The 56,027-nt window shown below is 67.5% G+C and carries 51 protein-coding genes (1 of these 51 running past the window's edge); 27 read left to right on the top strand and 24 right to left on the bottom strand.

The window, feature by feature from the left end; all coding sequences use genetic code 11:
- Together M2299_RS15465 and ppc are read left to right on the top strand one after the other, a co-directional pair.
- Positions 1–2,423: the 3' portion of a prolyl oligopeptidase family serine peptidase gene (locus M2299_RS15465; RefSeq protein ID WP_280884616.1), read on the top strand. It extends 94 nt beyond the left edge of the window; the window shows 2,423 of its 2,517 coding nt (coding positions 95–2,517); its start codon lies off the left edge, out of view; it ends in the stop codon at positions 2,421–2,423.
- Positions 2,424–2,587: 164 nt separating this feature from the next.
- Positions 2,588–5,299, top strand: a complete 2,712-nt coding sequence (gene ppc / locus M2299_RS15460) for a phosphoenolpyruvate carboxylase (protein ID WP_280884627.1) — start codon at positions 2,588–2,590, stop codon at positions 5,297–5,299.
- Positions 5,300–5,445: 146 nt separating this feature from the next.
- On the opposite strand, the gene M2299_RS15455 is transcribed toward ppc, so the two are convergent.
- Positions 5,446–5,952 carry an acyl-CoA thioesterase gene (locus tag M2299_RS15455; RefSeq protein WP_025876535.1) on the bottom strand — a complete coding sequence of 169 codons (507 nt, stop codon included), beginning with the start codon at positions 5,950–5,952 and terminating at the stop codon, positions 5,446–5,448.
- 141 nt (positions 5,953–6,093) lie between these two features.
- On the bottom strand, positions 6,094–7,305 hold the full coding sequence (gene metK / locus M2299_RS15450; protein ID WP_025876533.1) for a methionine adenosyltransferase: 1,212 nt from the start codon (positions 7,303–7,305) through the stop codon (positions 6,094–6,096).
- A gap of 313 nt (positions 7,306–7,618) precedes the next feature.
- Here metK and M2299_RS15445 point away from each other — a divergent pair, with 313 nt between their 5' ends.
- The 3 genes from M2299_RS15445 to M2299_RS15435 all read left to right on the top strand — a co-directional run bounded on the left by M2299_RS15445 (position 7,619) and on the right by M2299_RS15435 (position 11,301).
- On the top strand, positions 7,619–9,328 hold the full coding sequence (locus M2299_RS15445) for a GNAT family N-acyltransferase (protein ID WP_032974921.1): 1,710 nt from the start codon (positions 7,619–7,621) through the stop codon (positions 9,326–9,328).
- Entirely contained in the window at positions 9,325–10,125 is an 801-nt protein-coding gene (locus M2299_RS15440; RefSeq protein WP_025877846.1) for a UDP-2,3-diacylglucosamine diphosphatase, read from the top strand. Before M2299_RS15445 ends, M2299_RS15440 begins: the two co-directional genes overlap by 4 nt.
- Positions 10,126–10,242: 117 nt before the next feature.
- Positions 10,243–11,301, top strand: coding sequence for a metal-dependent hydrolase (locus M2299_RS15435; RefSeq protein ID WP_280884615.1), 1,059 nt, complete (start codon positions 10,243–10,245; stop codon positions 11,299–11,301).
- A 109-nt stretch (positions 11,302–11,410) separates the two neighbouring features.
- On the opposite strand, the gene M2299_RS15430 is transcribed toward M2299_RS15435, so the two are convergent.
- The 4 genes from M2299_RS15430 to M2299_RS15415 form a co-directional block, all read right to left on the bottom strand.
- Positions 11,411–12,238, bottom strand: a complete 828-nt coding sequence (locus tag M2299_RS15430; RefSeq protein WP_280884614.1) for a class I SAM-dependent methyltransferase — start codon at positions 12,236–12,238, stop codon at positions 11,411–11,413.
- Positions 12,239–12,248: 10 nt separating this feature from the next.
- The gene (dusB, locus tag M2299_RS15425) at positions 12,249–13,244 is read right to left on the bottom strand and encodes a tRNA dihydrouridine synthase DusB (protein ID WP_025877853.1); all 996 of its coding nucleotides are present in this window, start codon (positions 13,242–13,244) and stop codon (positions 12,249–12,251) included.
- A gap of 334 nt (positions 13,245–13,578) precedes the next feature.
- Positions 13,579–14,544: a ribokinase gene (locus M2299_RS15420; RefSeq protein ID WP_025877854.1), complete on the bottom strand. Its 966-nt coding sequence runs from the start codon at positions 14,542–14,544 to the stop codon at positions 13,579–13,581.
- A 26-nt stretch (positions 14,545–14,570) separates the two neighbouring features.
- The gene (locus M2299_RS15415; RefSeq protein ID WP_099782882.1) at positions 14,571–15,869 is read right to left on the bottom strand and encodes a nucleoside transporter C-terminal domain-containing protein; all 1,299 of its coding nucleotides are present in this window, start codon (positions 15,867–15,869) and stop codon (positions 14,571–14,573) included.
- A gap of 193 nt (positions 15,870–16,062) precedes the next feature.
- Between M2299_RS15415 and M2299_RS15410 the strand changes: the two genes are divergently transcribed.
- From M2299_RS15410 to M2299_RS15390, 5 genes are all read left to right on the top strand, one after another.
- The gene (locus M2299_RS15410; RefSeq protein ID WP_025877856.1) at positions 16,063–17,034 is read left to right on the top strand and encodes an aldo/keto reductase; all 972 of its coding nucleotides are present in this window, start codon (positions 16,063–16,065) and stop codon (positions 17,032–17,034) included.
- A gap of 197 nt (positions 17,035–17,231) precedes the next feature.
- On the top strand, positions 17,232–17,426 hold the full coding sequence (locus M2299_RS15405) for a hemin uptake protein HemP (RefSeq protein WP_005412278.1): 195 nt from the start codon (positions 17,232–17,234) through the stop codon (positions 17,424–17,426).
- A 152-nt stretch (positions 17,427–17,578) separates the two neighbouring features.
- On the top strand, positions 17,579–19,765 hold the full coding sequence (locus M2299_RS15400; protein WP_280884613.1) for a TonB-dependent hemoglobin/transferrin/lactoferrin family receptor: 2,187 nt from the start codon (positions 17,579–17,581) through the stop codon (positions 19,763–19,765).
- A 4-nt stretch (positions 19,766–19,769) separates the two neighbouring features.
- A complete protein-coding gene (locus M2299_RS15395) occupies positions 19,770–20,372 on the top strand; it encodes a Hemin transport protein (RefSeq protein ID WP_099782885.1) in 603 nt (200 codons plus the stop codon).
- Between the two features lie 72 nt (positions 20,373–20,444).
- Positions 20,445–21,380 carry a DUF6607 family protein gene (locus tag M2299_RS15390; RefSeq protein WP_280884612.1) on the top strand — a complete coding sequence of 312 codons (936 nt, stop codon included), beginning with the start codon at positions 20,445–20,447 and terminating at the stop codon, positions 21,378–21,380.
- A gap of 373 nt (positions 21,381–21,753) precedes the next feature.
- Here the strand turns inward: M2299_RS15390 and M2299_RS15385 are convergent, their stop codons facing one another.
- A complete protein-coding gene (locus M2299_RS15385) occupies positions 21,754–24,267 on the bottom strand; it encodes an FtsX-like permease family protein (RefSeq protein ID WP_280884611.1) in 2,514 nt (837 codons plus the stop codon).
- The gene (locus tag M2299_RS15380) at positions 24,264–24,911 is read right to left on the bottom strand and encodes an ATP-binding cassette domain-containing protein (protein ID WP_345782465.1); all 648 of its coding nucleotides are present in this window, start codon (positions 24,909–24,911) and stop codon (positions 24,264–24,266) included. Before M2299_RS15380 ends, M2299_RS15385 begins: the two co-directional genes overlap by 4 nt.
- A gap of 75 nt (positions 24,912–24,986) precedes the next feature.
- Here M2299_RS15380 and M2299_RS15375 point away from each other — a divergent pair, with 75 nt between their 5' ends.
- The 3 genes from M2299_RS15375 to M2299_RS15365 all read left to right on the top strand — a co-directional run bounded on the left by M2299_RS15375 (position 24,987) and on the right by M2299_RS15365 (position 27,860).
- Positions 24,987–25,634: an arylesterase gene (locus M2299_RS15375; RefSeq protein ID WP_059066041.1), complete on the top strand. Its 648-nt coding sequence runs from the start codon at positions 24,987–24,989 to the stop codon at positions 25,632–25,634.
- A 90-nt stretch (positions 25,635–25,724) separates the two neighbouring features.
- Entirely contained in the window at positions 25,725–26,438 is a 714-nt protein-coding gene (locus M2299_RS15370; protein ID WP_002811889.1) for a response regulator transcription factor, read from the top strand.
- Between the two features lie 150 nt (positions 26,439–26,588).
- The gene (locus M2299_RS15365) at positions 26,589–27,860 is read left to right on the top strand and encodes a HAMP domain-containing sensor histidine kinase (protein ID WP_032974932.1); all 1,272 of its coding nucleotides are present in this window, start codon (positions 26,589–26,591) and stop codon (positions 27,858–27,860) included.
- 121 nt (positions 27,861–27,981) lie between these two features.
- Here the strand turns inward: M2299_RS15365 and M2299_RS15360 are convergent, their stop codons facing one another.
- Complete coding sequence (locus M2299_RS15360) at positions 27,982–28,680, bottom strand: SGNH/GDSL hydrolase family protein (RefSeq protein ID WP_099841930.1); 699 nt, start codon at positions 28,678–28,680, stop codon at positions 27,982–27,984.
- Positions 28,681–28,915: 235 nt separating this feature from the next.
- On the opposite strand from M2299_RS15360, the gene M2299_RS15355 reads away from it, so the two are divergent.
- The 10 genes from M2299_RS15355 (at position 28,916) to M2299_RS15310 (ending at position 37,022) form a co-directional block, all read left to right on the top strand.
- Positions 28,916–29,311 carry a diacylglycerol kinase gene (locus M2299_RS15355; protein ID WP_025877898.1) on the top strand — a complete coding sequence of 132 codons (396 nt, stop codon included), beginning with the start codon at positions 28,916–28,918 and terminating at the stop codon, positions 29,309–29,311.
- A 33-nt stretch (positions 29,312–29,344) separates the two neighbouring features.
- The gene (locus tag M2299_RS15350) at positions 29,345–30,094 is read left to right on the top strand and encodes a TerC family protein (RefSeq protein ID WP_059066043.1); all 750 of its coding nucleotides are present in this window, start codon (positions 29,345–29,347) and stop codon (positions 30,092–30,094) included.
- Between the two features lie 275 nt (positions 30,095–30,369).
- The gene (locus tag M2299_RS15345) at positions 30,370–31,530 is read left to right on the top strand and encodes an MFS transporter (protein ID WP_099841931.1); all 1,161 of its coding nucleotides are present in this window, start codon (positions 30,370–30,372) and stop codon (positions 31,528–31,530) included.
- A gap of 662 nt (positions 31,531–32,192) precedes the next feature.
- Positions 32,193–32,813 carry a LemA family protein gene (locus M2299_RS15340; protein WP_099841932.1) on the top strand — a complete coding sequence of 207 codons (621 nt, stop codon included), beginning with the start codon at positions 32,193–32,195 and terminating at the stop codon, positions 32,811–32,813.
- Positions 32,814–32,816: 3 nt separating this feature from the next.
- A complete protein-coding gene (locus M2299_RS15335) occupies positions 32,817–33,701 on the top strand; it encodes a TPM domain-containing protein (protein WP_099841933.1) in 885 nt (294 codons plus the stop codon).
- Positions 33,701–34,195 (top strand): TPM domain-containing protein, encoded by a 495-nt coding sequence (locus M2299_RS15330; RefSeq protein ID WP_025877906.1) that lies wholly within the window; start codon positions 33,701–33,703, stop codon positions 34,193–34,195. The genes M2299_RS15335 and M2299_RS15330 overlap by 1 nt, the downstream gene beginning before the upstream one ends.
- 84 nt (positions 34,196–34,279) lie before the next feature.
- Positions 34,280–35,167 (top strand): prolipoprotein diacylglyceryl transferase, encoded by an 888-nt coding sequence (gene lgt, locus M2299_RS15325; RefSeq protein WP_025877907.1) that lies wholly within the window; start codon positions 34,280–34,282, stop codon positions 35,165–35,167.
- Positions 35,164–35,958 carry a thymidylate synthase gene (locus M2299_RS15320; RefSeq protein WP_033830389.1) on the top strand — a complete coding sequence of 265 codons (795 nt, stop codon included), beginning with the start codon at positions 35,164–35,166 and terminating at the stop codon, positions 35,956–35,958. Before lgt ends, M2299_RS15320 begins: the two co-directional genes overlap by 4 nt.
- On the top strand, positions 35,955–36,518 hold the full coding sequence (locus tag M2299_RS15315) for a hypothetical protein (protein WP_032974939.1): 564 nt from the start codon (positions 35,955–35,957) through the stop codon (positions 36,516–36,518). The genes M2299_RS15320 and M2299_RS15315 overlap by 4 nt, the downstream gene beginning before the upstream one ends.
- A gap of 12 nt (positions 36,519–36,530) precedes the next feature.
- Positions 36,531–37,022, top strand: a complete 492-nt coding sequence (locus M2299_RS15310; RefSeq protein ID WP_100435829.1) for a dihydrofolate reductase — start codon at positions 36,531–36,533, stop codon at positions 37,020–37,022.
- A 48-nt stretch (positions 37,023–37,070) separates the two neighbouring features.
- Here M2299_RS15310 and M2299_RS15305 read toward each other — a convergent pair whose 3' ends face one another.
- The 10 genes from M2299_RS15305 to M2299_RS15260 form a co-directional block, all read right to left on the bottom strand.
- Positions 37,071–37,715: a DUF1287 domain-containing protein gene (locus M2299_RS15305; protein WP_280884609.1), complete on the bottom strand. Its 645-nt coding sequence runs from the start codon at positions 37,713–37,715 to the stop codon at positions 37,071–37,073.
- Positions 37,712–38,725: a symmetrical bis(5'-nucleosyl)-tetraphosphatase gene (locus tag M2299_RS15300; protein ID WP_280884608.1), complete on the bottom strand. Its 1,014-nt coding sequence runs from the start codon at positions 38,723–38,725 to the stop codon at positions 37,712–37,714. The genes M2299_RS15305 and M2299_RS15300 overlap by 4 nt, the downstream gene beginning before the upstream one ends.
- A gap of 15 nt (positions 38,726–38,740) precedes the next feature.
- Positions 38,741–39,124: a Co2+/Mg2+ efflux protein ApaG gene (gene apaG, locus M2299_RS15295; protein ID WP_025877914.1), complete on the bottom strand. Its 384-nt coding sequence runs from the start codon at positions 39,122–39,124 to the stop codon at positions 38,741–38,743.
- Between the two features lie 13 nt (positions 39,125–39,137).
- Positions 39,138–39,941, bottom strand: a complete 804-nt coding sequence (rsmA, locus tag M2299_RS15290) for a 16S rRNA (adenine(1518)-N(6)/adenine(1519)-N(6))-dimethyltransferase RsmA (protein WP_025877916.1) — start codon at positions 39,939–39,941, stop codon at positions 39,138–39,140.
- The gene (gene pdxA, locus M2299_RS15285; RefSeq protein WP_280884607.1) at positions 39,938–40,918 is read right to left on the bottom strand and encodes a 4-hydroxythreonine-4-phosphate dehydrogenase PdxA; all 981 of its coding nucleotides are present in this window, start codon (positions 40,916–40,918) and stop codon (positions 39,938–39,940) included. The genes rsmA and pdxA overlap by 4 nt, the downstream gene beginning before the upstream one ends.
- A 3-nt stretch (positions 40,919–40,921) precedes the next feature.
- On the bottom strand, positions 40,922–42,265 hold the full coding sequence (locus M2299_RS15280; RefSeq protein WP_032974943.1) for a peptidylprolyl isomerase: 1,344 nt from the start codon (positions 42,263–42,265) through the stop codon (positions 40,922–40,924).
- On the bottom strand, positions 42,262–44,742 hold the full coding sequence (lptD, locus tag M2299_RS15275; RefSeq protein ID WP_165780387.1) for an LPS-assembly protein LptD: 2,481 nt from the start codon (positions 44,740–44,742) through the stop codon (positions 42,262–42,264). Before lptD ends, M2299_RS15280 begins: the two co-directional genes overlap by 4 nt.
- Positions 44,743–44,831: 89 nt before the next feature.
- A complete protein-coding gene (locus tag M2299_RS15270) occupies positions 44,832–45,770 on the bottom strand; it encodes a histone deacetylase family protein (protein WP_025877923.1) in 939 nt (312 codons plus the stop codon).
- 6 nt (positions 45,771–45,776) lie between these two features.
- On the bottom strand, positions 45,777–46,331 hold the full coding sequence (locus M2299_RS15265) for a cob(I)yrinic acid a,c-diamide adenosyltransferase (RefSeq protein WP_025877925.1): 555 nt from the start codon (positions 46,329–46,331) through the stop codon (positions 45,777–45,779).
- An 8-nt stretch (positions 46,332–46,339) separates the two neighbouring features.
- Positions 46,340–46,924, bottom strand: coding sequence for a hypothetical protein (locus tag M2299_RS15260; RefSeq protein ID WP_025877927.1), 585 nt, complete (start codon positions 46,922–46,924; stop codon positions 46,340–46,342).
- Positions 46,925–47,031: 107 nt separating this feature from the next.
- On the opposite strand from M2299_RS15260, the gene ubiH reads away from it, so the two are divergent.
- Both ubiH and M2299_RS15250 read left to right on the top strand, forming a co-directional pair.
- Positions 47,032–48,237, top strand: a complete 1,206-nt coding sequence (gene ubiH, locus M2299_RS15255; protein WP_134832029.1) for a 2-octaprenyl-6-methoxyphenyl hydroxylase — start codon at positions 47,032–47,034, stop codon at positions 48,235–48,237.
- Positions 48,234–49,415: a UbiH/UbiF family hydroxylase gene (locus M2299_RS15250; RefSeq protein ID WP_080149978.1), complete on the top strand. Its 1,182-nt coding sequence runs from the start codon at positions 48,234–48,236 to the stop codon at positions 49,413–49,415. Before ubiH ends, M2299_RS15250 begins: the two co-directional genes overlap by 4 nt.
- 274 nt (positions 49,416–49,689) lie before the next feature.
- Here the strand turns inward: M2299_RS15250 and M2299_RS15245 are convergent, their stop codons facing one another.
- The 5 genes from M2299_RS15245 to M2299_RS15225 all read right to left on the bottom strand — a co-directional run bounded on the left by M2299_RS15245 (position 49,690) and on the right by M2299_RS15225 (position 54,453).
- On the bottom strand, positions 49,690–50,088 hold the full coding sequence (locus M2299_RS15245; protein WP_033830397.1) for a hypothetical protein: 399 nt from the start codon (positions 50,086–50,088) through the stop codon (positions 49,690–49,692).
- Positions 50,088–51,155, bottom strand: a complete 1,068-nt coding sequence (gene rlmM, locus M2299_RS15240; RefSeq protein ID WP_099782909.1) for a 23S rRNA (cytidine(2498)-2'-O)-methyltransferase RlmM — start codon at positions 51,153–51,155, stop codon at positions 50,088–50,090. Before rlmM ends, M2299_RS15245 begins: the two co-directional genes overlap by 1 nt.
- A complete protein-coding gene (locus M2299_RS15235) occupies positions 51,139–51,699 on the bottom strand; it encodes a nucleoside deaminase (RefSeq protein WP_032974948.1) in 561 nt (186 codons plus the stop codon). The genes rlmM and M2299_RS15235 overlap by 17 nt, the downstream gene beginning before the upstream one ends.
- 96 nt (positions 51,700–51,795) lie before the next feature.
- Complete coding sequence (locus tag M2299_RS15230) at positions 51,796–52,527, bottom strand: DUF6348 family protein (protein ID WP_099841940.1); 732 nt, start codon at positions 52,525–52,527, stop codon at positions 51,796–51,798.
- A 177-nt stretch (positions 52,528–52,704) separates the two neighbouring features.
- The gene (locus M2299_RS15225) at positions 52,705–54,453 is read right to left on the bottom strand and encodes a glutamine--tRNA ligase/YqeY domain fusion protein (RefSeq protein WP_223484632.1); all 1,749 of its coding nucleotides are present in this window, start codon (positions 54,451–54,453) and stop codon (positions 52,705–52,707) included.
- A gap of 126 nt (positions 54,454–54,579) precedes the next feature.
- On the opposite strand from M2299_RS15225, the gene M2299_RS15220 reads away from it, so the two are divergent.
- Together M2299_RS15220 and msrA are read left to right on the top strand one after the other, a co-directional pair.
- Positions 54,580–54,843 (top strand): DUF2007 domain-containing protein, encoded by a 264-nt coding sequence (locus tag M2299_RS15220; protein WP_099782911.1) that lies wholly within the window; start codon positions 54,580–54,582, stop codon positions 54,841–54,843.
- 30 nt (positions 54,844–54,873) lie between these two features.
- Positions 54,874–55,539 (top strand): peptide-methionine (S)-S-oxide reductase MsrA, encoded by a 666-nt coding sequence (gene msrA / locus M2299_RS15215; RefSeq protein WP_165780914.1) that lies wholly within the window; start codon positions 54,874–54,876, stop codon positions 55,537–55,539.
- Positions 55,540–56,027 lie beyond the last annotated feature (488 nt).

Raw genomic sequence — 56,027 nt, 5'->3', positions numbered from 1 at the left:
CGCAGGCGGCCGCGGCGCAGGCACAGGGCGTGGCCGGTTACGAGCTGCCCTCGGCCGCACTGCAGGCCGTGGTCGACGCGCCGCGGGCGCCGTCGCTGTTCCTGTCGCCGCGCCGGGATGTCGCCGCGCTGATGCAGATGCCGTCGCTGCCGTCGATCCAGGTGGTGGCGCAGCCGGAGCTGAAACTCGCGGGCCTGCGCATCAATCCGAAAACCTTCTCTGACAGCCGCTTCAGCTTCGGCCAGAAGCTGTGGTTGATGAATGTGGCTGACGGCAAGGAACGGCAGATCAGCGGGTTGCCGGCCTCGTTGTCGATCGCCAGCCTGACGTGGTCGCCGGACCAGAAGTGGCTGGCCTTCAACCAGGTCGATGCCGCTACCGGGGCCAATGAGCTGTGGCTGGTGGACGTGACTGGCGGCAGCGCCCGTCGCCTGGTCGCCGGCCTGAACACCGTTCTGGGCAGTGGCTACCAGTGGTTGCCGGACAGCCGTGGCCTGGTGGTGTTCACCCGCCCGGGCAACCTTGGTGCCGCCCCGGCTGCTGATGGCATTCCGACCGGCCCGGCCGTGCAGCAGACCAGCCAGGGCGGTGGCGTGGTGTCCATCCGCACCTACCAGGACCTGCTGAAGAACGAGGCCGACGCGCGCCAGTTCGATTACTACGCCACCACCCAACCGATGGAAGTGGGGCTGGACGGGCAGAGCCGTGCCATCGGTGCGGCCGGCATCTTCATGGGTTTTGCGGTGTCGCCCGACGGCCGTTTCGTGCTCAGCCAGCCGGTGCAGCGTCCGTACTCCTACGTGGTGCCGCTGAGCAGCTTCCCGCGCCGCATCGAAGTGCTCGACCGCAGCACCGGCAAGCTGGTGCATACCGTGGCCGTACGGCCGCTGGTGGAAGGCCTGCCGACCGGCAACGATGCCGAAGTGACCGGCGTGCGTGACATCAGCTGGCGCGGCGATGCCGATGCCACCCTGGTCTGGGCCGAAGCGCAGGATGGTGGCGACCCGAACAGGGAAGCCAAGGTGCGCGATGCGGTGTTCATGCAGGCCGCACCGTTCGACACGCCGCCGGTGACCCTGGCCCAGCTCGGCAGCCGCTATGCCGGCATCAGCTGGGGCCGTGGCGACCTGGCCCTGCTCAACGAATCGTGGTGGAAGACCCGCCGCAGCAAGACCTGGCTGATCGCACCGGACAACGCCAGCGCCGATGCCAGGCTGCTGTGGGATCGCGACGCGCAGGACCGCTACGCCGATCCGGGCCGCCCGCTGATGACCAGTGATGACCGCGGCCGCTCGCTGCTGCAGACCACCGCTGATGGCGGCAGCCTGTACCTGGCCGGTGCCGGTGCATCGCCGGAAGGCGACCGTCCGTTCGTTGATCGCTTCGACGTGGCCAGCGGCAAGGCAACCCGCCTGTTCCATTCGCAGGCACCGACCTACGCCGCGCCGGTAACGCTGCTGGATGCGCAGGCCAGTTCGCTGCTGATCAGCCGCGAGAGCCCGGACGAGCCGACCAACTTCTACGTGCAGTCGCTGGCCGACACCAACGCCGCACCGCGTGCGCTGACTCATTTCGCCCATCCGCTGCCGCAGCTGAAGGGCGTGCAGAAGGAGCAGATCCGCTACAAGCGCAAGGACGGCGTGGACCTGACCGCGACCCTGCTGCTGCCGCCGGGCTACGACCCCAAGCGCGATGGTCCGCGGCCGCTGCTGATGTGGGCCTACCCGGGTGAGTTCAAGAGCGCGGCGGCCGCCAGCCAGGTGACCGATTCGCCGTACCGCTTCAACGCCATCAGCTACTGGGGCCCGCAGGCGTTCCTGGCCAAGGGCTATGTGGTGCTGGCCAGCCCGTCGATGCCGATCATCGGCGAAGGCGACAAGGAACCCAACGACACCTACATCGAACAGCTGGTGGCCAATGCGCAGGCCGCAGTGGACGAGGTGGTGCGGCGTGGTGTGACCGACCGCGAGCACATCGCCATCGGTGGCCACTCCTACGGTGCGTTCATGACCGCCAACCTGCTCGCGCACACCCGCCTGTTCAAGGCCGGTATCGCGCGCAGCGGCGCCTATAACCGCACGCTTACCCCGTTTGGTTTCCAGGCCGAAGAGCGCAACTACTGGCAGGCGCAGGACGTGTACCAGAAGATGGCGCCGTTCAATTACGCCGACAGGATCAAGGATCCGATCCTCTTCATCCACGGCGTGGACGACAACAACTCGGGCACCTTCCCGATGCAGAGCGAACGCATGTTTGCCGCAGTGAAGGGGCTGGGCGGCACCGCCCGCCTGGTGATGCTGCCGAACGAGTCGCATGCCTACCGCGCACGCGAATCGATCATGACGATGCTGGCCGAAAGCGAGCGCTGGCTGGAGCAGAACCTCGGCCCGGTGCAGCAGGGCAAGGCGAAGAAACAGCGCTGATCCGCGCACGATGGCGGCCCCCGCAACAGGGCCGCTTCCCACGGTAGCGCCGGGCCATGCCCGGCGGATGCGTGCAGATGAAACCATTTCTGCATCGCAGCACGGCACGCGTTCTGGTTTAGGCTTGGGGTCTGGATCCGTTGACCGAGGCCTGTGCGTCGCCGATGAACGAGTACCGCAGCAGTATCGAATTCGCTTCCCCTGATCTTCCCCTGCGTGACGACGTGCGCCGTCTGGGTGCACTGGTCGGTGACCTGCTGGTCGAGCAGGTGTCGGCCGCCTTTCTCGATGACGTCGAGGACGTGCGCACGCGTGCCATTGCCCGCCGCGAGAACCAGGCGCCGCTCTCCGAGCTGGCCGACGGCCTGGCCGGGCGTGAACCGCAACAGGCCGAGACCATGGTGCGCGCGTTCAGCACCTACTTCCAGGTGGTCAACATCGCCGAGCGCGTGCATCGCATCCGCCGCCGCCGCGACTACCAGCGCGCCGTTGCGGCCGCACCGCAACCCGATGGCCTGCAGGATGCCCTGCGGCACCTGAAGGCGCAGGGCGTTGGCCTGGACGAACTGGCGCAGTGGCTGCCACGCATCGATATCGAGCCGGTGTTCACCGCACACCCGACCGAAGCGGTGCGCCGCGCGCTGCTGGAGAAAGAGCAGCTGATGGTGGCCAGCCTGGTCGACAATCTCGACGGCCAGCGCACGCCGGGTGAGGCGGCCGCAGACGCCGCGCGCTTCCGCATGGCGTTGACCGCCTCGTGGCAGACCACCGATTCCTCGCCGGTGCGCCCGACCGTGGACGACGAACGCGAGCACGTCGGCTTCTATCTGGTGCAGGTGCTGTACCGGGTGATCCCGGTGCTGTACGAATCGCTGCAACAGGCACTGCGCGATACCTATGGCGCGGAACTGCCGCTGCCGCGCCTGCTGCGTTTCGGCACGTGGGTGGGCGGCGACATGGACGGCAATCCCAATGTGGATGCGCACACCATCCGCAATACGCTGGATGCACAGCGCGTTGCCGTGCTGGGCCGTTACCAGAAGGAACTGCTGCAGCTGGCCAGCCTGCTCAGCCAATCCACCGAGCGGGTGGGGGTAAGCGATGCACTGCAGGCGCGCGTCGCGCATTACCAGCAGTTGCTGCCGCAGGTGCAGTCGCGGCCACGCCATGCCGACATGCCGTATCGGTTGCTCAACGACCGCATGCGTGCACGCCTGCAGGCCACGCTGGATGATGCCGACGGCGCCTATGCCGGCCCGGACGAGCTGATCGACGACCTGCAGCTGATCCTCGACAGCCTGCGCGCGAACCGGGGCGAGCATGCCGGCGGCTTCGCGGTGCAGCGCCTGTTGTGGCGGGTGAAGACCTTCGGTTTCCATCTGGCGCGGCTGGATGTGCGCCAGGAATCGAGCGTGCATGCGCGCGCGCTGGCCGCAGTGCTGGGGGGCGATGCGGCATGGGACGCATTGGATACAGCGGGTCGCGCACGCCTGCTGGCACCGCATGCCAGTGGTGAAACACCATTGCCTGTTGGCGATGATGAGGGCAACCAGCGCTTGGATGCAGTGTTCGCGGCCTTGGCCGATGCCCGTGCGCGGCATGGTGGCGACGCGCTGGGCAGCTACATCATCTCGATGGCGCACGACCGTGGCGATGTGCTGGCGGTGCTGGCCCTGGCGCGGCGTGGCGGCCTGGTCGATGACGCCGGCCACGTGCCGCTGGATATCGCGCCGCTGTTCGAAACCGTGGACGACCTCAAGCGCGGCACCGCGACGCTGCGCGATCTGCTGGCCGATCCGGTGTACCGCGCGCATCTGCGTGCACGCGAGGACGTGCAGATGGTGATGCTCGGCTATTCGGACAGCAGCAAGGATGGTGGCATTGCCGCATCACGCTGGGGCCTGCAGCGCGCACAGGTGGAGCTGCTGGAAGTGGCCGCCGAAGCGGGCCTGCGCCTGACCTTCTTCCATGGCCGCGGTGGCTCGATCAGCCGCGGTGGTGGCAAGACCACGCACGCGGTCGATGCCTCGCCACGCGGCAGCATCGATGGCCGCCTGCGGGTGACCGAGCAGGGCGAGGTGATCCACCGCAAGTACGGCATCCGCGCGCTGGCACTGCGTTCGCTGGAGCAGGCCACCGGTGCGGTGCTGCGCGCCAGCCTGCGCCCGCGTGCCGCCGAACCGCGCGAGGATGATTGGCGGCCGGTGATGGACGTGGTCGCCGGTTCCAGCAGCGAGGTCTATCGGGCGTTCGTTGGCCAAACGCGTTTCATGGACTACTTCCGTACCGCCACGCCGATCGATGTGATTGAACGGATGACGCTGGGATCGCGGCCGTCGCGCCGGCTCGGCCAGGATGCGGCCTTGACCAACCTGCGCGCGATTCCGTGGGTGTTCGCCTGGAGCCAGGCGCGCGCGGTGATTCCGGGCTGGTATGGGGTCGGCAGCGGCCTGCAGGCGGCCGCCGACGCCGGCCATGAAGCCACGTTGCGTGAAATGGCGCGGGACTGGCCGTTCTTCCGCACGTTCCTGGATGACATCGCGATGGTGCTGTCCAAGGGGGATATCACCATCGCCGAACAGTTCTCGCGTTTGTCGGGTGAGCTGCACGACGCGTTCTTCCCGCAGGTCGAACGCGAGCTTGAACTGACCCGGCACTGGCTGCTGGCGCTGATGGAGCAGCAGACCCTGCTGGACCACGACGCGCGGCTGGCGCTGTCGATCCGCCTGCGCAATCCCTATGTGGACCCGATCAGCGTGCTGCAGGTGGACCTGCTGCAGCGCTGGCGCGAAAGCGGACGCGAGGACGACGACCTGCTGCGTGCGCTGGTGGCCTGCGTGAATGGTGTCTCGCAGGGCGTGCAGAACACGGGGTGATCCGCATCCGCCGGGCATGGCCCGGCGAATTCGCAATGGTAGTGCCGGCCGCTGGCCGGCAACCTCGCAGCAGGCAGGCTACTGCAGTTGCCGGCCAGCGGCCGGCACTACCGGTTTGCCAGGTGCCGAGCCCGGTCGGCCCGCTTTCATTCTTCTGGTGACGGCGGATTGGACGCCAGCAGTTCCAGATGCCGCTGCTCCATTTCCTGCCGAAGCTGGCGGCGGATCAGCGCCGCGGCCTGCCGGCGCTTTTCATCCGAACTGGCCGGCTGCAGCGATGGAACCGGCGTCGGCCGGCCGTCCTCGTCCACCGCCACCATGGTGAAGAAGCAGCTGTTGGCGTGGCGCACGCTGCGCTTGAGGATGTCCTCGGCCACCACCTTGACGCCGATTTCCATCGACGAGGTGCCGGTGTAGTTCACCGAGGCCAGGAAGGTGACCAGTTCGCCCACCGCGATCGGCTGGCGGAACACCACCTGGTCCACCGACAGGGTGACCACGTAGCGGCCGGCATAGCGGCTGGCGCAGGCATAGGCGACCTGGTCGAGCAGGCGCAGGATCGCGCCACCGTGGACCTTGCCGGAGAAATTGGCCATTTCCGGCGACATCAGCACGGTCATGGACAGCTGGTGGGATTTGAGTTCGGTCGACATGGGGCGATTGTATCGGCAACCACCGGCACTACCATCTGTCGGCCAGCGGCCGGCACTACCGAAAGCAGAAGGGCCGCTTGCGCGGCCCTTCTTGAAGGTCAGCCGACTGACAGTCGGCTCTACAGCGGCCCTTCGTGTTTCTTACTTCAGCTTCGCATCGGCGCGCAGGGCGGCGGCGCGATCGGTCTTCTCCCAGGAGAAGGCCGTGGCGTTGACGGTCTCGCCTTCGCCGTTGATGTAGCTGAACTCCTTCGGCTTGCGGCCGAAGTGGCCATAGGCCGCGGTCTGCTGGTACATCGGGTGGATCAGGTCCAGCATCTTGATGATGCCGTACGGGCGCAGGTCGAAGTGCTTGCGGATCAGCTTCTCGATCTTGTCGTCGCTGATCTTGCCGGTGCCGAAGGTGGTGACCGAGATCGAGGTCGGCTCAGCCACGCCGATGGCGTAGGAGACCTGCACTTCGCAACGGTCGGCCAAGCCGGCGGCAACCACGTTCTTGGCGACGTAGCGGGCAGCGTAGGCGGCCGAACGATCGACCTTGGACGGGTCCTTGCCGGAGAACGCGCCACCACCGTGACGGGCCCAGCCGCCGTAGGTGTCGACGATGATCTTGCGGCCGGTCAGGCCGCAGTCGCCCACCGGGCCGCCGATCTCGAACTTGCCGGTCGGGTTGATGTGGAACTTGGTGCCCTTGTGCAGCCACTTGGCCGGCAGCACCGGCTTGATGATCTCTTCGCGGACGGCCTCGATGAGGTCCTTCTGCTTGATGCCCGGGGCGTGCTGGGTCGACAGGACCACCGCGTCGATGGCCGAAACCACGCCGTTTTCATAGCGCAGGGTGACCTGGCTCTTGGCGTCCGGACGCAGCCAGGACAGCGGCGAGTTGCGCTTCTTGCGGATCTTGGCCTGCTGCTCGACCAGGCGGTGCGACAGGTGGATCGCCGCCGGCATGTAGCTGTCGGTTTCGTTGGTGGCATAGCCGAACATCAGGCCCTGGTCGCCAGCGCCCATTTCTTCCGGCTTCTTGCGGTCAACGCCCTGGGCGATGTGCGGGGACTGCTTGCCGATCAGGTTCAGCACGCCGCAGGTGGCGCCGTCGAAGCCGACGTCGGAGCTGTCATAGCCGATGTCCACGATGACCTTGCGGGTCAGCGCTTCCAGGTCGATCCAGGCGCTGGTGGTGATTTCGCCGGCAACGATGGCAACGCCGGTCTTGACCATGGTCTCGCAGGCCACGCGGGCGCGCTGGTCCTGGGTCAGGATCGCGTCCAGCACCGCATCGGAGATCTGGTCGGCAACCTTGTCCGGATGGCCTTCAGAGACCGACTCGGAGGTGAAGAGGTAGCTGGACATCAGGCTTAATATCCTTTGATTCGGATGGAAAGATGGGCGCGAATGATACACGGGGTGCGCCGCCTGTGCATTGTGAACCCGTATGGGTTGCCGGTGGTTAAGGTGTTGTGCCCGGCAGGGCAAGGCCTGGCGGGCATTGCGGGGGCATCGTGCACAGGCAGTGTTCCACTGGCGTGACCATTGCCGCCCCCGCCGGGACCGGATGTGCCAGCGCCTTCGCCGTCATCATTCTGCCGCCAAACCGCCATCTGGCTGCCGCCTGCCGGGCGCAGGCTCTCGGCCAACCCGGCCGCCGGGCAGGAGGGGACACGCCATGCAGGAACTCGAACAGCGTCTGCAGCAACGCTATCCCGACTGGTTCCATGGCCGTCGCGGCCAACTGGCCCGGCCCCTGCTGCGCAGCGTCGGGCGCTGGTCACGGCTGGACCGGATCGAGGCGTTCCTGCGCCGCAACGCCAACGTGCGCGGTTTCGACTTCGTCGCCGCCGGGCTGGAGTTCATCGAGGGTCGCTACCACGTGGACCCCGCCGCGCTGGCGCGGATCCCGGCCACCGGCCGCCTGCTGATCGTGGCCAACCACCCTTCCGGCGCGCTGGATGCGCTGGCGTTGCTGGATGCGGTCGGCCGTATCCGCCGTGACGTGCGGATCGTGGCCAACGATCTGCTGGGCGCGATCGGGCCGCTGCAGGACCTGCTGCTGCCGGTACGCATCCTCGGCGGCAAGGTCCAGCGCAGCAGCCTGCAGGCGGTGGAGCAGGCGCTGGCGGCCGAGCAGTGCGTGATCGTGTTCCCGGCCGGCGAGGTCTCGCGGTTGTCGCTGCTCGGCATCCGCGATGGCCGCTGGCAGCGGGGGTTTGTCCGCTTTGCCCGTGCCGCCGCCGCACCGGTACTGCCGGTACGGGTGGAAGCGCGCAACTCGGCGCTGTTCTACGGCGCTTCGACCCTGTTCAAGCCGGCTGGTACGGCACTGCTGGCACGGGAGATGTTCGCCCGCCGCGGCCGGCCGCTGCGGCTGCGCATCGGCGAACCGATGCAGCTGGGGCAGGGTGATCCCGGCGCGCAGCTGCTGGCGGTGCGCCGCGCGGTATATGCGCTGGGGCGCAGCACAGCGATTGCCGAAGGCTGCCCGGCAGGGCCCGAGCCGCTTGCCGCGCCGGTGCCGCCTGCACAGGTCGCCGCTGCGATTGCCGCCGCCACCGTGCTGGGGCAGACCGCCGATGGCAAACAGATCCTGCTGGCCAGCTGCACGGCCGATTCGCCGCTGCTGCACGAGCTGGGGCGGCTGCGCGAACTGACTTTCCGCCAGGTGGGCGAGGGCACTGGGCGCAGTCGCGACCTGGATGACTTCGACCTGCACTACCAGCACATCGTGATCTGGGACGGCACCGCCCAGCGCATCGCCGGGGCCTACCGGATCATGCGGGGCGCGCAGGCGCTGGCGCGCCGGGGCCTGGCCGGGCTCTACAGCGCTTCGCTGTTCCGCTATTCCGACGACGCCATTCCCCGCATTGCCGAAGGCCTGGAATTGGGACGCAGCTTCGTGGTGCCCGATTACTGGGGCAGCCGCAGCCTGGATTACCTGTGGCAGGGCATCGGCGCTTACCTGCAATGCCAGCCCGGCATCCGCTACCTGTTCGGTGCGGTGTCCATCAGCGCCGCGCTGCCACGCGATGCGCGCGAGCAACTGGTGGCCTATTACCAGCGTTACTACGGCGCAGCCGATGGCCGGGTGCAGTCGAACCGGCCGTTCCAGTACTTCGCCGCGCCACCTTGCTTTGGTGAGATGGATGCGGCGGCTGCCTTCGACGTGCTCAAAGCCAATCTCGCCGCGCTCGGTACCGGTGTGCCCACCTTGTACCGGCAGTACACAGACCTGTGCGAACCCGGCGGTGCACGGTTCCTGGCGTTTGGCGTCGATCCGGATTTCAGCGACTCGATCGACGGCCTGATCGAAGTCGACCTGCACGCGATCCGGCCACACAAGCGCAAACGCTACCTGCGCGATGCGGGGATGCCGGCATGAGCACGCTGGCGAACCTGGCACCGCATCGTCGCGCCGTGTTCGTCTCCGATGTTCATCTCGGGTCGCGGCATTGCCACGCCACCGAGCTGGCGCGTTTCCTCGGCACCCTGCGCTGCGAGCGACTGTATCTGGTCGGCGACATCATCGATTTGTGGTGGATGGCCCACCGACGCGCCAACTGGCGGCAGTCGCACAGCGAGGTCATCCTGGCCCTGCACGCGCTGCGGCGCGCCGGTACCGAGATCATCTACATCCCCGGCAACCACGACGCCTCGCTGCGCCAGGTGTGCGGCCTGATGCTGCCGGCGATGCAGGTGCGCCGCCGTGCGATCCACACCACCGCCGATGGCCGCCGGCTGCTGGTGGCGCATGGCGACGACTATGACGGTGTTACCCACTTCGGTGGCCTGCAGGAGCGGTTTGGTGACTGGCTGTACTACCGCATCCTCACCGGCAACCATCTGTTGAATGCGGTGCGGCGCCGACTCGGGATGCGCTACTGGTCGCTGTCCGAATTCCTGAAACGGCAGAGTGGCGCCGCTGAACGCTACATCGAGCGCTTCGTGCAGGCCGGCCTGGACGATGTTCGCCGGCGAGGCCTCGACGGCATCATCTGTGGGCACATCCACCGCGCCGCACTGATCGAACGCGACGGTCTGGTCTACGCCAATGACGGCGACTGGGTGGAGAGCCTGACCGCGTTGGCCGAGGACCACGACGGCGCCATGCGGCTGCTGGACCACAACGGGCGGACGTTGGTGGAGCTGCCGGGAGCACGGTTGTCGCAGGCGGCGTGATTCACCGCTGCAGGGACAGGCCCACGCGCGGCTGCGGCCGCACTGGCAGCTGACTGACGCGCAGCCGGGCAGGAAACCGCCGCTGCACGGAGATCGCCAAGCCGCTAGCATCGGCCGATGGACTCATTGACCCAGATCGTTCTTGGCGGCGCCGTCGCTGCCGCCATCGCCCCGCCTGGACACCGCCGTGCCGCCCTGCTGGCCGGTGCCGCGCTCGGTACCCTGCCGGACCTGGATGCCCTCTGGCTGGGCTTTGCCGCCGCCGACCCGGTGGCGAACATGACCGACCATCGCAGCTTCAGCCATTCGCTGCTGGTGCTGCCGTGGGTGGCCGCGCTGATCTGGTGGCTGTTCAAGCGCTTCGGCAACGGCCGGGTGGCGCAATCACCGCTGCGCTGGTTCTGGGCGATCCAGCTGGCGCTGGTCACTCATCCGGTGCTGGATGCGTTCACTGTCTACGGCACGCAGCTGTGGTGGCCGTTGCAGCCACATCCCGCGATGGGCTCGAGTGTCTTCATCATCGATCCCGGCTACACGGTGTGGCTGCTGCTGGGCTGCGTGCTGGCGTGGTTCGGCCGCGTGCGACCGTGGGTGGGCAAGGTGCTCTGCGTTGCGTTGCTGCTCAGCAGTGCGTACCTGGGCTGGGGACTGATCGCCAAGGCACAGGTCGACCGCGCCGCGCAGCAGAGCCTGGCCGCGATGGGCCTGGGCGACGCGCCGCGGTTCTCGGTGCCGATGCCGTTCAATACCCTGTTGTGGCGGGTCGTGGCGATGACCCCGAATGGCTACGTGGTCGCTGACCGCTCGCTGGTGGCCGACCACGGGCCGATGCGTTTCGAGGGGCATCCGTCCAACGTGCAGGCCTTGCGCGAAGCGGCGGGAATTCCGGCAGTACGGCGCCTGCAGTGGTTCAACCGTGGCTTCATGCGCGCACAGGTGGTGCAGGGCAGGCTGGTGCTGAGCGACCTGCGCATGGGGCTGGAGCCGGACTACACCTTCAATTTCGCGGTGGCCGAGCAGGTTGATGGCCAGTGGCGCGCGATCGTGCCCGAGCAGTTGCGGGTGGACTACAGCAGCCCGGCCGCGCGTGCCGATGCCGGCCGCCGGTTGTCGGCGATGTGGCAGCGCATCTGGCACGAACCGGAGGCGGCGGACGGCGCCGCCGCGCACCCGTAGATCCACGCCACGGCCCATCAGCCCAGTAGATCCACGCCATGCGTGGATGGCGCAGTGCATCGGCACCCGTAGATCCACGCCATGCGTGGATGACGTGTACCGCGGCCGCTCAATACACCGTTGCGCGGCCCTGCACGAACGAATAGAAGAACACTGCGTTCGGATCGTTCTGCACCAGCCGGAACTCGCGGCGCATGCCCTCCACCGTCTCTTCGTCCACCGTGCCGGCCTGCAGCAGCTGGTCGGCCGCCGACAACAGCAGCTGTTCCCAGAAAGCGATCATCGTCTTGCGACGTGCCGGTTCGCGGTTGTCCAGGTGGATGGTCTTGATCTCGGTGTGCACATCGCGGAAGCCACCGGCCAGCAGCAGGTTGCCCAGCTTGGCGCCGACGAACGGATCACCGCCGTGGTCGTACTGGAAATCGTTGAAGGCCATCCAGTAGCGCCAGATGTGCGGCGAATACGGATCAAGCAGGAACGAAGCATTCATCACCTCGGTGATGTAGACCGGCGAGCCCGGGGCCAACACGCGGCGTACTTCACTCAGCACGCGCGCCGGCGACGGCACGTGTTCCAGCACCCAGCACAGGAACGCCGCATCGAAGCTGCGCGCCTCGAAAGGCAGTTCGCCGGCATCGGCCTGCTGCAGCGTGCAACGGTCGTTGCACCACGGCGTGCGCGCCAGGTTTTCGCGCGCGGTTTCCAGCTGGGCCTCGCTCAGGTCCACGCCGGTCACGTGCAGCTCGGGGAAGCGGCGCAGCAGGATCTCGGTCTGCGCGCCCACGCCACTGCCGACTTCCAGCAGGCGCTTTGCGCCGCTGTAATCGATCTGGCCGAAGATGCTCGTTTCCAGCAGGCGCGCCTGGGTCATCAGCCGTTGCTGCTCGGTGCCGGAGAACCCATGCAGGTAGGTCGGGGAAGAAATAGGCGGGGTCATGGGGGCGGGCTCAGGCAGCGGAAGACATCGCCGGTTCCCCGGCGATCAGGCGGTCGAAATAGTCGGTGGTCAGCGCGATCTGGCTGGCCGGATCTTCGGCGCGGTTGACCACCGCGCGGAACGCGGCATTCTCCGGCCGATCCTTGGCGTACCAGCCCAGGTGCTTGCGCGCGATGCGCACGCCCTGCGGTTCGCCGTAGAAATCGTGCAGCGCGTGCAGGTGGCCGAGCAGGATGTCGCGCACTTCGGCCAGCGACGGCGGCGGCAGTTCTTCGCCGGTGGCCAGGTAATGCGCCACTTCGCGGAAGATCCACGGCCGGCCCTGTGCGGAGCGGCCGATCATCACCGCATCCACGCCGGTCTGCTGCAGGACGAAGGCGGCCTTCTGCGGCGAATCGATATCGCCGTTGGCGATCACCGGGATGCGCAGCGCGGCCTTGATCTCGCCGATCGTGGCGTACTCGGCCTGGCCGGTGTAATGCTGGTCGCGGGTACGGCCGTGCACCGCCAGCGCAGCGATGCCACTGTCTTCGGCGATACGCGCGATGAGCGGGCCGTTGCGATGGTCGCAGTCCCAGCCGGTGCGGATCTTCAGCGTCACCGGCACGTCCACCGCGTTCACCACTGCTTCCAGGATGCGCGCGACCAGCTGCTCGTCGCGCATCAGCGCTGACCCCGCCCAGGCGTTGCACACCTTCTTGGCCGGGCAGCCCATGTTGATGTCGATGATCTGCGCGCCATGGTCGACGTTGTAACGCGCGGCCTCGGCCAGCTGCTGCGGCTCGGTGCCGGCGATCTGCACGCTGATCGGCGCCGGTTCACCCGCATGGTCCATGCGGTGGATGGACTTGCGCGTGTTCCAGAAGCGCGGGTCGCTGATGGTCATTTCCGAGGCGGCCAGGCCCGCGCCCAGCCGTTTGCACAGCAGGCGGAAGGGTTTGTCGGTGACGCCGGCCATGGGCGCCAGCACGACGTTGGGGGCAATGGAGTACGGGCCGATCTGCATGCGTCCATTGTAGGGCGCGGCAGGCGCCCCGGCTGGGTTTGCGGCTCGCCGGTTCAGGCCGATCCTGACCGACCTCATGCCGGACGGGCATCAGCAGATGCTTGATGGTCGCTTCCGTCGCCCCCACGGGCCGGTCATGGTGGGCGGCTGGGCGGGCCGGCAAGGGGCATCCACGCACCCAGCACCCAGTAGATCCACGCCATGCGTGGATGGGGCCATCGCACCCAGCCCGGTAGATCCACGCCATGCGTGGATGGGGCCTTGCCCATGAACGTGAAAAGGCCCGGGCATCTGCATGCCCGGGCCCGATCATCATCCCCACGGGGATGTCGCGTTACTTCACTTCGGCATCGGCCGGGGTGAAGCGCGGCATCGCCGCCGCTGCGCCTTCCTTCTCGGTCGAGCGACCGGCGAACTGGTTGGCGAAGCGCACGTGGCGGGCGAACGGAGCGTCCGGCACCTGTGCCATCGAGGCCACCAGCGCACCGTTGAAGGCATCGCCGGCACCGGTGGTGTCGATCGCCTGCACCTGTTCGGCACCCACGCGGTAGTACGGCTGGGTGTCGCCACGCAGGTGCTCGTCGGCATGCGACACGAACACGCCCACCGAACCCAGAGTCACCACCACCGTGCCGTTGCCGACCAGCTTGCGGCACAGCGCGTGCAGGCTGGCACCGTCCAGCGCGGCGACGTCATTGGCATCCACGCGCTCGCCGACATGACGGCCGAGCAGGGCGGCGAACTCGGTCTCGTTCGGGGTGATCACATCGGCCAGCTTCAGCAGGCCGATGCTCGACGGGGCGTCGGCCGGGGCGGCGTTGAGAACGGTGGTGACACCGGCCTCACGGGCCACGGCCAGGGCCGCTTCGATGGTCTGCACCGGCGATTCCAGCTGCACCAGCACCACTTTGGCGCCGGTCAGCAGGGCCTGCTGTTGCTGTACGAAGTCGGTGCTCAGCGCCGCGTTGGCACCCGGGCCGATGACGATGGTGTTGCGGCCACGGGCATCGACGTAGATGCCGGCGGTGCCGGTCGGCTCGCTGCTGGCTTCGGCGATCAGCGCGAAACCATCCTGCGCGGCCAGGTCACGGGCGGTGGCACCACCGGCGTCGTCGCCCAGTGCACACAGGAAGCTGGTGTCAGCGCCGGCACGGCAGGCGGCAACGGCCTGGTTGAAGCCCTTGCCACCGGGACCGGTGCTGTAGCGGCCGGCAATGGTCGCACCCGGTGCCGGCAGCGACTCGCACCGCCACACGTGATCGACATTGAAGGAACCGACGACAACGACACTGCTGCTCATAGGGAATCTGTTCTCGAAACTAGGGTTCAGCTGAAATGCGTCAGCACGCCGGCGATGGTAGCCGTCATGAAGGTGGCGATGGTACCGCCCAGCACCGCGCGCAGGCCGAACTTGGCCAGATCGTGGCGACGTTCCGGTGCCAACCCGCCGATGCCGCCAATCTGGATCGCGATCGAACTGAAATTGGCGAAGCCACACAGCGCGTAGGTGGCGATCAGGCGACCTTCGTCGGACAGGCTCATGCCCGGCACCTGGCCATTCACGATCTTCGACAGTTCGGTGTAGGCGACGAACTCGTTGATCACGACTTTCTGGCCGATCAGCGAACCGACGGTGGTGGCGTCGGCCCAGGGGGTGCCGATCACCCAGGCGATCGGGGCCAGCACGTAACCGAAGATGGTCGACAGGTCGGTCGGCTTGCCGATCGCAGCCGCCAGGCCGGTCACTTCACCGATCCAGGTCAGCGGCGCATTGAGCAGGGCGATCAGGGCGATGAAGGCCAGCAGCATCGCACCGATGTTCAGGGCCAGCTTCAGGCCGTCACCGGCGCCGGCGGCGGCCGCGTCGATGATGTTGCTGGAGGTCTTCTCCACTTCCATCTTGACCGTGCCGCGGGTCAGCGGGGTGCCGGTTTCCGGAATCAGCAGCTTGGCCACGACCAGGGTGGCCGGGGCCGCCATGATGCTGGCCGCCAGCAGGTGCTTGGCGTAGAACGCCTGCTGCACCGGATCGCCACCGCCCAGCATGCCCACATACGCGGCAAGCACGCCGCCGGCGATATGGGCCATGCCGCCGATCATCATCGTCAGCAGTTCGGACTGGGTCATCTTGGAGATGTACGGACGCACCGTCAGCGGCGCCTCGGTCTGGCCGATGAACACGCTGGCACAGACGCTGGTGGTTTCCGCACCGGACACGCGCATCACCTTGGTGATCGACCAGGCCATCACCCGCACGATCGCCTGCATGACGTTGAGGTGGTACATGACCCCCATCAGCGCCGAGAAGAAGATGATCGTCGGCAGCACCTGGAAGGCGAAGATGAAACCGTAGTTCTTGACGTCCATCAACGAGCCGAAGATGAACTTCGAACCTTCGTTGACGAAGCTCAGCACTTTCACGAAGCCCTGGCCCAGCGCATCGAACACGTCGCGCCCGCCCGGTACCAGGATCACCAGGGCCGCAAAGGCGATCTGCAGGGTGATGCCGGTGGCGACCAGCTTCCAGTCCACCGCGCGCTTGTTGTTGGAAAACAGCCAGGTGATGCCGATCAGCACCGCCAAACCGAACAGGCCGAAGCCGATCCTGCCCAAACCTTCGACCATCTGAGTGACTCCCCTGGGGCGTCGCGAAAAACGGGAAGCCTAGTGCAGGGCAGGGGCCGGAGCAAGGAAAAGCCGTCTGCGCGCGGCCATCGGCTCCGATCAGGCCAGCAACAGCAAGGGGTTGCGCCTGCCGGGACAGGTAGAATGATGGCTTGATCCTGGCCCGTATGCGGGCCCGCAGCAGGAGAATCGCATGCTCTACCGTCGCCTTGGCTCCACCGGCCTGCCGATGTCCGCCCTGTCCTTCGGCGCCTGGGTGACCTTCGGCGACCAGGTGCCGCGCGACGAGGCGCGCAACCTGGTGGCGGCGGCCTGGGACCATGGCATCAACTTCTTCGACAACGCCGAGGGCTATGCCAACGGCCGCGCCGAGCAGGTGATGGGCGATGTGATGGCCGACCTGCGCCTGCCGCGCGATGGCTTCTGTGTGTCCAGCAAGGTGTTCTTCGGCAGTGCCAAGGACCCCCGGCCCACCCAGCGCGGCCTGTCGCGCAAGCATGTGACCGACGCCTGCCATGCTGCGCTCAAGCGCCTGCGGGTGGACTACCTGGACCTTTATTACTGTCATCGTCCGGATCCGGACGCGCCGATCGCTGAGACGGTGCATGCCATGGACACCCTGGTCCGGCAGGGCAAGGTGCTGTACTGGGGCACGTCGGAATGGTCGGCCAACCAGATCCAGGAGGCGGTGGACATCGCCGCGCGCCACAACCTGCAGGCGCCGTCGATGGAGCAGCCGCAGTACAACCTGCTGCACCGTCAGCGGGTGGAAGTGGAGTACGCGCCGCTGTATGCCACCGCCGGACTGGGCACCACGATCTTCTCGCCGCTGGCCTCGGGCCTGCTGAGCGGCAAGTACGACGATGGCGTCCCGGCCGATGCGCGCCTGGGCCGCGAAGGCATGGGCTGGCTGCAGGACCTGGTGCTGGGCGACAACGCCGATGAGCGTTTGGCCCGGGTGCGCCGCTTCAGTGCGGTGGCCCGCGAGCTGGGTCACGCCCCGGCCAGCCTGGCCATCGCCTGGTGCCTGCGCAATCCCAACGTCTCCAGCGTGATCCTCGGCGCCAGCCGGGTCAGCCAGCTGCTGCAGAACCTGCAGGCGCTGGACGTGCTGGCGCAGGTGGACGACGCCGGCTGGGCGCAGGTGGAAGCCGTATTCGCCTGAGGAACGGGGACAGGTGGCAGGGCCGAACCCACGCTCGGTCGGCCCTCCCGCGCCCAGTCGGGCCCATTCCAATAGATGGTAGCTATCGAATTTGAGATTTCGATCATTAATTCCATCAATGAAGTTGAGAATGGTTGTTGATTGTCAACTGAGAATCATTATCATTTAACTCGTCCCTCGCACGAGTCCAGATGCTCATGAATGCTCAACCTGTACTGCTGCGCCCCGAAACGCTGACCCTCCGCGACCGCCCGGTGCGTGTCGTGCCGCCGGAAGAGGTCATCGACAGCGAAGCCCTGCTCAAGGGCCGTCGTGAAATCCTGATCCAGCACGGTGACCGTTTCTACCGTCTGCGTCATACCAGCAACGACAAGCTGATCCTGACCAAGTAACGCGGTCTGGTCGCCCGCCTCCCTCCCTCCTGTCGGCAGCGCCGGCAGGGTGGGCGACCCGTCCGCTCCTGCTCTCTCCCCCTCGGTCTACCGTTCATGCCTGTCTGGCGTGGCGGTGGCCGGGGGTTCCCCTGCCTGACCGAACGATGCCGATGACCCGCCCGACTGCCCTTTCCATTGCCCTGTGGATGGCTCTGCCGCTGTCCGCCCACGCTGCTGCCGATGCCGCGCCCGACGCGCGCGAATTCGATCGCGTGCAGGTCACCGCCACCCGTACCGAACGTGCGGTCAGCGATGTCGCCGCCACCGTCGATGTGATCGACCGCGAGCAGATGGACCGGCAGCTGGTGCAGGACATCAAGGATCTGGTCCGCTACGAGCCGGGCCTGTCGGTCAGCCGCAGTGCCACCCGTTTCGGCCTCGGCAGCATCCGCATCCGCGGCCTGGATGGCAATCGCGTACGCATCCAGACCGATGGCATCGCCATGCCGACCAGCTTCAACATCGGTTCGTTCTCCAACGCCAACCGCAACTTCACCGACCTGGATACGCTCAAGCGCGTGGAGATCGTGCGCGGGCCGGCGAGTTCGCTGTACGGCTCGGACGCACTTGGCGGCGTGGTTGCCTTCGTCACCAAGGATCCGGCTGATTACCTCAAGGATGGCAAGGACAGCTACGTCGGCCTGAAATTCGGCTACGACGGCGAGTGGAAGGGCCTGCTCGGCGGCGTCACCAGCGCCTTCGGTGGCGAACACTGGAGCGGCATGGTCAACATCAACCACCGCCAGGGCCAGGAAACCGACAACAAGGGCGATGTGCGCAGCAACGACAACACGCGCACCGCGGCCAACCCGCAGGACCGCGATGGTCGCAGCGGCCTGGCCAAGCTGGTCTATGCGCCCAGCGAAGACCAGCGTTTCCGCCTGACCGTGGAAGGCAACGAAGACAACACCGATACCGACGTGCTGTCCTCGATCGACCGCACCACCACCACCGGCATGAAGGCGCGCGACAAGCAGAACCGCACCCGCGTGTCCTTCGCCCACGAGATGGATGCGCTGGACAAGGGCTTCGCCGACAGCCTGCACTGGCAGGTCTACACGCAGGACAGCGAAACCACGCAGCGCACCGATGAGGCGCGCGCCAACGGCAGTCGCCGCCATCGCCAGTTCAGTTTCGACCAGCGCGTCTATGGCCTGCAGGCGGTGTTCAACAAGGCCTTCAGCACCGGCAGCGTCGAACACGCGCTGACCTATGGCTTCGATGGCGCCCGCACCGAGATCCGCCAGAAGCGCGATGGCTACCAGGTCAGCAATCGTGGCGTGGTCAGCACGACGATCCTGCCCGACGCGTTCCCCGTGCGCGATTTCCCGATCAGCAAGACCACCGAGCTGGGCCTGTACGCGCAGGATGAAATGCGCCTGGCCGATGGCAGGCTGTCGTTGGTGCCGGGCGTGCGCGTGGACCGCTACGAACTGAAGCCGGACGTGGACAGCATCTTCGCCGAGGACAACCCCGGCGTCGCCGTGTCGGAGCTGAAGAAGACCAGCGTGTCGCCGAAGTTCGGCCTGGTCTATCGCTTCACCGACGAGTGGTCGCTGTTTGCCGGTTACTCGCGTGGTTTCCGCTCGCCGCCGTACAACGACGTCAACCTCGGCTTCACCAATTTCGCTTTCGGCTACACCGCCATTCCCAATCCGGACCTGAAGCCGGAAACCAGCGACGGCGTTGAGCTGGGCCTGCGCTTCCTGTCGCCGGCGGCGTACGTGAGCGTGAGCGGCTACTACAACGACTACAAGGACTTCATCGAGTCGCAGACGCTGGTGGGTACCAACCCGCAGGGCCTGATGGTGTTCCAGTCGCGCAACATCGCCGACGCACGCATCTACGGCGCCGAACTGAAGGCCGGCGTCGACTTCGGCCAGATCCGTCCCGCACTGCAGGGCTGGGCGCTGCGCAGTGCGGTGGCGTGGTCGCGCGGCGACAACAAGACCGAAGACACGCCGTTGGATTCGGTCGATCCGCTGCGGGGCACCGTCGGCCTGATGTACGACACCGATACCTGGGGAGTTGAACTGGCAGGCACCTTCGTCAAGCGCAAGGACCGGCTGGCCAGCACCACCACCTATCGCCCGGCGGGCTATGGCGTGGCCGACCTGATGGCGCACTGGAACTTCGCCCCGGGCGCCACCTTCAACGTCGGTGTCTTCAACCTGGGTGACAAGCGTTACATCGACTGGTCCAACGTCGGCTCGACCCTGTCGGCCACAAGTACCGTTCTGGACCGCTATACCAGCCCCGGCCGCACCCTGTCGGCCAGCCTTGCCGTGTCCTGGTGATCCCATGAGCCGAGCCCTGTCCGCGCGTCGCCTGCCGTCCTCCCTGTCGCGTTCGTCGCTGCGGGCCTGGCCTGCGCCGGCACAGCTGGCAGCGCTCGGCACCGTGTTGTGCCTGTATCACGCCGATGGCAACGAGCTGGGCGGTTGGCGCCAGGCGGTATCGGTGCATGCCTGCCAGGGCGTGGACAGCGAGGGCCTGCGCGAAAGCCTGTGCTTCCTCGATGCACGTGGCCGTTGCGTGTGGCGCCTGTACCTGTTGCCGGACAGCGATTTCCTGGCGTGGGACCGGCTGGTGGCGACGCTGCCGCCGGGGCCTTCGCACGATAGTGATGGCAGCGTCGGTGAACGCCTGTGGCGGCGCCTGGCCGGGCATCTGGGCGGACAACGCTGGCGTCTGTGCACGCTGCGCCTGCACGCCGCCGACGAGGGCCGGACCCTGGCCGCCAGCCTGTCCACGCTGTCGTCGCTCGGTGCCGCCACCGCGCGCCGCATCGCACGCATGGAAGGCGCCGAAGGCGAACTGGCGATCGACGACTGCTGCTGCGCCGACGCCGCACGCCGCCCTGCCGCGCGCGCTCCCGGCGACCTGCCGCTGGTACGGCTGTGACCTGATTGCGATGGATTGCCTGCCGGCCAGGATGGCCTTTCCACGAAACCTGCAACCCCGAAGGAAGACCCGATGAAGTTCCAGACAGCCAGCGTGATGGTGCTGCTCGCCGCCAGTGGCGCCGCCAGCGCGCAGCCCTCCGACATCGCCCGCGACCATGACAGCATCCTCGCCATGCAGGGTGAGTACACGGTGGATTTCGCCTTCGATGAGACCGTGCTGCTGAAGCCGGGCTACGAGCGCGCGCCGGCCATGCGCAGCGGTGGCAACGAAGTGGTGATCGTGGTCGAGGACACGCCGAAGCGCATCGTGCTGCAGCACCTGCTGCTGGACGAGAAGAGCGGCCACGTGACCAAGCACTGGCGGCAGGACTGGGTGTATGAAGCGCCGAACCGCTTCGAGTTCAGCGCCGACCAGACCTGGCAGGTGCGCACGATCGCGGCTGCAACCAACCAGGGCGCCTGGACCCAGTGCGTGTACGAAGTCAGCGATGCGCCGCGCTACTGCGGCACCGGCACGTGGACCTACCTCAACAACGTGCCGACCTGGACCAGCGATATCAGCTGGCGGCCGCTGCCACGCCGCGAGTACACCAAGCGCAGCGATTACAACGCGCTGGCCGTGGTCAACCGCCACACCCTGACCTCGAACGGCTGGACCCACGAGCAGTTCAACACCAAGGTGCAGCGCAACGCGGATGGCAGCCAGGTGGAAATCGCCCGCGAATTCGGCTTCAACGACTACATCAGGACCACCGAGGTCGACTTCACCCCGGCGCGCGATTACTGGAAGGCCACCGCCGGCTACTGGAGCAAGGTGCGCCAGCGCTGGGACGGCTACCTGACCCAGGCCCCGGGCGTGCACCTGAAGACCAAGCTCGACGGCATGGCGATGATCATCCCGTTGTTCACCCAGGCCGAGGACGTGCAGGCCGGCAAGAAGGTGAAGGACGCGCAGATCGACGAAGTCTTTGCCAAGTACGTGGAAAAGGCCCCGAAGGAAGGTTGATCGGCGCGCTGCGGTGCCGGATGCGCACTGCACGGCATCCACGCATGGCGTGGATCTACCGGACGTGCGCTGCTCTGGTGGGTGCCGAGCTTGCTCGGCACGCTCTCCGGCGGCGATTGCACCCGGCATCCACGCATGGCGTGGATCTACTGGCTTGCGCGGCATGGATCTACCGGGATCATCGGCAATGCATCCACGCGTGGCGTGGATCTACTGGGACCATCGGCACTGCATCCACGCATGGCGTGGATCTACTGGGACCATCGGCACTGCATCCACGCGTGGCGTGGATCTACCTGCTTGCATGGCGTGGATCTACTCGGCTCGCTGGTAGATCCACGCCATGCGTGGATGCCTTTGCCACAGAACAGCGTCAGGCCTCGCGCAGCGCCAATGCCGGTGGCGTGTGCAGGATCCGCCGGGTCCCCAGCCAGCCGGCCAGCAGGCTCAGCGCGATGCCGAGCAGGCCACCCAGCAGCAGGCCCGGCCACGGCGGCAGCAGCGGCAGTTCGAACACCTTCTGCGACACCGCTACGCCGATCACCGCTGCCGCGCCCACCGCCAGCAGCGCCGCCAGCGCGCCCAGCGCACCGAATTCCACCAGCACCGCGCCACGCAGCTGGCGCCGCGTCGCACCCAGCGTGCGCAGCACCGCGCTGTCATAGCGTCGCTCGCCCGCCGTTGCCTGCAGCGCCGCCAGCAGCACCAGCACGCCGGCCAGCAGGCTGAACACCATCACCAGCTGCACCGCCTGCGCCACCCGTTCCATCACATCGCGTACCTGCGAGATCACCGCATCCACGTCCAGCAGCGAGAGGTTGGGCTGCGCACGCACCAGGGAACCCAGTCCCGCCGATCGGCCAGCCGGGAGATGGAACGCCGACAACAGGTTATGCGGCGTATCGCCCACCGCGTTCGGGTTCAGCAGCACGAAGAAGTTCGGGCGGAAGGTATTCCAGTCGGCCTTGCGCACGCTGGTGACGCTGAACTCGCGCTGCTGCTCGCCCACCGCAATGGTGATGCGGTCACCGGGATACACGCCGTAGCGCTTGGCCCAGCCGATCTCCACGGATGCCTCCGCGGCGGTGCTGTCCGGCTTCCAGAACGTGCCGTTGACCAGCGTATTGGCCGGCGGGAACGTGCTGCGCCAACTGAAGTTCAGCGGCCGGTTCTCGTCATCGTCGTCGCGCTGTCCTTCACCCTGCGGCTGATTGTCGTCGGCCGGCGTGCGATCCACTCGCAGCGGCGGCTTGCCGTTGATCGCGATCAGGCGGCCGGTGGCCATCGGTTCGATGCTCGCATCGTGCGCACCCAGGCCCTGCAGTGCAGCCAGCACGCTGTCGCGCTGCTCGGGCTGGATGTTGATCAGGAAATAATTGGGCGTGTCCGCAGGCAGGCGCTCGCGCCACTGCTGCAGCAGGCCGGGGCCGATCACCGCCAGCAACAGCAGGGCGCACAGCGACAGTGACAGCCCCACCAGCTGCATCACCGCCAGCATCCGCCGTCGCGTCAGCGCTGCCAGGCCCAACCGCCAGTTGCCGTGCAGGCGGTGCTGCAGGCCACGCAGCAGCTGCAGCAGCAGGAACCCGACCACGCCCGCGGCCACCGCCAGCCCGGCCAGGCCACCCAGCACCCACAGCGCCAGTTTCAGATCGCCGGTGACCTGCACCGCCAGTACCAGGCTGGCCGCCAGCGCAGCCACATAGGCCAGCAGCGAGGCCGGCGGCAAGGCAGCGAACGAACGGTTGAGCACGCGCATCGGCGGCACGCCACGCAGGCGCAGCAGCGGTGGCAGTCCGAAGCCGAACAGCAGCAACAGGCCGATTCCCGCGCCGGTCAGCGCAGGCATGGCTTCGGGCAGCGGCAGGCGTTGCGGCACCAGGCTGCCCAGTACCTGCACCAGTCCTTCCTGTGCCGCCATGCCCAGGCCGATGCCGATCGCACACGCCGGCACCGCCAGCATCAGCAGCTGCAGGGCCAGGCCGGCCAGGATGTCGCGCTGGCGTGCACCCAGGCAGCGCAGGATCGCCACCTGGTCGATGCGACGCAGCGCGAACCGGTTGGCCGCCAGTGCGGTGGCAACGCCGGCCAGCAGCACCGCCAGCAGCGCGCTCAGGCCGAGGAAACGACCGGCTAGGTCGAAGGCCTGGCGCACACCGCGCTGGGTATCGTTCACGCTGAGCAGGCGCATGCCTTTTACCTGCGGCAGCAGCCATTGCCGGAATGACGCGATGTCGGCGGCAGGGCCGGCGAACATCACCCGGTAGTTGATGCGGCTGCCGGGGCCGAGCAGGCCGGTGCCTTCCACATCGGCGCGGTTGACCAGCAGGGTCGGCGACAGCGTCAGCAGGTCGCCACCGGCATCCGGTTCCGATTCGATGATGCCGGCGATGCGCAGCGTGCCCGCACCGAATTCCAGATCGTCGCCGGCCTTCAGGCCCAGTGCCTGCAGCAGGCGTGGGTCGGCATAGGCCTGGCCCTTGGCCGGCATTCCGGCATCGGCGATCAGCGCGCCGCCGGGCGTGGCACGCACGCGCAGCGCGCCGCGCAGGGGGTAGCCCGCTTCCACGGCCTTGATGCTGGCCATCTGGCTGGCATCGCCCTGGAACAGCACGCTGCCGAAGCTGGCCAGCCGCGTATGCGCCAGGCCGCGTCGCTGCGCCTCCTCAACGAACGCGGCGGGCGGGTCATCGCGGCCGGCAACACCGAGGTCGCCGCCGAGCATTTCCGCCGCGCTGCCGGTCAATGCCAGGTTGACCCGGTTCACCAGCGTGCCCACCGCCGTCATCACCGCCACGCCCAATACCAGGGCGGCGAACACGGTCAGCAGGTCACCTGCCAGGGCCTCGCGGCGCAGCGCGCGCCACGCATGCCGCAGCAGGTTCATGCGTCCACTCCATGTTCCACCGGCTGCAGGCGGCCGTTGTCGATGCGATGGATGTGCTGGCAGCGCTGTGCCAGGCGCAGGTCGTGGGTGACCAGCACCAGCGTGGTACCGCTGCCGGCATTGAGTTCGAACAGCAGATCGCTGATGTGCTGGCCGGTGGCCTGGTCCAGTGAACCGGTGGGTTCGTCGGCGAACAGGATGCGTGGGCGGCTGACGAATGCCCGGGCAAGGGCGACACGCTGCTGCTCACCGCCGGACAACTGCCGCGGGTAGTGGCGGGCCCGATGCGAGAGTCCGACCGCAGCCAGCACCTCGTCCACCCGCGTGCGGTCCTCGCGCCCGGCCAGTTCCAGCGGCAGCGCGATGTTCTCGGCCGCCGTCAGCGCCGGCAGCAGATGGAAGCTCTGGAAGACGAAGCCGACGTCGCGCGCGCGCAGTTGTGCACGCGCTTCTTCGTCCAGTGCCGTCAGATCCTGGCCCGCCAGCGCGATGCGGCCACGGCTGGGCAGGTCCAGCCCGGCCAGCAGGCCGAGCAGGGTGGTCTTGCCGGAACCGGAGGCGCCGACGATGGCTACGCTGGTGCCTTCATGGACGGTCAGGGTGATGTTGTCCAGTATGTGGACTTCACCCTCCGGGCCATGCACGGATTTGCCGACCTGGTCGACGGCGATGGCGACGGGCGCGCTGCGGGGGGACAGGCTGTCGATGAGGAGACTCCAATGCACAAGACGGAATGGAGCCGGCAAGCCGGCGCAATGATGATGCTGCTGCTAGGGTTGCTGCTGTTGCCGGCACTGGCGTGTGCCAAAGGTCCGGGCGGCGGTACCGTGCTGGTGCTCGGTGACAGCCTCAGTGCCGCCCACAATATCCCGGCCGATGCCGGCTGGGTCAGCCTGCTGCAGCAGCGGGTCAGGCAGCAGTCGAAAACCCCGCCGCGCATCGTCAACGCCAGCATGAGCGGGGAAACCACCGCTGGCGCGCTGACCCGCCTGCCGGGCCTTCTTGGCCGGGAGAAGCCCACGGTGGTGGTGATCGCCCTTGGTGGCAACGATGCGCTGCGCGGGCTGACCCCGGCGCAGGTGCAGGGCAACCTGGAGAAGATGGTGCAGGCCAGCCAGAAGGCCGGTGCCAAGGTGCTGCTGCTGGGCATCGATGTGCCGCCCAATTATGGGCCAGGCTACCGCCAGCGCCTGGCTGCGGCGTACCGGGCACTTGCCACGCAGTACAAGGTGCCGTTGCTGCCGTTCCTGCTGGAAGGCGTGGCCCTGCAGCCCGGCTTGATGCAGGCCGACGGCCTGCATCCCACCGCCCAAGCGCAGCCGAAGGTGCTGGACAACGTCTGGCCGCTGCTGAAACCGCTGCTGTGAGCACGCCATCTTCTTTTCATTGACGCAACTTCACATCGCGTGCACCGTCGATCGGGCATGTTTCACAAAGCTGAAGAAAGAGGGATTCTCATGCGTCAGACGAAGGAGACTTCCGGCTTGGTGCTGGTGGTCGAAGACAACCGCAATATCTCCGAGATGATCGGTGAATACCTGGAAGGCCGTGGCTTCGAGGTCGACTATGCGCAGGATGGCCTGGACGGCTACCGTCTGGCTGCCGAGAACAGCTACGACGTCGTCGTGCTGGACCTGATGCTGCCGCGGCTGGATGGCATCGAAGTGTGCCGCCGGCTGCGCAACGATGCGCGCAAGTCGACCCCGGTGCTGATGCTGACCGCGCGCGACACGCTGGATGACAAGCTCACCGGGCTTGGCTTTGGTGCCGACGATTACCTGACCAAGCCGTTCGCGATCCAGGAACTGGAGGCCCGCCTGCGCGCGCTGATCCGCCGCGAACGTCGCCAGGTGGGTTCGGAAGTGCTCAAGGTCGCCGACCTGGTGCTCGATCCGGTCAGCATGCGTGCCACCCGTGCCGGCACCGAGCTGCAGCTGTCGCCGATCGGCCTGCGCCTGCTGACCATCCTGATGCGTGAATCGCCGCGTGTGGTCACCCGCCAGGAAATCGAGCGCGAGATCTGGGGCAACGGCCTGCCTGATTCGGACACGTTGCGCAGCCATCTGTACAACCTGCGCAAGATCATCGACAAGCCGTTCGATCGGCCGCTGCTGCACACCGTGCAGAGCGCGGGCTATCGCATCGCCGATATCGCCCAGCCGATGGCCTGATCGACGTCGTGCCGGTGTTGCAGCAGAACCGGCACGGCCGTGGTCGGCAGGGAAGGGGTGAACGTTCCGGATACCGGATCGTCATCGTCCATGCACGATCACGGCACAGCGCGCTGCCTATAATCGCAGCGCTCTGACCGGGACACCGCAATGCCGCACGGCCTGCCGCGCAAGATCCGTATCGCTTTCATCCTGCAAGCCGTGCTGGCCAGCCTGGGTATCCTGCTGGGTGCGTGGCTGGTTTCGCTGGTGATCAAGCACAGCCTGGTGGGCGCTGCCCTGCGCGAAGAAGCGGCGTACTACTGGACACTGCACGAGGCCTCGCCCGTGCAGCCGCCGCCCAATACCCAGAACATCCGTGGCTACCTGCTGGAACGCGGGCAGTCCAGCCTGTCACTGCCGGCCAACCTGCGCACGTTGGAACCGGGTTTCCACGAACTGCCCGACGACGATCAGCTGGTGCTGGTCGACGCCCGCGAAGAGGGGCGCCTGTACCTGGTGTTCCTGCGCTCGCGCGCGGAGATGCTGGCGTTCTGGTTCGGCATCGTGCCGGTGCTGCTGACCCTGCTGGCGGTATATGGCGCCTCCTGGATCACCTACCGTGCCTCCAAACGCCTGGTATCGCCGGTGAACTGGCTGGCGCGCCGTGTCTCGCGCTGGGATCCGGGCCATCCGGAAGCGGCCGACCTGGAGCCGAACAAGCTGCCGGCGGACATGCAGGGCGAGACCCGGCAGCTGGCGGCGGCGCTGCATTCGCTGGCCAACCGGGTCACCGCGCACGTGGCGCGCGAGCGCAACTTCACCCGTGACGCCAGCCATGAACTGCGCACGCCGCTGACCGTCATCCGCGTGGCCAGCGACATGGCGCTGGGCGATGAAAGCCTGGAGCCGCGCCTGCGCCGCAGCCTGCAGCGCATCCAGCGTGCCGGGCGGGACATGGAAGCGGTGATCGATGCCTTCCTGATCCTGGCCCGTGAGGCCGACGTCGAGCCGCAGGTGGAACTGTTCGACGTCAACGACATCGTCCGTTACGAAGTGGACAACGCCAACGAGCTGCTGGTGGGACGGCCGCTGGCGGTGCACCTGCACAGTGACGCGGCCGTGCAGCTGCACGCACCGCCGCGGGTGCTGCAGGTGGTGGTCAGCAACCTGGTGCGCAACGCCTGCAGCTACACCGATGAAGGCCGCATCGACGTGCACGTGCACAACGACCGGGTGGTGGTGAGCGATACCGGCATCGGCATGTCCGCTGACGCGCTGTCGCGTGCGTTCGAGCCGTTCTATCGTGCCGATCCCAGCCGACCGCAGGGCACCGGCCTGGGGCTGTCGATCGTGCGCCGCCTGTGTGACCGCTTCGGCTGGAAGGTCAGCCTGGCCAGCGAGCTGGGCAAGGGCACCGAGGCGACGGTGATTTTCCGGTAACGCGCAGCCGGTGGTGGCACGCGCTTGGTAGATGCCGACCTTGGTCGGCGCTTTCACTGGGATGCAGGTGGACGCATTCACGCCAACCAAGGTTGGCACCTACCGGAGCAGGTGCGCTGACTCAATCGCACTTCACCTTCGGCGCCAGCGCCTTGGTCCAGATCGCATAGCCGGCCGGGGTCATGTGCAGCATGTCCTCGCGGAACAACGACGCATCGGGTTGGCCGTCGGCCCCGAGCATCGGTGTGTAGATGTCGGTGTAGCCGGTGTTGGGCAGCTTCGCCAACGCAGCCTTGATCTTCGCGTTGGCGTCGTTGATCGCCGGCAGCAGGTGCGCCCGCGATGGGCTGGGCTTGATGGAGACGTATTCCACCTTCGTCTTCGGCAGGTCGCGATGCACGCGCTGCACGAAGGCCACCACGTCATCGCGTACCTGGGTCGCGCTGCGGCCGCTGTTGAGGTCATTGTCGCCGGCGTAGAAGAACACCTTGCACGGCGCGTACGGCACGATGGCCTGGCCGGCGTACCAGGTGCTGTCGCGTACTTCCGAACCTCCGAAGCCGCGGTTGAACACCGGTTGCCCCGGGAAATCCCTGGCCAGGCTGTCCCACATGCGGAAGGACGAACTGCCGATGAACTCGATGCCACCACGCGGCGGCGGGTTGGTCCGGTCGGCGCTGGCGAAGGCGGCGATGTCGGCCTCCCAGGCCACGTTGGAGACCTGCGCAGGGATCTGCGGCGGCGCCGGCGGGCTCAGGGCCTGGGCCAGCGGCGCGGCCAGCAGGCCGAGCAGGATCAGGCAGGTGCGGGGACGGGTCATCAGGCACTCCGGCAGGGCAGGGGGTATCCATCATAGAAGCTGGGCTGGCCCCGCGCTTGGCCGCGCTGGGCCGTTCGCGGGGTCGTTCGCAGGGCCTCGCGGCGGGGCGTGCGGGGTGCCATTGCCGCCCTTGTGGCAAAATGGGGGCTGTCTGCCTATCCCTGTGCACCCATGATTTCCTGCCGTGCGTCTGAGCGGTCGCTGCGCCGCGCCCCTGTTGCTGGATCCATCACCCGTGGCTGATCAGTTCGGCCACATGCCCCGCGGCCCGCGCCGCATCTTCCAGGCCGCCCGCTGGTCCTGGCAGGGCCTGCGTGCTGCCTGGCTGCACGAGTCCTCGTTCCGGCTGGAGGTCTACCTGCTGGTGCTGCTGACCCCGCTGGCGATCTGGCTGGGCCAGACCCCGGTGGAGCGCGCGCTGATGATCGGCTCGATGCTGCTGGTGCTGGCGATGGAGCTGGCCAATTCGGCCATCGAGGCGGTGATCGAGCGCTATGGCGCGGAAATCCACGAACTGGCCGGCCGCGCCAAGGACATGGGCTCGGCGGCGGTGTTCGTGCTGATGATGAACGTGCTGCTGTGCTGGGCCCTGGTGCTGGTGCCGCGATTGTTCCCGGCCAGCGTCGGCTGATCCTTCTTCCTCCCCCCTTGTTGAAGACTTCCCATGTCCCTTGAGTTTCTCGCCGATCCGAATGTCTGGTTGACCCTGTTCACCTTGAGCGCGCTGGAAATCGTGCTCGGCATCGACAACCTGGTGTTCATCTCCATCGCCGTCAGCAAGCTGCCGGAAAACCGCCGCCCGTTCGCGCGCCGCCTCGGCATCGCGGTGGCCTGCATCACCCGTATCGGCCTGCTGGTCTCGCTGGCGTATCTGGCGCACATGCAGGCGAACCTGTTCACCGTGGCCGGCATGGGCATCTCCATCCGCGACCTGGTGTTGATCGTCGGTGGCCTGTTCCTGATCATCAAGGGCTGGATGGAGATCAAGGAGATGATCACCGGTGGCGAGGACGAGGACCCGACCACCACCAAGACCTCGGCCGTGTTCGGCTACGTGATCGCGCAGATCGCGGTCATCGACATCGTGTTCTCGCTGGACTCGGTGATCACCGCCGTCGGCATCGCCGACCACGTGCCGGTGATGGTGGCGGCGATCCTGTTGTCGGTGGCGGTGATGCTGCTGGCGGCCAACCCGCTGGGCCGCTTCATCGATGCCAACCCGACCGTGAAGATGCTGGCCCTGGCCTTCATCCTGCTGATCGGCGCGGTGCTGATCCTGGACGGCTTGGACGTGCACGTGCCCAAGCCCTACATCTACGCCGCGATGGGCTTCTCGGTGCTGGTGGAGTGGCTGAACCTGCTGATGCGCCGCCGCGCACGCGAACACCACGTGCCGGGCGCCGGCGACTGGTAAGCAAGCGAGACAGAACCCCCGGCCCGGCCGGGGGTTCTGCGTTCCAGGCGCCGCTGCGCTCGCCGGGCATGGCCCGGCGCTACCCAAGCGTGGGCACGTCCCGCTAGCGTCGGACCATGCGCGGCGGGGCTTCTTCCCGCAATGCCGGCTTGCACCTTCCACTTGTGAATCCGGATCAACACTGTTTTCCCGCGTAGTGGCTTACTCCCGGCCGGCAAAGCGCGCAGGCTACGCGCTCATTTTCCACAGGGCCTGCCCCCACGCAGGCAATCCCCATGAATTCCAGAGCCGCATTGCTGGCCCTCGCCGTCGGCGCCTTCGCCATTGGCACCACCGAGTTCACGCCGATGGGCCTGCTGCCGGTCATCGCCAACGGCGTGGGGGTCAGCATCCCCACCGCCGGCATGCTGATCACCGCCTATGCGGTGGGCGTGATGCTGGGCGCTCCGGTGATGACCCTGCTGATGGGACGCTTCGGCAAGCGCACCGCGCTGATGCTGCTGATGTCGATCTTCGTGGTCGGCAACCTGCTGTCGGCGCTGGCCCCGAACTACGGCCTGCTGCTGCTGTCACGGCTGGTGACCAGCCTCAATCACGGTGCGTTCTTCGGCATCGGCGCGGTGGTCGCCGCCAGCCTGGTGCCGAAGGAGAAGCAGGCCGCGGCGGTGGCGACGATGTTCATGGGTCTGACCATCGCCAACATCGGTGGCGTGCCGCTGGCGACCTGGGTCGGCCAGCAGCTGGGCTGGCGCCTGGCCTTTGCCGGCACCGCCGTACTCGGTGTGGTTGCGATCAGCGCGTTGGCCATGGCACTGCCGCCGTCGGCCGCGGGCGCGCGCCCGGATGTCCGGCGTGAACTGAAATCGATCATGCAGCCGCAGGTACTGCTGGCGATGGCCACCACGGTGCTGGGTGCAGGTGCGATGTTCACCCTCTACACCTACGTGGCGCCGGTGCTGACCGAGTTGACCGGCGCGTCCAACGCCTTCATCGCAATGTCGCTGGCCCTGATCGGCATTGGTTTCACCTTCGGCAACGGCATTGGTGGGCGCATGGCCGACTGGTCGCTGGACGGCGCCACCCGGATCCTGCTGGCGGTACTTGCGGTACTGATGTTCGTGCTGCCGCTGGCCTTCATGAGCCACGCGACTGCGGCGCTGGGTGTACTGCTGTTCGGTGCGGCGACCTTCGCGATCGTGCCGCCTCTGCAGATCCGGGTGATGCAGGCGGCGAGCGAGGCGCCGGGACTGGCGTCGTCGATCAATGTCGGTGCATTCAACCTCGGCAATGCACTGGGCGCGGCGCTGGGTGGTGCGGTGATCAGCCTGGGGCTGGGGTACGCGGCGATTCCGGTGGCCGGTGGGCTGCTGGCAGCGTCGGCGCTGCTGCTGGCGTGGCTGGGGCGGGCACGCGCGCCGGTGGCTGAGGCCTGTTGAACGGTGTGGGGTTCCGGCAGGGCTTGCAGCCCTGCACCCGCAGAATCCAGAGCAACAGCAACAGCCTGCATTCCGTGGGTTGGCGGGGTGGGTCCGGTTGAGGGGGACGGCGTAAATACGTCCATGTAGCCTCGGTCGCGCCTTGCTCGTGTGCGCTGTCCTGCGCACACGGCAAGACCCGGGTTGGGCGTCCTGCCCAACCCGCCCGAGGCATGCCTCGGGCCCATCGCGCTCACGCCCCCTCAACCGGACCCACCCCGCCTTCGACAGTTTTCCGCGATCTGTCGGGACGGCATTCTGTGCTGCTGTTGGTAGGTCTCGACCTTGGTCGACAGATCCACGCCATGCGTGGATGGCAGGCATCAGGAATGTCTGAAGAATCGGTTTTCGCTTTTTCTTTTTCTTTTGATCTTCCCGCGGTGCGCAGGAAACCGTCCGTGGCCGGGAGGGTGGGTTGGCTGGGGGCGTGAGCCGCATGGATGCGGCGACCGAGCTTACATGGACGTACTTGCAGCGTCCCCCAGCCAACCCACCGTCCCGGCCCACCCGAGCTGGCTGGACCACACCGCGGAGGGGGCGGCGCCCGATGGCCGGCACTCTCCACACGTCCGTTAACACCGACCATGGCATGCTCGGCGCTCAGTCCACCCGGAGCCTTGGCCATGCGCCTGTTGACCCGCCTCATCCCATTGCTGCTGCTGGCCTCACTGCTGTCCGGCTGCGGCTACAACGCCATCCAGCAGAAGGACGAAGCGGTCAAGGCCAGCTGGTCCGAAGTGCTCAACCAGTACAAGCGCCGCGCCGACCTGGTGCCCAACCTGGTGCAGACCGTGAAAGGTTTCGCCAGCCAGGAAGAACGCGTGCTGACCGAAGTCACCAACGCCCGTTCGCGCGTTGGCCAGATCAACGTCAACGCCGACGATGAAGCCTCGCTCAAGCAGTTCCAGCAGGCCCAGGGCGAACTGGGCAGTGCGCTGTCGCGCCTGCTGGTGGTTACCGAGAACTACCCGGTGCTGAAGTCCGACCAGAACTTCCGCGACCTGCAGGCGCAGCTGGAAGGCACCGAGAACCGCATCACCGTCGCCCGTGGCCGCTACATCCAGCAGGTGCAGGACTACAACACCTACATCCGCTCGTTCCCGCAGCTGATCACCGCCAAGATCTTCGGGTACCTGCCCAAGCCGAACTTCACCGTGGAAAACGAAGCGCAGATCTCCAACGCGCCGGCAGTTGATTTCGGCAACGCGCCGCAGCAGCAGCCGGCCCCGGCTCCGGGCCACTGACCGATGCGCCTGGCCGCCACACTGCTGGCCCTGTTGCTGTGGCTGCCGTTGGCCGTGCAGGCGCAGACGCTGGCGCCGATTCCGGCGCTGGATTCGCCGGTGGTCGACACCACCGGCACCCTGGATGCCGCGCAGAAGCAGGCGCTGGTGCAGCAGGCGCTGGACCTGCAGCAGCGCAAGGGCAGCCAGATGCAGGTGCTGGTGGTGCCGACCACGCAGCCGGAAGACATCGCCCAGTACACCACCCGGGTGTTCGACCAGTGGCAGATCGGTCGCAAGGGCGTGGATGACGGCGTGCTGCTGGTGGTGGCCAAGGACGATCGGCGGGTGCGCATCGAACCGGGCTATGGCCTGGAAGGCGCGATTCCCGACGCGATCGCCAACCGGGTGATCCAGGAATACCTGGTGCCACGCTTCCGCGCCAATGACTATGCCGGCGGCATCACCGAGGCCACGGCGGTGCTGGTGAGGATCATCGACGGCGAAGCCCTGCCGGCGCCGGTCAGCAGCCAGCAGGGACGCGCCCCGGACGGGGGCGGTGATACCTGGATCCTGGCGTTGTTCATCGGCGTGTTCGCCGGCAGCATCCTGCGCGGCGTGTTCTCGCGGGTACCGCGTCCGCTGCGCGGCCTGCTGGGTGGTGCTGGAGCGGCGGTAGCCGCCTTCCTGTTCACTTCCACCTTGCTGGCCAGTGGCCTGGCCGGCGTGGTTGGCCTGGTGGTGGCGATGTTGTCCGGCCATCCGGGGCGCTTCGCCGGCGGTGGCGGTTGGGGCGGAGGTAGCTGGGGCGGCGGCGGCTTCGGCGGCGGGGGTGGGTTTGGCGGTGGCGGTGGCTGGGGCGGCGGTGGTGGCCGTTCCGGCGGCGGCGGCGCGTCGGGAGGCTGGTGATGATCCAACGTCTGTGCAGACATCTGTTTTCGCCATCGGTACGGCGGGCGTTCCCGCCGGCCACGCTGCAGGCGATCACCGAGGCGATCGCCGCGGGCGAGCAGCGCCATGGCGGCCAGGTGATGTTTGCCGTGGAGGCCGATCTGCCACTGCATGCGCTGTGGCACAAGGTCACCCCGCGGCAGGCGGCCGAGCATGCCTTCGCGCGCCTGCGCACCTGGGATACCGCGCACAACAACGGCGTGCTGATCTACCTGCTGCTGGCCGACCACGCCATCGAGATCGTCGCCGACCGCGGCCTGCAGGGGCGGGTCGCGCCCGAGCAGTGGCAGCGGGTCTGCACGCATCTGCGCGAAGGCCTGCGCGGCTCGCAGCCGGTGGCAGCGCTGCGCGATGCCATCGACGAGGTTTCCTCCTTGGTGGAAGGGCACTTTCCGGCCTCGGCGCGGTCCGATCAGGACGGCCTGCCGGACACGCCGCAGATCCTGGGCTGAAGCCCGGCAATCGGGCGACGGCGGCCACGACGAGGCCGCTCCCGGGCGGCGCTAGAATATCGGCATCCCTGCAAGGCGCCCTTCATGATCTATTTCCACGACATCGACCCCATCGCCCTCTCGTTGGGACCGATCAAGGTGCACTGGTACGGCATCATGTACCTGCTCGGCTTCACCGCCGCCTGGCTGCTGGGGCGCAAGCGGATCGCCGACGGGCGCCTGCCGGGCGTCGATGCCAACGGCTTCTCCGACCTGCTGTTCTACGCCATGCTCGGCGTAGTGCTGGGCGGGCGCATCGGTTACATGCTGTTCTATGCGCTGGGCGATTTCCTGCACAACCCACTGCTGCTGTTCAAGGTGTGGGATGGCGGCATGAGCTTCCACGGTGGCCTGCTCGGCGTGATCGCGGCCTGCTGGTGGTGGTCGCGCAAGCATGCGCTGCACTTCTTCGACACCATGGATTTCATGGCGCCACTGGTGCCGCTGGGCCTGGGCTTTGGCCGCATCGGCAACTTCATCGGCGCCGAGCTGTGGGGCAAGTACACCGACGGCAGCTGGGGCGTGGTGTTCCCGTCCGGCCTGCCGGCACCGTTGAACCAGCTCGACCACGCCACCCTGCAGTCGCAGTTCGCCAGCGGTGCGCTCAACCAGTTCGCGCGGCATCCGTCGCAGCTGTATGAAGCGCTGCTGGAAGGGCTGGTGATGTTCGCGGTGTTGTGGACGGTGTCGGCCAAGCCGCGCCATCGCTATCTCATCGGCGGCCTGTTCGCGCTGCTGTATGGCATCTTCCGCTTCGCCGTCGAGTTCGTGCGCATGCCCGACAACGGCGTCTACGTGGCCTTCGGCTGGCTGACCAAGGGCCAGATCCTGTGCGTGCCGCTGATCGCCTTCGGCCTGGTGCTGCTGGTGATGTCGCGCCGCGCGCCGGTGCTGCAGCCGCAGCCGCTGGTGACGGCGGAGGGCAGGGCATGAAGGCCTACCTGGACCTGCTCTCGCACGTGCTCGAACACGGCGCGGAGAAGAGCGACCGCACCGGTACCGGCACCCGCAGCGTGTTCGGCTGGCAGATGCGCTTCAACCTCAACGACGGCTTCCCGCTGGTCACCACCAAGAAGCTGCACCTGCGCTCGATCATCCACGAGCTGCTGTGGTTCCTGAAGGGCGATACCAACATCGGTTACCTCAAGGACAACCAGGTGCGCATCTGGGACGAGTGGGCCGATGAGAACGGCGACCTCGGCCCGGTGTACGGCAAGCAGTGGCGCAGCTGGGCCACGGCCGACGGCGGCCAGATCGACCAGATGCAGTGGCTGGTGGACGAGATCAAGCGTAATCCGGATTCGCGGCGGCTGGTGGTCAGTGCCTGGAACGTGGGCGAGCTCTCGCAGATGGCGTTGATGCCGTGCCACAACCTGTTCCAGTTCTACGTGGTCGACGGCAAGCTCAGCTGCCAGCTGTACCAGCGCAGTGGCGACATCTTCCTCGGCGTACCGTTCAACATCGCCAGCTACGCACTGCTGACCCACATGGTGGCGCAGGCCACCGGCCTGGGCGTCGGCGATTTCGTGCACACGCTGGGCGACGCGCACCTGTATTCGAACCACTTCGAGCAGGCCCGCGAGCAGCTGTCGCGTGAACCGCGCGCGCTGCCGACGCTGTGGTTGAACCCGGAGGTGACCGATCTGTTCGGCTTCCAGTTCGATGACATCCGCATTGATGGCTACGATCCGCATCCGGCGATCAAGGCGCCGGTGGCGGTATGAGCGCGCGCCCACGCGTTGCGGCGCTGCTGGCGTTGGCTGGCCTGGCGCCGCTGAGCCTGGTGCAGGCGGCGCCTGCAGACACCCTCGCATTGGCCCGGCAGGTCAACGAGCAGATCGTGCACAAGCACATGCGCGGGGAATTGCAGCGCTTCGTCCGGACGCTCGATGGCAGCGCGCCACTGCCCAGCGACATGCCGGCCGGCTGCCAGGCACAGATGCGCGAAGCGGTGACCGGCATGTACGCGGCGATGGCCGAACACCTGAAGGCTGGCATCGAAGAACCCGCCTATCAGCATGAGCTTGAGCAGCGCCTGGCGGTGGTCTATTCCAGCAAGGATCTGCAGGGATTCCTGGCGCGCAGCGGCAGCACCGACGTTGCCACGCTGTCCAGGGACATCCTGTCGGGACCGGGCCTGAAGGAGATCGAGGACGCGCAGATGGACAGGATCCTCGAAGGCCTGGACGAGAATTCCACGTCGAACCCGGCGCTGGCTGCGGCGCTGCGCGCGGCCAGTGCCGCCAACGAGGCCTGTACACGCCTGCAGATCGACGCCGGCTGAGGAGGCCGCACCATGAAACTTTCGATGATCGTTGCACTGGATCGCAATCGTGGCATCGGCCAGGGCAACGCCATGCCCTGGCATCTGCCGGACGACTTCAGGCACTTCAAGGCGTTGACCCTGGGCAAGCCGATCCTGATGGGGCGCAGGACCGCCGAATCGATTGGCCGCGTGCTGCCCGGCCGAATGAACCTGGTGCTGACCCGCAGCGGCCAGGTGCCGTTCGAGGGCATGCGCGCGGTGGCCTCGCTGGACGAGGCGAAAGCGATTGCAGAGGGCGAGGGCGCCAGCGAGCTGTGCATCATTGGTGGCGGCGAGATCTTCCGCCAGCTGCTGGACCAGGCCAGTGATCTGTACCTGACCTGGGTGGATGCCGAAGTACCGGCCGATACCCATTTCCCGGAGGTGGATGAGCGCTTCTGGCAGCAGGTGGCCAGTGAGCCGCACCCGGCCGATGAGCGTCACGCCTACGCGTTCCGCTTCGTGCATTACGTCCGCCGCTGAGCGCGGCGTCCTGTAGAGCCCGGCCGTGCTCGGCTCTACAGGATCGTTTTACGGCATCCGGTAGTGGCCGATGATGGTGTGCTGGAACAGCAGGTTCTCTTCCCGCGTACCGCGCGCGATGTTGTGCAGTACCAGCGGCGTACCGTCGGCCAGGCGCCGGTCGGAAACGATGCCCACGTGCAGCAGGCCGTTGCCGTTGAGCTTCCAGGCCACGATGTCGCCGGCAGCGAAGTCGCTGGGAAGGGCACTGATCGGTTGCTGCCAGCCGTGGCGGTCGAACCAGCGCATCAGGTTGGGCACGCGCCGGTGGTCGATGTTCCGATCCGGTCGGGACAGGCCCCAGAGGGGCGGATAGGCCCTGAAATCAGCGCGCATGTCTTCATTCACGCGGACCTGCAGGTCCAGCCCCTGCGTACGCAGGGCGCGGACCACCACGTCGGTGCATACGCCGCGATCAGCGGGCACGTCGCCACCGGGGTAGGCCAGTACCTGATAGGCAGGGTCGTAGCGGGTGGTGACGCCGACCTGTGCGCGTGCGGCAGCGACCAGCGGCGGCGAAGGTGCAGGCGCTGATGCAGGGGCGGCGGTAGCGTCGGCGCCGGCAGTCGCTGGCGACGATGAGGGCTGGCAGCCGCTGGCCAGGGCCAGCGTCAGCAGCAGCACCGTCCATGGTGCGCGGTTGCCGGGCGTCATGCCGAAGGAGGCGTTCCGTTGTTGTTGCCACCACCGCCACCACCACCACGGCGGCGGCGGCGGCGCGGACCACGGTTGCCCGGGGCGCCAGCCGTTGCAGCGTTGCCGTTGCTGCCCTGGCTGTTGTCCTTGCCTGCCGTGCGCTCGTGTGCCGGTCGCGCGGGCGGCCGCGCGTTGGCGACCGGTGCCGGCACGTCGCGTCCCGGTACCTGCACCACGCGCAGCTCATCGGTGTCGAGCTGGATCGCGGTGAGCTTGCCACCCCACACGGCACCGGTGTCGATCGCGTGGATGCCCTGGGTGATGGTCAGGCCGAGCGCGGACCAGTGGCCGCAGACCACCTTCAGGTCGCGTTCGACCCGGCCCGGCACTTCGAACCAGGGATACAGCCCCTGCTCCTGGGTGCCCGGCGTGCCCTTGTCCTCGATGCCGATGCGGCCGCGCGAGGTGCAGTAGCGCATGCGCGTGAGCACGTTGATGATCGCCCGCGAGCGCTCGTAGCCGGTCAGGTTCGGCGCCCAGCTGGGCTTGTCGCCGTACATGTTGCGGAACAGCTTGCGGTAGCCGGCGCCGTGCAGCTGCACTTCCACTTCGGCCGCATGCTTCTCGGCCATCTGCGTGGTCCACTTCGGCGCAAGGCCGGCATGCACCATCATCCAGCCAAGCTCGCGGTCCACGTGCACCAGCTTCTGCAGGCGCAGCCAGTCCAGCAGCACATCGCGGTCTTCGGCCTGGACGATGCGCAGCAGGTCCGGGTTGACCTTGCGCTGCTCTTCCTCGGTGCGCGCACCGACGGCCAGCAGGGAAAGGTCGTGGTTGCCGAGCACCACCACGCTGTGTTCGCGCAGCGAATGCACCAGCCGCAGGGTTTCCAGTGACTGTCCACCGCGGTTGACCAGGTCGCCGCAGAACCACAGGGTGTCCTGCGCCGGATCGAACCGGATCTTCTCCAGCAGGCGCTGGGTTACGTCATAGCAGCCTTGCAGGTCGCCGATCGCCCATACACTCATCGTTCGGCCTCCGTGTCAGTGCAGGGTGCGCGGGATGGCCAGCACGAAGGGTGCGACCGGCGCGGCGAATTCGGTGCCGTCGTCGGCCACCATGTCGTAATGGCCCTGCATCGTGCCGTGCTCGGTGCCGAGCATGACACCCGAGGTGTAATGGAAGTCTTCACCCGGACGCAGTCGCGGCTGTTCGCCGATCACGCCATCGCCATCCACATGCTCGACGCGGCCATTGGCATCGGTGATGCGCCAATGGCGTGCGACCAGGCGCGCGGCAACGCGGCCCTGGTTGTGGATGCGGATCGTATAGGCGAACGCATAACGACCGTCTTCCGGCGCGGATTGGTCGTCGAGGAAGCGCGGGGCGACTTCGACGGAGATGGCATAAACGTCAGCGTCTTCCATACCGGCAGTGTAATCAGGTGGCATTGGCCAAAGCGATGAATTCAGCCACGTCCAGCTGTTCGGCGCGGGCATCGGGGCGCACGCCGGCGGCCACGAACTGCTCGGCGCTGACCACGTTGTTCAGGGCATTGCGCAGGGTCTTGCGGCGTTGGCCGAAGGCGGCCTTGACCACCTCGGCGAAGCGCTTGTGGTCCTTGATGTCGATGCTGGCCGGGTCGCGCGGTACCAGGCGCACCACGGCCGAATCGACCTTCGGCGGCGGCCTGAACGCACCCGGCGGCACCACGAACAGCGAGGTCACCTCGCAGTAGGCCTGCAGCATCACGCTGAGGCGGCCGAACACCTTGCTGCCGGGACCGGCAGCCATGCGGTCGACCACTTCCTTCTGCAACATGAAGTGCATGTCCGAGACCACCGCAGCATGTTCCAGTGCATGGAACAGGATGGGCGAGGAGATGTTGTAGGGCAGGTTGCCGACCAGGCGGATCGGCTGTCCGTCGGCCAGCTCGGTGAAATCGACCCGCAGCACGTCGCGGTTGACGATGGTCAGTTCACCCAGGGGCTCGGCGGCGGCGGTCAACGGCGCGATCAGGTCGCGGTCGAACTCGATCACCGTCATCTTCGGGTGCACGCGCAGCAACGGCAGGGTGATCGCACCCTGGCCCGGGCCGATCTCGACCAGGCGGTCGCCGTCCTTGGGATTGACCGCCATCACGATCTTGTCGATGTAGTAGCGGTCGGCAAGGAAGTGCTGGCCGAGCTGCTTCTTGGCCGGGGCGGAAAACACCGGGCCGGAGGGGGAATGCGGGGAAGTCATGTGCTCAGTGTACGTTGCCGCGCCAGCCGCGCACACAGCGTTGTGGCGGCCTGCAGGCTGGAAGGATCGGCAATGCCGCGGCCGGCAAGATCCAGCGCGGTGCCGTGGTCCACCGCCACGCGCGGATAGGGCAGGCCCAGGGTCAGGTTCACCGCCTGCTCGAAGCCGGAGTACTTCAGCACCGGCAGGCCCTGGTCGTGGTACATGGCCAGCACGGTGTCGAAGCCGGCCAGCTTGGCCGGCAGGAACGCGGTATCGGCCGGCAGCGGACCGATCAGGTCCATGCCCTCGCTGCGCAGGCGCTGCAGCAGCGGGATGACCAGATCCAGTTCCTCGCGGCCGAGGTGACCGTCTTCGCCGGCGTGCGGGTTCAGGCCAAGCACGGCGATGCGCGGTGCGGCCAAGCCGAACTCGCGGCGCAGCGCGGCATGCACGGTGCGCAGGGTGTGTTCCAGGCCGGGCGCGGTGATCGCATCGGCGACCTCGCGCAGCGGCAGGTGGGTCGTGGCCAGGGCAACGCGGACGATGTCGTTGGCCAGCATCATCACCACCTTCACCCCGGCCTGGTCGGCCAGCAGTTCGGTGGTGCCGCTGTAGGCGATGCCGCCCTGGTTGATCACCGCCTTGTGCACCGGGCCGGTCACCACGCCGTGCAGTTCACCGGACAGACAGGCCTGGCCCGCATCGAGCAGGGCGCCGATCACCGCACCTGCGTTGGCAGGGTCGGTATGGCCGAAATGGCTGGGGACGCGGTTGGCGACGGCGCGCAGGCGCAGATCGCCGGGGACGCGTGCATGTGCGTCCTCGGGCAGCAGTTGCAGGGGCAGATCCAGCGCGGCCGCGGCCGCGCGCAGGGTGTCCGGATCGGCGAATGCCAGCAGCCGGCAATCATCGCGCGGCTGCTGGACCAGTCGGACACACAGTTCCGGGCCGATCCCGGCGGGCTCGCCCGGTACCAGAGCGAGCTCGGGGAGCATGGCTCAGGACTGCGGAGGCGTGGCGGTATTTTCCGCCCGGTCACCGCTGCGGAAGCTGACGTAGGCTTCGCCACGCAGCTCCTGCAGGAAGCGGTTGTACTCGTCTTCCAGCTTGCGGCGACCGATGGTCTCGCGGACCTGGGCGCGCTGGTTGTCACTGCCGACGTCGGTCTGGCGGGTGCCCACGCGCTGCACGATGTGCCAGCCCGCATCGGTGCGGAACGGCTGGCTTACGCCGCCGTCCTGGATGCCTGCCACCTGCTGGCCGAAGGCCGGGCCGAACGCGTCGGCCGGGAACCAGCCCAGATCGCCGCCCTGGCCCTTGCTGTTGGTGTCCTCGGACGATTCCTTGGCCACCTGCTGGAAGTCGGCACCGCCGGCAATACGCGCACGCAGGGTGTCGATCTTGGCCTTGGCGGCGGCGTCGGACTGGGCATCGTCCACGCGCACCAGGATATGGCGGCCGTGGTACTCGGTGACCGTGTGGGTGCCTGCCGCCGCGCTGGCGTCACGCACTTCCACCAGCTTCAGCAGCTGGAAGCCGCTCGGGCCACGGATCGGGCCGACCACTTCGCCGGGCTTCATCTGCTGCATCGTCTGTGCGAACGCGGCCGGGATTTCATCCAGGGTGCGCCAGCCGAGGTCGCCGCCTTCCAGCGCATTGGGGCTGTCGGAATAGCGCACGGCCGCCGCGTTGAAGTCCAGTTCGCCCTTGTCCAGCAGGGCCTTCACGCCGTCAGCCTTCTTCTGGCCGGTGGCGATCTGCTCGGCGCTGGCACCGTCGGGCAGGGCGACCAGGATGTGTGCGAGGTGGAACTGGTTGCCGGCATCGGCCTGCTGCTTCAGGGCAGCATCGACCTCGCCTTCGCTGACGCTGATGCGGCTCTGCGCGAAGCTCTGGCGCAGGCGCTGCACGGTGATCTCGTCACGCACCGAGGCGCGGAAATCGTTGAAATCGATACCGTCACTGGCCAGGCGCTGGCGCAGGGCATCCAGGGTCGAGCCGTTCTGCTGGGCGATGGCATTCATCGCCTGGGTCAGTTCCTGGTCGCTGACACGGATGCCGCTGCCCTGGGCACGGGCCACCTGCAGCTTGACCAGCACCAGGCGCTCGAGCACCTGGCGGCTGAGCACGTCATCGGGCGGCAGCTGGGCCTCGCGGCCGGCGTACTGCGCCTTGATGTTGGCGATCGCACGCTGGAGCTCGCTCTGCAGGATCACGTCCTCATCGACGACAGCAGCGATGCGATCCAACGGCTGGGCCTCCTGCGCAAGAACCTGCAGGGGGGCGGACACGCTGGACACCGCCAGAAGCGATGCGAGGAGAACGGGGAAGCTCTTGGTCATGGGATCTGATTCGGATCGTAGTCATCGCGGGTCGCTCCGGTGTTGCTGGGCGGCACGAGATAGAGGTCGTCGCGGTTGTAGCCGAGGATAGCACGGCGCAAAGTGCGGTCCGTGTCCTGGCCGAGGGAGCTCAAGCCCTTGAGCACGAACTCGAGCTGGATGGAGTTGTTCATTTCGCCTTCGCGGTTGCGCACGTAGCGGCGGGCCACGGCGCGCACGGCCAGGCAGCAGCTGTCCCACTGTACGCCACCGATGATCTCCAGCGGTTCCTTGTCCTGGATCGAGTAGTAGTAGCGGCCGACCAGGCTCCAGCGCTCGTTCAGCGGGTACAGGAACGACAGGTCGGCCTGTTCCAGCAGGGTGCGGTCATGCTTGTTGGCGGTGGCCGGGGCGCCGGAATTGATGCGGTAACGGTAGGTCAGGTTGACCACGCCGTCGTTGGACATCAGGTAGCGGGCACGCACGCTGGCCAGATCCTCGCGCTTGTACTTGGGGTCCCACTGGTAGGTGGCGCCCAGGGTCCAGCGGTCGTTGATCATGTAGTTGCCGTCGGCGATCCAGGCCGACTTGCCCTTTTCAACCGGCGCGCCACCGGGGACCACGCTCACCCGCGACTCGTCGAAGTACTGGATCTGGCCGATGGAGGCCGAGAAACGCTCCTTGCCGGTGGTCTGGTCGATGAAGCGGGTACCCAGCGCCAGAGTCAGCTGGTTGGCGTCGTTCTGGCGATCGGCGCCGGTATAGCGCGAATCGCGGAACAGCTGGCCCCAGCTGAAGGTGAAGTCGCGGGTATCGAAGATCGGCAGCTCGTCCTGGTTGCGGTAGGGCGTGCGCAGGTAGAACAGGCGCGGTTCCAGGGTCTGCAGGAACGACTTGCCACCGATCTTCGTCTCACGGTCGAAGAACAGGCCGGCATCGAGGCTGGCGATCGGCAGGCTGCGGCTGGGCGAGGTATTTCCGCGCAGCTGTTCCGGAGTGGCCGTGTTCGGATCGATGCCCTGCGAGACCAGGATGCTCCTGCGGGTGGCATCGGCCAGCCCGCGGTCCAGCTCGTAGCCGGTGTAGCGGTAGGCCAGGGTCGGGGTGATGTACCAGGCCGCGCCGCTGATCGGGAACGACACATAGGGCTTCACATCCAGGCGCGAGCCACCATACATGCGCTGGGTCTGGCCGTTGCGCGTGTACTGCAGGTCGGGACCGGCCTCGGCGCCGTACTTGAAGTTGATGTCGTCGTGGGTGAAGCGCACGGCCTCGGCATAGACGCCGGTCTCCAGCCACGGCAGCAGCGGCTTGTCCCAGTTGAGGAACAGGCGTGGCTGGCGGTTGTACGGCAGTGCGCTCTCGTTGAGGGTGTAGTCGGTCAGCTGCCAGCGGTCGGCCATGATGCCGGCCGTCCAGTTCTTGCCGGTGCCGTACAGGCCGACCGTGCTCTGCAGGTTCGACGCGGTGACGCCCACCAGGCGATTGGCGAAGTCTTCCACGTAGCGCTCGTCGCTGACCCAGGCCAGGTTGGCGCGGGCCTGCCAGTGGCTGTCCACGTTGTGGTAGCCACCGAATATCACCTGGCCGCGATCGCGGTCGCGCAGCTTGTCGTTGGGCATGAACGCGGTGATCAGTTCACCGCGGCCGCCGTTGTAGAGGTAGCGGAACTCGTTGTCGAGCATCAGGCCGCGCCGGCTCATGTAGCGCGGGGTCAACGTGTCGTCGTAGTTCGGCGCCAGGTTGAAGTAGATCGGCTGTGCGTAGTCGAAACCGTTGCGGCCGGACATGCCCAGCTGCGGGAACAGCAGGCCGGTCTTGCGCCGGTCATCGATCGGGAACTTGAAGTAGGGCGCCCACAGCACCGGCACCTTGCCGATCCGCAGCACCGCGTTGCGGGCGGTACCGAAGCCTTCGTCGTTGTCGACTTCGATCTCCGGGGCGGTCAGCTTCCACACCGGCTGCGACGGGTCGCAGGTGGTGTAGGTGGAGCGGTGCATCTGCCCGACCGCGCCCTGCAGGTCGACCGATTCGGCTTCACCGTTGCCGCGGCGGGACACCAGCTGGTACTGGATGTCGGTGATCTTGTGGGTGTCGCTTTCCTGGTTGCCCTCGGCGCGCTTGGCGACCATCCGGATCGAGGCATCCTGGTAACGGACGTTGCCGTCGGCGACATAGTTGCCGCTTTCGGTATCGAAGCTGAGCTTGTCGGTGCCCACGAACTGGTCGCCCCGGCGCAGCGCCACGTTGCCCTGGTACTGCGGCACGGTGGTGGTGCCCAGCAGCTGGTCGCCCTCGATGTCGGTGGGCTGCTGTTCGCGCGCAGCGCTGGCGGCAGCCTTGTCCTGGCCGGGCACCGGGGTCGGTGCGTCGGTGAACGCAGGGATCACGTCGGTGGCCGGGCAAAGGCCCCAGTTGAGCGGCTTGTCATCAGCCCATGCCGGAAGGCAGACGGCGATGCTCAGGGGCAGGGGAAGCAGGCGGAGGGCTCGGCGCACGCGGTTCGGATTCGGGCGAAAACGGACGGTAGCTTGCCCCATCCCTTGCATAGGGGCAATGAAGGCCTCCCCGGGTTGCCGGTTCGGGTTCATCCAGGCCCGTTGCCGGAGGGCGTGTCGATCAGTGCCTGCAGGTGGGCCACGCTGCACTCGGCCAAGGCCTGCAGGTCGTATCCTCCCTCCAGCATCGACACCACCCGGCCGGCGGCATGGCGGCGTGCCAGCGCGTGCAGTTCGCGGGTGATCCAGGCGAAATCGTCGGTCTCCAGCATCAGGTCGGCCTGCGGGTCGCGCAGGTGGGCGTCGAAGCCTGCCGAGATCAGCAGCAGCTGGGGGCGGAAGTCGTCGATCGCCGGCAGCATCTCGTCGGCCCAGACGTTGCGGAAGCGGAAGCCGCCACTGCCGGGCGGCAGCAGGATGTTCATCAGGTTGCCGGCACCGCGGTCACGGCGCAGGCCGGACTCGGGGAACAGCCCGGCCTGGTGGGTGCTGTAGTAGGACACCCGTGCGTCGTGCTGGAAGATGTCCTGGGTGCCGTTGCCGTGGTGGACGTCGAAGTCGACCACTGCGATCCGCTCCAGACCGTGGCGGTCGCGGGCGTAGGCGGCGGCGATGGCGATGTTGTTGAGCAGGCAGAAGCCCATCGCGGTGCTGCTGGTGGCATGGTGGCCGGGCGGGCGCACCGCGCAGAAGGCCAGCGGATCCTCGCCCAGCATCACCGCATCGACGGCCGCGACACCTGCGCCGGCGGCGTGCACCGCGGCGCTGGCCGAGCCCGGCGAGGTCCAGGTGTCCATGTCCAGCTGGCGCAGCGGTGCGCTCTGCGGTTGCAGTACCAGATCCAGCAGCGCGCTGTCGTGGACCCGGGTCAGTTCACCGAACTTGGCCGGCGGCGCTTCGCGCCAATCCAGTTGGCCGGGGAAGGCCTCGTGCAGCGCGTCGAGCACCACCTGCAGGCGTTGCGGGCATTCAGGATGGCCAGGGCCCGGGTCGTGCAGCAGGCAGGCGGGATGGGTGAAGACCAGCACGGCGGCTCAGCGCTGGCGATGCTGTGGTTGCCACAGCGCTTCGCCGTGGCCATCGGCCCGTGCCAGCACCCGGGCCAGCACGAACAGCAGGTCTGACAGCCGGTTGAGGTACTGCAGCGCCTCGCTGCGTACCGGTTCCACGCGGGCCAGGGCGACCGTGTCGCGCTCGGCGCGGCGGACCACGGTGCGCGCCAGGTGACAGCGCGCGGCGGCCTCGCCACCGGCCGGCAGGATGAACTCCTTCAGCATCGGCAGGTCGGCGTTGTAGTGGTCCAGCTGCTGTTCCAGCGCCGACACATCAGCGGCGTGGATCGCCGCATGGCCGGGAATGCACAGTTCGGCGCCCAGATCGAACAGCTGGTGCTGCAGGTGCACCACCAGTGCGCGGACGTCCTCCGGCAGCGGCACGGCCAACAACAGGCCGAGCGTGGCGTTGGCTTCATCGACGGTGCCGTAGGACGCAACACGCAGGTCATCCTTGCCGACCCGGCTGCCGTCACCCAGGCCGGTGCTGCCGTCGTCGCCGGTGCGGGTGTAGATGCGCGAGAGGCGATGACCCATGGCGTGGCTCAGTGGTGGATGTCGCGGCGGGCCTGCAGGAGCTTGAGCACCTGCTCCACGGCCAGCTGCAGTGCGGCGGCCAGGGCCACGTAGATCGCGGTGGTGCGCAGGTAGGGGCCGAACCACTGGGCGTAGTTCTGTGCCCATCCGGCCACGGTCGGCTCGGCCACGTTCTGGCTGGTCCAGTAGAAACCGCCCTGCGCCAGCAGATGGCACAGCGCCACCGACGCCACCAGCAGCAAGGCACCCTTGCCCAGCACCGACCACTGCGCGCTGCGGTAGTTGCGACCCAGCAACATGCCACCGGCCCACATCGCGAAGTAGGCCGGCAACAGCAGCCAGTAGCCCGGCGATACGCAGTAGTGCTGCCAGAAGTCGAGGCCGCTGCTGCGGATCACGATCCAGTCGACCAGCACCGCGAACACCATCAGCAGCGGGAACGCCCAGCGGGTCCAGCGGGCGAGATAGAAGCCGCCGATGAAGAACACCGCCCAGGAGGCGTCCGGGATTGCCGCGAAGTGATTGACGCGGGTCGCCGCCAGCAACAGCACGAGCACTGACAGGACGAAGGCGCGGGGGGCGGAGTCGGACATGGCGGTGGGCCGGAGCGGATTCAGGTTTCATTCTAGCCCGGCGCGGCGCTTGGCGCAGGCGGGGCGGCGTGGGGCATGCCGGCGCGGCGAGCGCGTATCATGCGCCCATGAGTGAACGACATGACGTGCTGATCGTCGGTGGCGGTCTGGTGGGTGCCAGCCTGGCCATCGCCCTGGACCGCCTGGGCCGCGACGTGGGCCTGCTCGAAGCCAGCCCGGCCGGGGAACTGCCGGCGGTGTTCGACCAGCGCAACCTCAGTTTTGCCGCCGCCACGATCAACGCGCTGACCGCGCTGGGGGTCATGCAGAAGCTGACGATGGCCCCCGGCCCGATCCGCCGCATCCATGTCAGCCGCGCCGGCGATTTCGGCCGTGTGCAGCTCGATGCCGCAGAGTACGACCGGCCGTGGTTCGGCCAGGTGGTGGTGGCGCGTGATTTCGGCCAGGCGCTGGAAAGCCGGCTGCAGGAGTTGTCACGGCTGCGCCGCTACCGGCCGATGCGTTTCCTTGGCCTGGGCGGGGTGATTGACGGCTACCGCCAGGTGCGGGTGGCCGATGACAGTGGCGAGCGGGTGCTGCTGGCGCGGCTGGTGGTCGGTGCCGACGGCACCAGCAGCGGCGTGCGCGATGCGCTGGGCATCGACGTTGATCGCCACGACTTCCAGCAAACGCTGTTCGTGGCCCGCGTGCGCAGCCAGCGCGCGCCCGATGGCACCGCCTGGGAGCGTTTCACCGATACCGGCCCGACGGCGTTGCTGCCGCGTGGCGACCGCCATTTCGGCACCGTGCACGGTGTTGCCCGTGACCAGGCCGAGGCGGTGATGGCGCTGGACGACGCTGCCTGGCTGCAGCGCCTGCAGCAGGCCATCGGCTGGCGGGCGGGCCGCCTGCTCGACTCCGGCCCGCGCAGTGCCTATCCGCTGATCCAGGTATTGGCGCGCGCGCTGGTGGGGGAGCGCACGGTGCTGCTGGGCAACGCCGCGCAGACCATCCACCCGCTGGGTGCGCAGGGTTTCAACCTCGGCCTGCGCGACGCATTGACGTTGGCCGAGCTGCTGGAAGTGGAGGGCGATGCCGGCAGCGATGCACTGTTACGATCCTACGTGGACCGCCGCGAAGAAGATCGACGGCAGACGGTGGCGTTCTCCGGCGGTCTTGCCCGGCTGACCAGCAATCCGGCGCCGCTGCTGCGCCCCCTGCGCAGCCTGGGCCTGGTGGCCGCACAGCGCGCCTCGGTGCAGTCGATGCTGGTTGGTGGTGCGATGGGCTTCCGTGGCGATGTGCCGCGCCTGTGCCGTGGAGAAGCCGCATGAACCGGCGCGCACGCCTGGACGTGGCCATCGTTGGCGGCGGTGTGGTCGGCGCCGCCTGTGCGCTGGCGCTGGCCGATGCCGGCCTTGCCGTAACGCTGGTGGAAGGGCGTGAACCGGCACCATGGCAGGCCGCACAGCCGGATCTGCGGGTGTTCGCCTTCGCCGCCGACAACGTGCAGTTGCTTGAGCGTCTCGGCGTGTGGCCGACGATCGCGCAGGCACGCGCCTGGCCATACCGGCGCATGCAGGTGTGGGACGCGGCCGGTGGCGACGACCTGCTGTTCGACGCCGATCGCTTCGGCCGTCGCGAGCTGGGTTTCATCGTCGAGAACGGCTTGCTGCAGGATCGCCTGTGGGCGGCGCTGCCGGCAGCTGGCGTGGAGCTGCATTGCCCGGCGCGCGTGGAAGCGCTTGAACAGGACGAGCACGCTGTGCGCCTGCGCCTGGATGATGGTCGTCGCATCGAAGCCGCGCTGGCGGTGGCTGCCGACGGTGCTGAATCGACCCTGCGCGGACTGGCCGGGATCGACGTTGAACGCCACGACTACCAGCAGCGCGGTGTAGTCGCCTATGTGGACAGCGAGCTGCCCAACCAGGCCACTGCCTGGCAGCGCTTCCTGCCGACCGGTCCGCTGGCGCTGTTGCCGGTGGCCGAGCGCCGCAGTTCCATCGTCTGGACGTTGCCCGACGACGAGGCGGCACGCGTACTGGCCCTGGACGAAGACGCATTCAATCGTGAACTGACCCGCGCTTTCGCCGCGCGCCTGGGTGAACTGCGGCTGGCCTCGCCGCGCGCGGCCTTCCCGCTGCGCCGGCAGCTGGCCCGCCACTACGTGGCCGGTCGCGTGCTGGCGCTGGGCGATGCCGCCCACGTGGTGCATCCGCTGGCCGGGCAGGGCGTCAATCTTGGCCTGCGCGATGTCGCCGCCCTGCAGCACTGGCTGGCGCCATCGGCCGAACGGCGTGGACAACCCCGGTTGTCGCCGCAGCGCGTGCAGCGCTGGGCGCGTGAGCGTCGCAGCGACAACCAGATCGCCGCCTACAGCTTCGACGCGATCAACCGGCTGTTCTCCAACGACGAGATGCACCTGACCCTGGCGCGTGGCCGCGCGCTGGGCTGCGTAGGCAAGTGGCCGCCGCTGGTGCAGGCCTTCTGGAAGCGCGCCGCAGGGGTGTGACGGCGAGGCCCTGGTACATGCCAACCTTGGTTGGCGCGTGGATCGGGCATCCTCGCCCCAGCTGGAGTGAGGGCCTTCCGGCCTTGTGCCAACCAAGGTTGGCACCTACCAAAAGCGGGTCATGCCGGTCTGCAGCGAATCGCTTCTGTAGACGCCAACCTTGGTTGGCGCGCGAGCCCCGGATCATCCGCCGGTAGCGCCGGGCCATGCCCGGCGAGCGCGCAGCGCGGTTCACCGATCCCGCCGGGCGTGGCCCGGCGCTACCGGAATCGGGTCAATCGATCAGCCAACCGGCAAGGTCAGCGCGGTCCAGCTTGCCGCGGCGCTTGCTGTCCAATGCGTTGAACTCATCGGAAAGCGCCGGATTGGCCAGTGCCTCGTCACGGCTGATGAAACCATCAGCGTTCACGTCCAGCTCGGCGAAATGGATGCGGTACTGGCCGACCACGCTGGCCGGCGCCAGCGAACGCACCGTTACCGGGGTTTCGCCCAGCGGCACCACGATGTCGACGCTGCCGGTCACGCGGCCGGCCGACAGTGACTGCTGGCGGACCACGCCACTGTCATCGCGCAGCGGGGCGCTCTGTGCCGGCTGCGGGCGCGCCGGTTGTGCCAGTGCCGGCGATGCCAGCACTGCGGTACACAGCAGCAGGGAAATGCGCGGGATGTTCATCAGCGCAGCGGCGACGCCAGCACCGTGATTTCCTCACGGTCGTGGTACAGCTGCTTGGCACGTACCACCAGTGGCTTGCCGGCCTGCTCCTGGAACAGGTCCAGGCACAGGCGGGTTTCTTCCCAGCGTTTCTTCATCGGCAGCTTCAGGTTGAAGATCGCGTGCCTGCACCAGCCCTCGCGGAACCAGGTGGCCATGCGTTCGGCGACGCGACGCGGCTGCTCGACCATGTCGCAGACCATCCAGTCCAGCGGCTGCTCCGGGTGCCAATGGAAGCCATCGGCGCGCAGGTGTTCGACCAGGCCGGTGTCCAGCACGTGCTGGCGCAGCGGGCCGTTGTCGATGCTCAGCACATGCACGTGCTGGCGGGTCAGTACCCAGGTCCAGCCGCCGGGTGCCGCGCCCAGGTCGGCCGCACGCATGCCCGGACGCACCAGCGCCTCGCGTTCTTCCGGGGCGAGCAGGGTCAGCAGCGCTTCATCCAGCTTCAATGCCGAACGCGAAGGCGCGTCGGGCAACAGCTTCAGGCGCGGAATGCCCAACGCCCAGGGTGCACTGTCGTCCGGGTTGGCCACGCAGATGAAGGCATGCGTGCCATCGACGAACACCACGTGCAGGCGCGGCAGGCGTGCGTTGGGTTTGTCGCTGAGTTTGCCGGCCTTGCGCAGCGCCGGGCGCAGGGCATTGCCGAAGGCACGCGCGAGCCCGGACAGCGGTTTGCCGGCGTCCGAATCGGGATGCTCCACCCACAGATCACCGAAGCGCGGCGCATCGGCCAGCACGTCCAGCATCGGCGTGATGCGGTCGGCCGGGTCCAGCTGCGGCAGTTCGGCCAGCACCACCAGCTTCTGGCGGGCGAAGATCAGCTCGCGCCACGGCAGTCGCGGTGCAAGCGCTGCGGCTTCATCGCACATGAAGAGCACGTAGCCGTCGTTGCGCTGGGTACGGGCGTAACCAGCAAAACCGGCGGCGCCTGCGCGGAACTGCAGTTCGCCGGCCAGCTCGGGCTCGAAGCCCTGCCGGCACAGGCACAGCAGGCCGATGCCGGCCTCAGTAACGGGCGCCATCGCTTTCCCCATAAGTACGCAGCACGCTGCGCGCCGCATCGCGGTTGAGGCCCTGCACCACGTCGATGCCGCGCTTGTTGAGCTCGCCCACCCAGTCGGCCGGCAGCGGGCCTTCATCGAACGGGGTCAGTTCTTCCACGTCGGCCGAACTGGCGCCGATCAGCAGGCGGTCGATGCCGGCCCACACGGTGGCGCCGTAGCACTGGCAGCACGGCTGCGAGCTGGTGGCCAGGGTGATCGGCGACAGCACCGCGTTCAGGCGCGGGGTCTGCAGGCGCTGCTGGGCCAGCATGTAGGCCATGTTCTCGGCGTGCGCCAGCGAGGTCGAATGCGGCATCACCCGGTTCACGCCGGCAGCGATCACCTTGTCATCCGGCCCGAACACCACGGCGCCGAACGGGCCGCCACTGGCGTGGTCGACGTTCAGCCGCGACAGCTCGATCGCCAGCGCGACCTTGGCCTCGTCGCCCGGATATCGACGATCCAGGTCGATCTGGTCGTGGATCCAGGCGGGAAGGGTCAGGTGGACTTGCGCGTACAGCATCGCGGGGGTGCCTCGTTGGGAGTGAAAGGAACAGGTGCAACAGATGTCGGCGCGCAGTGTAGCGGCAGTGGCATGTACCGGGCGTGCGCGCTGGATTCAGGCCGCTGAGGGTGAGCCGGTGCGGATCACCACGTACTGCTTGCGGAATTCCAGCCCCGCCTGCGGCCAGCGCGCAGCATAGGCGCGCAGCAGCGGCAGGGCAGGGGCGAAGTCATGGCCGTTGACCCGGCAGTCGGCTTCGCACTGGCCCTGCTCGTCGCGCGAAGCGAACAGGCGGACGGCCAGGAAGTGATGAGCCTTCAGCAGATCGTCGAAGGCGTCGATGCTCCTGGTGAACAGGCAGCAGGGGCAGGAGCCGTGGTCGTCTTCGCTGCACGCAGCAGCGTCGTCCAGTTCGCGGGCGCGGTAATGGGCCAGCGGTCCCAGCACCACGGTGCGCTCGTGTTCCCGGCCGTCTTCGTTGGTCGGGTAGGTCAGTCCCATCATCGGCAGATCCGGTGCGTCTTCAGCGCCGATGGCGGCCTGCAGGGTCGCCAGATCCACCCGCACCCAGGTCTCGAAGCCGGACAGCAGGGATTCCTGTTCGGTTGCGCCATTGGCGTGCTGGTATTCGAACAGGCCATCGGCGAACAACCCCGCGTGACGGGTCTCGATGACGGTGGAGGTCTGCCAGCCGCCGTTGTCGCGTTCGTTGCTGGCGACACCGTGCGGTGTCAGGTGCAGGCCACTGTCGAGCAGCAGTCCGTCGTCCTCGACGGTGCAGGCGATGTCACGGCCCAGCAGGACCTGTTGCAGCAGCGGCAGAAGTGCACTCGGGGCAGCGGACATGGCAGGGCCTGATGGGTAGGAAAGAACGGACGATGATGGCGGTATCCGCTGCACAGCGGCAGTGCGTGCCACGTGCGCAGCACGGCCGGGCCGCGTCCGCTGGTCGGCGCTGCGGCTTCACGGGATGGGGCACTCGCCGGGATGACGCGGGCGCCTGTGCGGCGCCCGCGCAGGTGCTCAGGCCGACCAGGTGTCGCGCAGGGTCACGCTGCGGTTGAACACCGGCTTGGTTGCGGTGTGGTCGCGGCGGTCGGCAACGAAGTAGCCGGTGCGCTCGAACTGGAACGACTGTTCCGGCGCCGCGGTGGCAGCCGCCGGCTCGACATAGCCGATGACGGTGCGACGTGATTCCGGATTGAGGTAATCGCGGTAGGTCTTGCCTTCCGATTCATCGTCCGGATTCGGCACCGAGAACAGGCGGTCATACAGGCGGATCTCGGCCGGCACGCCGTGCACCGCGCTGACCCAGTGGATGGTGCCCTTGACCTTGCGGTTGGCGCCTTCCATGCCCGGACGCGACTCCGGATCCAGCCAGCCGCGCAGTTCGGTGATGGTGCCGTCGGCGTCCTTGATCACTTCATCGCAGCGGATGATGCCGGCGCCGCGCAGGCGCACTTCGCCACCGGGAACCAGGCGCTTCCAGCCCTTCGGCGGCACTTCGGCAAAGTCCTCGCGGTCGATCCACACTTCACGTGCGAACGGCACTTCGCGGGTACCGAAGCTTTCGTCCTTCGGGTGGTTGCTGAAGGTCAGCTGCTCTTCGTGGCCGTCGGCCAGATTGGTCAGCACCAGCTTGACCGGGTCGACCACGGCCATGCGGCGCGGCGCGGCGCTGTCCAGGTCTTCGCGCAACGCGCCTTCCAGCACGCTGAAATCGATCAGCGAATTCTGCTTGCTGATGCCCACGCGCTCGGCGAACAGGCGCATCGCCGCCGGCGTGTAGCCACGGCGACGCAGGCCCTGCAGGGTGGGCATGCGCGGGTCTTCCCAGCCGTCCACCAGCTGTTCGGTGACCAGCGCCATCAGCTTGCGCTTGCTCATCACCGTGTAGTTGATGTTCAAGCGCGAGAACTCGATCTGGCGCGGCTTGGCCGCTTCGCGCGGCAGGCCGGCGTCGACCAGCGGCTGGGTCAGCGCGTCATCGTGGGCGAAGTCGACGTTGTCCACGCACCAGTCGTACAGCGGGCGGTGGTCTTCGAATTCCAGCGTGCACAGCGAGTGGGTGATGCCTTCGATCGAATCGCCCAGTGCATGGGCGAAGTCGTACATCGGGTAGATCGGCCAGGCGTTGCCGGTGTTCTGGTGTTCGACGTGCTTGATGCGGTACAGGGCCGGATCACGCAGGTTGATGTTGCCGCTGGCCATGTCGATCTTGGCGCGCACGGTGCGCGCGCCATCGGGGAATTCACCGGCCCGCATGCGGCGGAACAGGTCCAGGTTTTCCTCGACGCTGCGGTCGCGCCACGGCGAGGGCCGGCCCGGTTCGGTCAGGGTGCCGCGGTAGGCGCGCACTTCCTCGGCCGACAGGTCACAGACGTAGGCCTTGCCGTCGGCGATCAGCTTCTCGGCGGCCAGGTAGTAGGCGTCGAAGTAATCCGACGCATGGCGCAGCTCGTTCCACTCAAAGCCCAGCCAGCGCACGTCGTCCTGGATCGCGGCCACGTACTCCGGGTCTTCCTTGGCCGGGTTGGTGTCGTCGAAACGCAGGTTGCAGACGCCGCCGAACTCGCCGGCGACGCCGAAGTTCAGGCAGATCGACTTGGCATGGCCGATGTGCAGGTAGCCGTTCGGCTCGGGCGGGAAGCGGGTCTTGATCGCCTGGTGCTTACCGCTGGCCAGGTCCTCGCGCACGATCTGGCGGATGAAATCGCGCTTCTCGTGGCTGTCGGCGGGGGTCTCGGGGCTGGCGGGGGTGTGCTCTGACATGAGTCGGCGAAAGAAGGGCAGAAAGATTGCCAGTCTAACGCTTACCGGGAAGGGCTGCCCGGCGAGCGCAGCGGCACCATTCAGCCCCCGGGCGTATGCTGGAATCCTGTCCCACGGAGCTGCCGCATGCACATCGTGTACAAGGCCGACAATCTGTTCGACGCCCACCTGGTCAAGCACGCGCTGGAAGACGCCGGCATCCCGGCGTTCGTGTTCGGCGAGTCGCTGCTGGGCGGCATGGGCGAGCTGCCGCTGTTCGGCGTGCTGCGGGTCGGTATCCCCGACGCCGCGCGGGCACAGGCCGAAGACATCGTGGCGGCGCTGGACTTGGGCCACGCCGCAGACGCCCCCATTTCAGATGCCGACGACATTGCCGGGCTTCCGGCGTAGGAGCGCATCATGTTGGGAATCGGACAGGGCATCCTCGGCATCGGGGCCTTCAAGCAGCGCCTGCCGCGCCCGGAAGAAGCTTTGCCGGGCCGCGACCAGCCGCTGCCGCTGCACAGCAACCAGCACTTCGTGAACAGCCATCCGCTGAAGGACCGTTTCGCCGGCCTGCAGCAGATCCGCTTCGCGCTGGGCTGCTTCTGGGGCGCCGAGCGCAAATTCTGGAACGAGCCGGGCGTGTACAGCACCTCGGTGGGCTATGCCGGTGGAATCACCCCGAACCCCACCTATGAAGAGGTCTGCTCGGGCCTGACCGGCCACACCGAGGTGGTGCAGGTGGTGTTCGACCCGGCGGTTGTCAGCCTGGAGCGGCTGCTGCAGCTGTTCTGGGAAAGCCACGACCCGACCCAGGGCATGCGCCAGGGCAACGACACCGGCACCCAGTACCGTTCGGCGATCCACGCCACCGACGAGGCCCAGTACGCCGCGGCGCTGGCCAGTGGCGAGGCCTACCAGGCGCAGCTGGCTGCAGCGGGTTATGGCCCGATCACCACCGAGATCGTGTATCCGGCACCGGCGTACTACTACGCCGAGGACTATCACCAGCAGTACCTGGCCAAGAACCCGAACGGCTACTGCGGCATTGGCGGTACCGGCGTGAGCTGCCCGATCGGGTTGGATATGGAGGTGCCGCGCTGACGCGCGGTGGTCCGCCTGCGGCGGGCAACGTCAACGGCTGAAATCCAAAGCCAGAGCCAAAGCGGCTGTGGGTTTCTGTGGGTTGGGCGGGGCGGTGTGGGTTGGCAGGACACGCCGTAAACCCGTCCCTGGGGGCTCGATGGCGCCATCCATGGCGCCAACGGTCCTGCCAACCCACACCGCCCCGCCCCCGACCGTTTCCCGGTGACGGTGGGCAAGAGCATGGGTTACTGACGAACTGATGGAAAACAAAAGGACGCGGCGTTCGCCGCGTCCTTTTTGTTTGTTTGCTTGCGAGCAAGCGCAGCGCGCGACCCGCTTCTGCTCTTCTTTTCTTTCTTCCGTGGCGGACCGCCGCAGGAAACTGTCAGAGGGCGGGCGGGGTGGGGGGGGGGGGGGGGGGGCCCCCCGGGTGGGGGGGGCCCCCCCCCCCGGGGGGGGCCCCCCCCGCCCCCCCCCACCCCCCCCCCCCCCCCCCCCCCCGCGCG

This window comes from Stenotrophomonas sp. 1278 (assembly GCF_029892765.1).
In the GTDB taxonomy this organism is placed as follows: domain Bacteria; phylum Pseudomonadota; class Gammaproteobacteria; order Xanthomonadales; family Xanthomonadaceae; genus Stenotrophomonas; species Stenotrophomonas indicatrix.
The sequence above is the reverse complement of the archived record's forward strand: the minus strand, read 5'-3'. Positions and strand labels throughout refer to the sequence as shown.

Bases quoted from the DNA above. Each gene is read 5' to 3' on its own strand.
- ppc (WP_280884627.1), top strand. From the start codon at position 2,588: ATGAACGAGTACCGCAGCAGTATCGAATTCGCTTCCCCTGATCTTCCC.
- M2299_RS15455 (WP_025876535.1), bottom strand. From the start codon at position 5,952: ATGTCGACCGAACTCAAATCCCACCAGCTGTCCATGACCGTGCTGATG.
- metK (WP_025876533.1), bottom strand. From the start codon at position 7,305: ATGTCCAGCTACCTCTTCACCTCCGAGTCGGTCTCTGAAGGCCATCCG.
- M2299_RS15445 (WP_032974921.1), top strand. From the start codon at position 7,619: ATGCAGGAACTCGAACAGCGTCTGCAGCAACGCTATCCCGACTGGTTC.
- M2299_RS15440 (WP_025877846.1), top strand. From the start codon at position 9,325: ATGAGCACGCTGGCGAACCTGGCACCGCATCGTCGCGCCGTGTTCGTC.
- M2299_RS15435 (WP_280884615.1), top strand. From the start codon at position 10,243: ATGGACTCATTGACCCAGATCGTTCTTGGCGGCGCCGTCGCTGCCGCC.
- M2299_RS15430 (WP_280884614.1), bottom strand. From the start codon at position 12,238: ATGACCCCGCCTATTTCTTCCCCGACCTACCTGCATGGGTTCTCCGGC.
- dusB (WP_025877853.1), bottom strand. From the start codon at position 13,244: ATGCAGATCGGCCCGTACTCCATTGCCCCCAACGTCGTGCTGGCGCCC.
- M2299_RS15420 (WP_025877854.1), bottom strand. From the start codon at position 14,544: ATGAGCAGCAGTGTCGTTGTCGTCGGTTCCTTCAATGTCGATCACGTG.
- M2299_RS15415 (WP_099782882.1), bottom strand. From the start codon at position 15,869: ATGGTCGAAGGTTTGGGCAGGATCGGCTTCGGCCTGTTCGGTTTGGCG.
- M2299_RS15410 (WP_025877856.1), top strand. From the start codon at position 16,063: ATGCTCTACCGTCGCCTTGGCTCCACCGGCCTGCCGATGTCCGCCCTG.
- M2299_RS15405 (WP_005412278.1), top strand. From the start codon at position 17,232: ATGAATGCTCAACCTGTACTGCTGCGCCCCGAAACGCTGACCCTCCGC.
- M2299_RS15400 (WP_280884613.1), top strand. From the start codon at position 17,579: ATGACCCGCCCGACTGCCCTTTCCATTGCCCTGTGGATGGCTCTGCCG.
- M2299_RS15395 (WP_099782885.1), top strand. From the start codon at position 19,770: ATGAGCCGAGCCCTGTCCGCGCGTCGCCTGCCGTCCTCCCTGTCGCGT.
- M2299_RS15390 (WP_280884612.1), top strand. From the start codon at position 20,445: ATGAAGTTCCAGACAGCCAGCGTGATGGTGCTGCTCGCCGCCAGTGGC.
- M2299_RS15385 (WP_280884611.1), bottom strand. From the start codon at position 24,267: ATGAACCTGCTGCGGCATGCGTGGCGCGCGCTGCGCCGCGAGGCCCTG.
- M2299_RS15375 (WP_059066041.1), top strand. From the start codon at position 24,987: ATGCACAAGACGGAATGGAGCCGGCAAGCCGGCGCAATGATGATGCTG.
- M2299_RS15370 (WP_002811889.1), top strand. From the start codon at position 25,725: ATGCGTCAGACGAAGGAGACTTCCGGCTTGGTGCTGGTGGTCGAAGAC.
- M2299_RS15365 (WP_032974932.1), top strand. From the start codon at position 26,589: ATGCCGCACGGCCTGCCGCGCAAGATCCGTATCGCTTTCATCCTGCAA.
- M2299_RS15360 (WP_099841930.1), bottom strand. From the start codon at position 28,680: ATGACCCGTCCCCGCACCTGCCTGATCCTGCTCGGCCTGCTGGCCGCG.
- M2299_RS15350 (WP_059066043.1), top strand. From the start codon at position 29,345: ATGTCCCTTGAGTTTCTCGCCGATCCGAATGTCTGGTTGACCCTGTTC.
- M2299_RS15345 (WP_099841931.1), top strand. From the start codon at position 30,370: ATGAATTCCAGAGCCGCATTGCTGGCCCTCGCCGTCGGCGCCTTCGCC.
- M2299_RS15340 (WP_099841932.1), top strand. From the start codon at position 32,193: ATGCGCCTGTTGACCCGCCTCATCCCATTGCTGCTGCTGGCCTCACTG.
- M2299_RS15335 (WP_099841933.1), top strand. From the start codon at position 32,817: ATGCGCCTGGCCGCCACACTGCTGGCCCTGTTGCTGTGGCTGCCGTTG.
- M2299_RS15330 (WP_025877906.1), top strand. From the start codon at position 33,701: ATGATCCAACGTCTGTGCAGACATCTGTTTTCGCCATCGGTACGGCGG.
- lgt (WP_025877907.1), top strand. From the start codon at position 34,280: ATGATCTATTTCCACGACATCGACCCCATCGCCCTCTCGTTGGGACCG.
- M2299_RS15320 (WP_033830389.1), top strand. From the start codon at position 35,164: ATGAAGGCCTACCTGGACCTGCTCTCGCACGTGCTCGAACACGGCGCG.
- M2299_RS15315 (WP_032974939.1), top strand. From the start codon at position 35,955: ATGAGCGCGCGCCCACGCGTTGCGGCGCTGCTGGCGTTGGCTGGCCTG.
- M2299_RS15310 (WP_100435829.1), top strand. From the start codon at position 36,531: ATGAAACTTTCGATGATCGTTGCACTGGATCGCAATCGTGGCATCGGC.
- M2299_RS15305 (WP_280884609.1), bottom strand. From the start codon at position 37,715: ATGACGCCCGGCAACCGCGCACCATGGACGGTGCTGCTGCTGACGCTG.
- M2299_RS15300 (WP_280884608.1), bottom strand. From the start codon at position 38,725: ATGAGTGTATGGGCGATCGGCGACCTGCAAGGCTGCTATGACGTAACC.
- apaG (WP_025877914.1), bottom strand. From the start codon at position 39,124: ATGGAAGACGCTGACGTTTATGCCATCTCCGTCGAAGTCGCCCCGCGC.
- rsmA (WP_025877916.1), bottom strand. From the start codon at position 39,941: ATGACTTCCCCGCATTCCCCCTCCGGCCCGGTGTTTTCCGCCCCGGCC.
- pdxA (WP_280884607.1), bottom strand. From the start codon at position 40,918: ATGCTCCCCGAGCTCGCTCTGGTACCGGGCGAGCCCGCCGGGATCGGC.
- M2299_RS15280 (WP_032974943.1), bottom strand. From the start codon at position 42,265: ATGACCAAGAGCTTCCCCGTTCTCCTCGCATCGCTTCTGGCGGTGTCC.
- M2299_RS15265 (WP_025877925.1), bottom strand. From the start codon at position 46,331: ATGGGTCATCGCCTCTCGCGCATCTACACCCGCACCGGCGACGACGGC.
- M2299_RS15260 (WP_025877927.1), bottom strand. From the start codon at position 46,924: ATGTCCGACTCCGCCCCCCGCGCCTTCGTCCTGTCAGTGCTCGTGCTG.
- ubiH (WP_134832029.1), top strand. From the start codon at position 47,032: ATGAGTGAACGACATGACGTGCTGATCGTCGGTGGCGGTCTGGTGGGT.
- M2299_RS15250 (WP_080149978.1), top strand. From the start codon at position 48,234: ATGAACCGGCGCGCACGCCTGGACGTGGCCATCGTTGGCGGCGGTGTG.
- M2299_RS15245 (WP_033830397.1), bottom strand. From the start codon at position 50,088: ATGAACATCCCGCGCATTTCCCTGCTGCTGTGTACCGCAGTGCTGGCA.
- rlmM (WP_099782909.1), bottom strand. From the start codon at position 51,155: ATGGCGCCCGTTACTGAGGCCGGCATCGGCCTGCTGTGCCTGTGCCGG.
- M2299_RS15235 (WP_032974948.1), bottom strand. From the start codon at position 51,699: ATGCTGTACGCGCAAGTCCACCTGACCCTTCCCGCCTGGATCCACGAC.
- M2299_RS15230 (WP_099841940.1), bottom strand. From the start codon at position 52,527: ATGTCCGCTGCCCCGAGTGCACTTCTGCCGCTGCTGCAACAGGTCCTG.
- M2299_RS15225 (WP_223484632.1), bottom strand. From the start codon at position 54,453: ATGTCAGAGCACACCCCCGCCAGCCCCGAGACCCCCGCCGACAGCCAC.
- M2299_RS15220 (WP_099782911.1), top strand. From the start codon at position 54,580: ATGCACATCGTGTACAAGGCCGACAATCTGTTCGACGCCCACCTGGTC.